Annotated in this window: 57 protein-coding genes and 1 riboswitch (2 of these 58 running past the window's edge); of the genes, 43 read left to right on the plus strand and 14 right to left on the minus strand. The window is 72.1% G+C overall.

Annotation, left to right across the window (positions count from 1 at the left end; genetic code table 11):
* From VKA29_RS28535 to ffh, 4 genes are all read left to right on the plus strand, one after another.
* Positions 1–473, plus strand: partial view of an ammonium transporter gene (locus VKA29_RS28535; protein WP_324788868.1) — the final stretch only. It extends 859 nt beyond the left edge of the window; only the last 473 of its 1,332 coding nucleotides appear in the window; its start codon lies beyond the left edge, outside the window; it ends in the stop codon at positions 471–473.
* Positions 470–808: a P-II family nitrogen regulator gene (locus VKA29_RS28540; protein WP_003997576.1), complete on the plus strand. Its 339-nt coding sequence runs from the start codon at positions 470–472 to the stop codon at positions 806–808. The genes VKA29_RS28535 and VKA29_RS28540 overlap by 4 nt, the downstream gene beginning before the upstream one ends.
* A 26-nt stretch (positions 809–834) precedes the next feature.
* Complete coding sequence (locus VKA29_RS28545) at positions 835–3,342, plus strand: [protein-PII] uridylyltransferase (RefSeq protein WP_324788869.1); 2,508 nt, start codon at positions 835–837, stop codon at positions 3,340–3,342.
* Between the two features lie 230 nt (positions 3,343–3,572).
* On the plus strand, positions 3,573–5,126 hold the full coding sequence (gene ffh, locus VKA29_RS28550; protein WP_324788870.1) for a signal recognition particle protein: 1,554 nt from the start codon (positions 3,573–3,575) through the stop codon (positions 5,124–5,126).
* A 152-nt stretch (positions 5,127–5,278) separates the two neighbouring features.
* Here ffh and VKA29_RS28555 read toward each other — a convergent pair whose 3' ends face one another.
* Positions 5,279–6,136, minus strand: coding sequence for an SAM-dependent methyltransferase (locus tag VKA29_RS28555; RefSeq protein ID WP_324788871.1), 858 nt, complete (start codon positions 6,134–6,136; stop codon positions 5,279–5,281).
* A gap of 200 nt (positions 6,137–6,336) precedes the next feature.
* On the opposite strand from VKA29_RS28555, the gene proS reads away from it, so the two are divergent.
* The 18 genes from proS to VKA29_RS28645 all read left to right on the plus strand — a co-directional run bounded on the left by proS (position 6,337) and on the right by VKA29_RS28645 (position 21,287).
* Entirely contained in the window at positions 6,337–7,761 is a 1,425-nt protein-coding gene (proS, locus tag VKA29_RS28560; protein ID WP_324788872.1) for a proline--tRNA ligase, read from the plus strand.
* 260 nt (positions 7,762–8,021) lie between these two features.
* Complete coding sequence (locus VKA29_RS28565) at positions 8,022–8,618, plus strand: hypothetical protein (RefSeq protein WP_324788873.1); 597 nt, start codon at positions 8,022–8,024, stop codon at positions 8,616–8,618.
* A gap of 331 nt (positions 8,619–8,949) precedes the next feature.
* Positions 8,950–9,378 carry a 30S ribosomal protein S16 gene (rpsP, locus tag VKA29_RS28570; RefSeq protein ID WP_324788874.1) on the plus strand — a complete coding sequence of 143 codons (429 nt, stop codon included), beginning with the start codon at positions 8,950–8,952 and terminating at the stop codon, positions 9,376–9,378.
* Between the two features lie 2 nt (positions 9,379–9,380).
* A complete protein-coding gene (locus tag VKA29_RS28575) occupies positions 9,381–9,620 on the plus strand; it encodes an RNA-binding protein (RefSeq protein ID WP_003973401.1) in 240 nt (79 codons plus the stop codon).
* A 91-nt stretch (positions 9,621–9,711) separates the two neighbouring features.
* Positions 9,712–10,263: a ribosome maturation factor RimM gene (gene rimM, locus VKA29_RS28580; RefSeq protein WP_324788875.1), complete on the plus strand. Its 552-nt coding sequence runs from the start codon at positions 9,712–9,714 to the stop codon at positions 10,261–10,263.
* The gene (gene trmD / locus VKA29_RS28585) at positions 10,260–11,093 is read left to right on the plus strand and encodes a tRNA (guanosine(37)-N1)-methyltransferase TrmD (protein ID WP_324788876.1); all 834 of its coding nucleotides are present in this window, start codon (positions 10,260–10,262) and stop codon (positions 11,091–11,093) included. The genes rimM and trmD overlap by 4 nt, the downstream gene beginning before the upstream one ends.
* Before the next feature lie 135 nt (positions 11,094–11,228).
* Positions 11,229–11,579, plus strand: a complete 351-nt coding sequence (gene rplS / locus VKA29_RS28590) for a 50S ribosomal protein L19 (RefSeq protein ID WP_324788877.1) — start codon at positions 11,229–11,231, stop codon at positions 11,577–11,579.
* A gap of 44 nt (positions 11,580–11,623) precedes the next feature.
* Entirely contained in the window at positions 11,624–12,382 is a 759-nt protein-coding gene (gene lepB, locus VKA29_RS28595; protein ID WP_324788878.1) for a signal peptidase I, read from the plus strand.
* Complete coding sequence (lepB, locus tag VKA29_RS28600) at positions 12,375–13,481, plus strand: signal peptidase I (RefSeq protein ID WP_324788879.1); 1,107 nt, start codon at positions 12,375–12,377, stop codon at positions 13,479–13,481. Before lepB (VKA29_RS28595) ends, lepB (VKA29_RS28600) begins: the two co-directional genes overlap by 8 nt.
* A complete protein-coding gene (lepB, locus tag VKA29_RS28605) occupies positions 13,369–14,364 on the plus strand; it encodes a signal peptidase I (protein ID WP_324788880.1) in 996 nt (331 codons plus the stop codon). The genes lepB (VKA29_RS28600) and lepB (VKA29_RS28605) overlap by 113 nt, the downstream gene beginning before the upstream one ends.
* Positions 14,365–14,483: 119 nt before the next feature.
* Entirely contained in the window at positions 14,484–15,263 is a 780-nt protein-coding gene (gene lepB / locus VKA29_RS28610; RefSeq protein ID WP_324788881.1) for a signal peptidase I, read from the plus strand.
* On the plus strand, positions 15,253–15,759 hold the full coding sequence (locus tag VKA29_RS28615) for an NUDIX hydrolase (protein ID WP_324788882.1): 507 nt from the start codon (positions 15,253–15,255) through the stop codon (positions 15,757–15,759). Before lepB (VKA29_RS28610) ends, VKA29_RS28615 begins: the two co-directional genes overlap by 11 nt.
* A gap of 56 nt (positions 15,760–15,815) precedes the next feature.
* The gene (locus VKA29_RS28620) at positions 15,816–16,124 is read left to right on the plus strand and encodes a DUF2469 domain-containing protein (RefSeq protein ID WP_003965949.1); all 309 of its coding nucleotides are present in this window, start codon (positions 15,816–15,818) and stop codon (positions 16,122–16,124) included.
* Positions 16,125–16,182: 58 nt separating this feature from the next.
* A complete protein-coding gene (locus tag VKA29_RS28625; RefSeq protein WP_420718581.1) occupies positions 16,183–16,575 on the plus strand; it encodes a YraN family protein in 393 nt (130 codons plus the stop codon).
* Entirely contained in the window at positions 16,575–18,200 is a 1,626-nt protein-coding gene (locus tag VKA29_RS28630; protein WP_324788884.1) for a YifB family Mg chelatase-like AAA ATPase, read from the plus strand. Before VKA29_RS28625 ends, VKA29_RS28630 begins: the two co-directional genes overlap by 1 nt.
* Positions 18,197–19,528 carry a DNA-processing protein DprA gene (dprA, locus tag VKA29_RS28635; protein ID WP_324788886.1) on the plus strand — a complete coding sequence of 444 codons (1,332 nt, stop codon included), beginning with the start codon at positions 18,197–18,199 and terminating at the stop codon, positions 19,526–19,528. Before VKA29_RS28630 ends, dprA begins: the two co-directional genes overlap by 4 nt.
* Before the next feature lie 286 nt (positions 19,529–19,814).
* Positions 19,815–20,657, plus strand: a complete 843-nt coding sequence (whiG, locus tag VKA29_RS28640; RefSeq protein ID WP_324788887.1) for an RNA polymerase sigma factor WhiG — start codon at positions 19,815–19,817, stop codon at positions 20,655–20,657.
* Positions 20,658–20,729: 72 nt separating this feature from the next.
* The gene (locus tag VKA29_RS28645) at positions 20,730–21,287 is read left to right on the plus strand and encodes a helix-turn-helix domain-containing protein (protein WP_324788947.1); all 558 of its coding nucleotides are present in this window, start codon (positions 20,730–20,732) and stop codon (positions 21,285–21,287) included.
* Between the two features lie 275 nt (positions 21,288–21,562).
* On the opposite strand, the gene VKA29_RS28650 is transcribed toward VKA29_RS28645, so the two are convergent.
* Positions 21,563–22,132 carry a M23 family metallopeptidase gene (locus VKA29_RS28650; protein ID WP_324788888.1) on the minus strand — a complete coding sequence of 190 codons (570 nt, stop codon included), beginning with the start codon at positions 22,130–22,132 and terminating at the stop codon, positions 21,563–21,565.
* Between the two features lie 271 nt (positions 22,133–22,403).
* Between VKA29_RS28650 and rpsB the strand changes: the two genes are divergently transcribed.
* The 5 genes from rpsB (at position 22,404) to VKA29_RS28675 (ending at position 27,059) form a co-directional block, all read left to right on the plus strand.
* Positions 22,404–23,288, plus strand: a complete 885-nt coding sequence (gene rpsB / locus VKA29_RS28655) for a 30S ribosomal protein S2 (protein WP_324788889.1) — start codon at positions 22,404–22,406, stop codon at positions 23,286–23,288.
* 179 nt (positions 23,289–23,467) lie between these two features.
* A complete protein-coding gene (gene tsf / locus VKA29_RS28660; RefSeq protein ID WP_324788890.1) occupies positions 23,468–24,304 on the plus strand; it encodes a translation elongation factor Ts in 837 nt (278 codons plus the stop codon).
* Positions 24,305–24,490: 186 nt separating this feature from the next.
* Positions 24,491–25,249, plus strand: a complete 759-nt coding sequence (gene pyrH, locus VKA29_RS28665; protein WP_324788891.1) for a UMP kinase — start codon at positions 24,491–24,493, stop codon at positions 25,247–25,249.
* A gap of 128 nt (positions 25,250–25,377) precedes the next feature.
* Entirely contained in the window at positions 25,378–25,935 is a 558-nt protein-coding gene (gene frr / locus VKA29_RS28670) for a ribosome recycling factor (protein ID WP_324788892.1), read from the plus strand.
* Complete coding sequence (locus VKA29_RS28675) at positions 25,935–27,059, plus strand: phosphatidate cytidylyltransferase (protein WP_324788893.1); 1,125 nt, start codon at positions 25,935–25,937, stop codon at positions 27,057–27,059. Before frr ends, VKA29_RS28675 begins: the two co-directional genes overlap by 1 nt.
* Here the strand turns inward: VKA29_RS28675 and VKA29_RS28680 are convergent.
* Complete coding sequence (locus tag VKA29_RS28680; protein WP_324788894.1) at positions 26,980–28,296, minus strand: PP2C family protein-serine/threonine phosphatase; 1,317 nt, start codon at positions 28,294–28,296, stop codon at positions 26,980–26,982. The two genes, VKA29_RS28675 and VKA29_RS28680, sit on opposite strands and share 80 nt — an antisense overlap.
* A gap of 472 nt (positions 28,297–28,768) precedes the next feature.
* Here VKA29_RS28680 and rlmN point away from each other — a divergent pair, with 472 nt between their 5' ends.
* The 4 genes from rlmN to VKA29_RS28700 all read left to right on the plus strand — a co-directional run bounded on the left by rlmN (position 28,769) and on the right by VKA29_RS28700 (position 33,855).
* On the plus strand, positions 28,769–29,875 hold the full coding sequence (gene rlmN, locus VKA29_RS28685; RefSeq protein WP_324788895.1) for a 23S rRNA (adenine(2503)-C(2))-methyltransferase RlmN: 1,107 nt from the start codon (positions 28,769–28,771) through the stop codon (positions 29,873–29,875).
* Positions 29,876–29,909: 34 nt separating this feature from the next.
* Positions 29,910–30,017, plus strand: a riboswitch (TPP riboswitch).
* Between the two features lie 80 nt (positions 30,018–30,097).
* A complete protein-coding gene (locus VKA29_RS28690; RefSeq protein ID WP_324788896.1) occupies positions 30,098–31,171 on the plus strand; it encodes a thiamine ABC transporter substrate-binding protein in 1,074 nt (357 codons plus the stop codon).
* 62 nt (positions 31,172–31,233) lie between these two features.
* Positions 31,234–32,835 carry an iron ABC transporter permease gene (locus VKA29_RS28695; protein ID WP_324788897.1) on the plus strand — a complete coding sequence of 534 codons (1,602 nt, stop codon included), beginning with the start codon at positions 31,234–31,236 and terminating at the stop codon, positions 32,833–32,835.
* Complete coding sequence (locus VKA29_RS28700) at positions 32,836–33,855, plus strand: ABC transporter ATP-binding protein (RefSeq protein ID WP_324788898.1); 1,020 nt, start codon at positions 32,836–32,838, stop codon at positions 33,853–33,855.
* Positions 33,856–33,959: 104 nt separating this feature from the next.
* On the opposite strand, the gene VKA29_RS28705 is transcribed toward VKA29_RS28700, so the two are convergent.
* From VKA29_RS28705 to VKA29_RS28735, 7 genes are all read right to left on the minus strand, one after another.
* Positions 33,960–34,661: an LAETG motif-containing sortase-dependent surface protein gene (locus VKA29_RS28705; protein WP_324788899.1), complete on the minus strand. Its 702-nt coding sequence runs from the start codon at positions 34,659–34,661 to the stop codon at positions 33,960–33,962.
* A 159-nt stretch (positions 34,662–34,820) separates the two neighbouring features.
* Positions 34,821–35,942 carry an LOG family protein gene (locus VKA29_RS28710; protein ID WP_324788900.1) on the minus strand — a complete coding sequence of 374 codons (1,122 nt, stop codon included), beginning with the start codon at positions 35,940–35,942 and terminating at the stop codon, positions 34,821–34,823.
* A gap of 103 nt (positions 35,943–36,045) precedes the next feature.
* Positions 36,046–36,453, minus strand: coding sequence for a VOC family protein (locus VKA29_RS28715; RefSeq protein ID WP_324788901.1), 408 nt, complete (start codon positions 36,451–36,453; stop codon positions 36,046–36,048).
* 96 nt (positions 36,454–36,549) lie between these two features.
* Complete coding sequence (locus tag VKA29_RS28720; protein WP_324788902.1) at positions 36,550–38,028, minus strand: hypothetical protein; 1,479 nt, start codon at positions 38,026–38,028, stop codon at positions 36,550–36,552.
* Positions 38,010–38,750 (minus strand): ABC transporter ATP-binding protein, encoded by a 741-nt coding sequence (locus VKA29_RS28725; protein WP_324788903.1) that lies wholly within the window; start codon positions 38,748–38,750, stop codon positions 38,010–38,012. The genes VKA29_RS28720 and VKA29_RS28725 overlap by 19 nt, the downstream gene beginning before the upstream one ends.
* A 192-nt stretch (positions 38,751–38,942) precedes the next feature.
* Complete coding sequence (locus VKA29_RS28730) at positions 38,943–40,325, minus strand: aspartate aminotransferase family protein (RefSeq protein WP_324788904.1); 1,383 nt, start codon at positions 40,323–40,325, stop codon at positions 38,943–38,945.
* On the minus strand, positions 40,310–40,825 hold the full coding sequence (locus VKA29_RS28735) for an Lrp/AsnC family transcriptional regulator (protein ID WP_324788905.1): 516 nt from the start codon (positions 40,823–40,825) through the stop codon (positions 40,310–40,312). Before VKA29_RS28735 ends, VKA29_RS28730 begins: the two co-directional genes overlap by 16 nt.
* Before the next feature lie 169 nt (positions 40,826–40,994).
* Here VKA29_RS28735 and VKA29_RS28740 point away from each other — a divergent pair, with 169 nt between their 5' ends.
* The 6 genes from VKA29_RS28740 (at position 40,995) to VKA29_RS28765 (ending at position 45,709) form a co-directional block, all read left to right on the plus strand.
* Positions 40,995–42,434 carry a gamma-aminobutyraldehyde dehydrogenase gene (locus VKA29_RS28740; protein WP_324788906.1) on the plus strand — a complete coding sequence of 480 codons (1,440 nt, stop codon included), beginning with the start codon at positions 40,995–40,997 and terminating at the stop codon, positions 42,432–42,434.
* A 278-nt stretch (positions 42,435–42,712) separates the two neighbouring features.
* Positions 42,713–43,120 carry a sortase-dependent protein gene (locus VKA29_RS28745; protein WP_324788907.1) on the plus strand — a complete coding sequence of 136 codons (408 nt, stop codon included), beginning with the start codon at positions 42,713–42,715 and terminating at the stop codon, positions 43,118–43,120.
* A complete protein-coding gene (locus VKA29_RS28750) occupies positions 43,117–43,746 on the plus strand; it encodes a class F sortase (RefSeq protein ID WP_324788908.1) in 630 nt (209 codons plus the stop codon). The genes VKA29_RS28745 and VKA29_RS28750 overlap by 4 nt, the downstream gene beginning before the upstream one ends.
* Positions 43,743–44,234 (plus strand): RNA polymerase sigma factor, encoded by a 492-nt coding sequence (locus tag VKA29_RS28755; protein WP_324788909.1) that lies wholly within the window; start codon positions 43,743–43,745, stop codon positions 44,232–44,234. The genes VKA29_RS28750 and VKA29_RS28755 overlap by 4 nt, the downstream gene beginning before the upstream one ends.
* Entirely contained in the window at positions 44,218–44,766 is a 549-nt protein-coding gene (locus VKA29_RS28760) for a hypothetical protein (protein WP_324788910.1), read from the plus strand. The genes VKA29_RS28755 and VKA29_RS28760 overlap by 17 nt, the downstream gene beginning before the upstream one ends.
* Before the next feature lie 421 nt (positions 44,767–45,187).
* Positions 45,188–45,709 (plus strand): hypothetical protein, encoded by a 522-nt coding sequence (locus VKA29_RS28765; protein WP_324788911.1) that lies wholly within the window; start codon positions 45,188–45,190, stop codon positions 45,707–45,709.
* Here VKA29_RS28765 and VKA29_RS28770 read toward each other — a convergent pair.
* From VKA29_RS28770 to VKA29_RS28780, 3 genes are all read right to left on the minus strand, one after another.
* On the minus strand, positions 45,675–47,012 hold the full coding sequence (locus tag VKA29_RS28770) for a serine hydrolase domain-containing protein (RefSeq protein ID WP_324788912.1): 1,338 nt from the start codon (positions 47,010–47,012) through the stop codon (positions 45,675–45,677). The two genes, VKA29_RS28765 and VKA29_RS28770, sit on opposite strands and share 35 nt — an antisense overlap.
* Positions 47,013–47,140: 128 nt before the next feature.
* A complete protein-coding gene (locus VKA29_RS28775; RefSeq protein WP_324788913.1) occupies positions 47,141–47,833 on the minus strand; it encodes a glycerophosphodiester phosphodiesterase in 693 nt (230 codons plus the stop codon).
* Between the two features lie 19 nt (positions 47,834–47,852).
* Positions 47,853–49,016 (minus strand): adenosine deaminase, encoded by a 1,164-nt coding sequence (locus VKA29_RS28780; RefSeq protein WP_324788914.1) that lies wholly within the window; start codon positions 49,014–49,016, stop codon positions 47,853–47,855.
* A 63-nt stretch (positions 49,017–49,079) separates the two neighbouring features.
* Here VKA29_RS28780 and VKA29_RS28785 point away from each other — a divergent pair, with 63 nt between their 5' ends.
* The gene (locus tag VKA29_RS28785) at positions 49,080–49,835 is read left to right on the plus strand and encodes a DUF4190 domain-containing protein (protein ID WP_324788915.1); all 756 of its coding nucleotides are present in this window, start codon (positions 49,080–49,082) and stop codon (positions 49,833–49,835) included.
* A 503-nt stretch (positions 49,836–50,338) separates the two neighbouring features.
* Here VKA29_RS28785 and VKA29_RS28790 read toward each other — a convergent pair.
* Positions 50,339–50,950, minus strand: coding sequence for an NADAR family protein (locus tag VKA29_RS28790; RefSeq protein ID WP_324788916.1), 612 nt, complete (start codon positions 50,948–50,950; stop codon positions 50,339–50,341).
* A gap of 209 nt (positions 50,951–51,159) precedes the next feature.
* On the opposite strand from VKA29_RS28790, the gene VKA29_RS28795 reads away from it, so the two are divergent.
* The 5 genes in view from VKA29_RS28795 to VKA29_RS28815 are tightly spaced (at most 59 nt apart) and all read left to right on the plus strand, a layout consistent with a single transcriptional unit that may run on beyond the window.
* Positions 51,160–52,695, plus strand: a complete 1,536-nt coding sequence (locus tag VKA29_RS28795) for a gamma-aminobutyraldehyde dehydrogenase (RefSeq protein ID WP_324788917.1) — start codon at positions 51,160–51,162, stop codon at positions 52,693–52,695.
* 59 nt (positions 52,696–52,754) lie between these two features.
* Positions 52,755–54,002, plus strand: a complete 1,248-nt coding sequence (locus VKA29_RS28800; protein WP_324788918.1) for a spermidine/putrescine ABC transporter substrate-binding protein — start codon at positions 52,755–52,757, stop codon at positions 54,000–54,002.
* Positions 53,999–55,165: an ABC transporter ATP-binding protein gene (locus tag VKA29_RS28805; RefSeq protein ID WP_324788919.1), complete on the plus strand. Its 1,167-nt coding sequence runs from the start codon at positions 53,999–54,001 to the stop codon at positions 55,163–55,165. The genes VKA29_RS28800 and VKA29_RS28805 overlap by 4 nt, the downstream gene beginning before the upstream one ends.
* A complete protein-coding gene (locus VKA29_RS28810; RefSeq protein WP_324788920.1) occupies positions 55,165–56,100 on the plus strand; it encodes an ABC transporter permease in 936 nt (311 codons plus the stop codon). Before VKA29_RS28805 ends, VKA29_RS28810 begins: the two co-directional genes overlap by 1 nt.
* Positions 56,101–56,523: the 5' portion of an ABC transporter permease gene (locus VKA29_RS28815; RefSeq protein WP_324788921.1), read on the plus strand. It continues 378 nt past the right edge of the window; 423 of the gene's 801 nt are visible here — the first part of the coding sequence; it begins with the start codon at positions 56,101–56,103; the stop codon falls past the right edge of the window.

Here is a 56,523-nt window from a genome sequence, read left to right on the forward strand (position 1 = left end):
CCGGCGGCGCGGTCACCCCGGTCGGCGCGATCGCGGTCGGCGCCATCGCCGGTGTGCTGTGCGCCATGGCCGTCGGCCTGAAGTACAAGTTCGGCTACGACGACTCGCTGGACGTCGTCGGCGTCCACATGGTCGGCGGTATCGCCGGCTCCCTGCTGATCGGCTTCTTCGCCAGCGGCAAGGGCCAGTCCGACGTCAAGGGCCTCTTCTACGGCGGCGGCCTGGACCAGTTCTGGAAGCAGTGCGCCGGTGTCTTCGCCGTCCTCGCCTACTCCCTGGTCGCCTCCGCGATCCTCGCCTTCCTGCTCGACAGGACGATCGGCATGCGGGTCGGCGAGGACGAGGAGATCTCCGGCATCGACCAGGCCGAGCACGCCGAGACCGCATACGACTTCAGCGGCGCCGGCGGCGGTGCCGCCCGCACCGTCCCGGCCCCGGTCGCCGACACTGCGAGCAAGAAGGTGGACGCATGAAGCTCATCACCGCCGTCGTGAAGCCCCACCGGCTCGACGAGATCAAGGAAGCCCTGCAGGCCTTCGGGGTGCACGGACTCACGGTCACCGAGGCGAGCGGTTACGGTCGTCAGAGGGGGCACACCGAGGTCTACCGCGGTGCGGAGTACACGGTCGACCTGGTGCCCAAGATCCGCATCGAGGTCCTGGCCGAGGACGACGACGCCGAACAGCTGATCGACGTCATCGTGAAGGCGGCGCGGACCGGCAAGATCGGTGACGGCAAGGTCTGGTCCCTGCCGGTCGAGACGGCCGTCCGGGTCCGCACCGGCGAGCGCGGCCCGGACGCGCTCTGAACGGAAAGAAAGACGGGAGTCGCTGGGTGACGAGTACGGACGTGGACAAGCAGGCGGATGACTCGGGACCCAGCGGCTACGCGGCGGCCCGGCTGCGCCTCCTCACCGAGGGGGCGCGGTCCGGGCCGCCGCGCCGTACGGCCCTCTCCGAGCTGACGGACGACTGGCTGTCGGGCCTGTTCGGCGCGGCTGCCGACCGGCTGCGCGGGGTCTCCCTGGTGGCCGTCGGCGGTTACGGGCGCGGTGAGCTCTCGCCGCGCAGCGACCTCGACCTGCTCCTGCTGCACGACGGCGGCGACACCAAGGCCGTCGCCGCCCTCGCCGACCGCATCTGGTACCCGGTCTGGGACCTGGGCCTCGCCCTCGACCACTCCGTACGGACCCCCGCGGAGGCCCGCAGGACGGCCGGCGAGGACCTCAAGGTCCAGCTCGGCCTCCTGGACGCCCGCCACATCGCCGGCGACCTCGGCCTGACCACCGGTCTGCGCACGGCCGTCCTCGCCGACTGGCGCAACCAGGCGCCGGGGCGCCTGCCGGAACTGCGGGAACTGTGCGCCGAACGGGCCGAGCGCCAGGGCGAGCTGCAGTACCTGCTCGAACCCGACCTCAAGGAGGCCCGCGGCGGCCTCCGCGACGCCACCGCGCTGCGCGCCGTCGCCGCCTCGTGGCTGGCCGACGCCCCGCGCGAGGGCCTCGACGACGCCCGGCGCCGCCTCCTCGACGTCCGCGACGCCCTCCACCTGGCCACCGGCCGCGCCACCGACCGGCTCGCGCTGCAGGAGCAGGACCAGGTCGCCGCCGAGCTCGGCCTGCTGGACGCCGACACGCTGCTGCGGCAGGTCTACGAGGCGGCGCGCGTCATCTCGTACGCCAGCGACGTCACCTGGCGCGAGGTGGGGCGCGTGCTCAGGTCGCGCGCCGTGCGACCGCGCCTGCGCAAACTGGCGAGGGAGCGAAGCGACTTCCTCAGAAGAGCGGTGGTGGGCGACGGGAGGGCCCTCGGCGGTAAACCGGCCGCCGAGCGCTCCCCGCTGGCGGAGGGCGTGGTGGAGCAGGACGGCGAGGTGGTGCTCGCCCGCGCCGCCCGCCCCGAACGCGACCCGGTGCTGCCGCTGCGCGCCGCGGCCGCCGCCGCGCAGGCCGGACTCCCGCTCTCCCTGCACGCCGTACGGCGCCTCGCCGCCACCGCGCGCCCCCTGCCCACGCCCTGGCCCGCCGAGGCACGCGAGCAACTGGTCACCCTGCTGGGCTCCGGACAGCCCACCGTCCCGGTCTGGGAGGCGCTGGAGGCCGAGGGCCTGATCACCCGCCTGCTGCCCGACTGGGAGCGGGTGCGCTGCCGCCCCCAGCGCAACGCCGTGCACGTCTGGACCGTCGACCGGCACCTGATCGAGACCGCGGTGCGCGCCTCCGAGTTCACCCGCCGCGTCGGCCGCCCCGACCTCCTCCTGGTCGCCGCGCTGCTGCACGACATCGGCAAGGGCTGGCCCGGCGACCACTCGGTGGCCGGCGAGATCATCGCCAAGGACGTCGCCGCCCGCATCGGCTTCGACCACGCCGACGTCACCGTCCTCTCCACCCTCGTACGCCACCACCTGCTGCTGGTCGAGACCGCCACCCGGCGCGACCTGGACGACCCGGCCACCGTCCGCTCGGTCGCCGAGGCGGTCGGCACCCAGAGCACGCTGGAGCTGCTGCACGCCCTGACCGAGGCGGACGCGCTGGCCACCGGCCCGGCAGCCTGGTCGTCCTGGCGCGGCTCCCTCGTCGCCGACCTTGTCCGGCGGGTCTCCGCCGTCCTCGCCGGGGACCTCCTCGACGAGCCCGCGGCCGCCGCGCCCACCGCCGAGCAGGAACGTCTCGCCATCGAGGCGATCGCGACCGGCGGCCCGGTGCTGTCGCTGCGCGCCCAGACCGAGCCGCCGGCGCAGGATGACGAGCCGGCCGTGCCGGGCGAGCCGGAGCCGCTCGGCGTCGAACTGCTCATCGCCGTCCCCGACCAGCCGGGCGTGCTGCCCGCCGTGGCCGGCGTGCTGGCGCTGCACCGGCTCACCGTCCGCACCGCCGAGCTGCGGGCGCTGGAGCTGCCGGAGGGTGTCGAGGGCTCCGTGCTGCTGCTGGACTGGCGGGTCGCCGCCGAGTACGGCTCGCTGCCCCAGGCCGCCCGGCTGCGCGCCGACCTGGTCCGCGCGCTCGACGGCTCCCTGGACACCGCGGGCCGCCTCGCCGAGCGGGACGCCGCCTACCCGCGCCGCCGGGGCGTCCTGGCACCGCCGCCCCGGGTGACCGTGGCGCCGGCCGCGTCCCGGCTCGCCACGGTGATCGAGGTCCGGGCCCAGGACGCCCCGGGGCTGCTGTTCCGGATCGGGCGGGCACTGGAGGACGCGGCCGTACGCGTGCGCAGCGCGCACGCGAGCACGCTCGGCGCCAACGCCGTCGACGCCTTCTACGTGACGACGCCCACTGGCTCGCCGCTGCCGAGGCAGGAGGCGGAGGCGGTGGCGCGGAAACTGGAGGAGATGCTGCGGGGGTGACTTCCCGCCCATGCGCTCGTTGACGGCCGGCGGCGGTGCGGCCCCCCGCCGTGGCCGAGACGATCCGGGGGCGGAGAGCCGTTCGGAGACCGTCTCCGACCGCTCCCCGCCGCCGCGGGGACGCGCCCCCGTCCACTGTGGTAGAGCGGGCGGGGGCGATTTGCCTGCCGGGCCGGATACCCTGGAGGGCAGCCCAGCTCCGCCCCCGACCCCCGAGGACCGACGCCGCCGTGTTCGACACTCTCTCCGACCGCCTGTCAGCGACTTTCAAGGGCCTGCGCGGCAAAGGACGGCTCTCCGAGGCGGACATCGACGCCACGGCACGCGAGATCCGCATCGCACTCCTCGAAGCCGACGTGGCGCTGCCGGTCGTCCGCACGTTCATCAAGAACGTCAAGGAACGGGCGCTCGGCGCCGAGGTCTCCAAGGCGCTCAACCCCGCGCAGCAGGTCCTCAAGATCGTCAATGACGAGCTGGTCCGCGTGCTCGGCGGCGAGACCCGGCGCCTGCGCTTCGCCAAGCAGCCGCCGACGGTGATCATGCTGGCCGGTCTGCAGGGTGCCGGTAAGACCACCCTCGCGGGCAAGCTCGGCCGGTGGCTGAAGGAGCAGGGCCACTCGCCGCTGCTGGTCGCCTGCGACCTCCAGCGCCCCAACGCCGTCAACCAGCTCAGCGTGGTCGCCGAGCGCGCCGGCGTCGCCGTCTACGCGCCGGAGCCGGGCAACGGCGTGGGCGACCCGGTCAAGGTCGCCGCCGACTCCATCGACTACGCCAAGTCCAAGGTCCACGACATCGTGATCGTGGACACCGCCGGCCGCCTGGGCATCGACCAGGAGATGATGCAGCAGGCCGCGGACATCCGCGACGCCGTCCGCCCCGACGAGATCCTGTTCGTCGTCGACGCGATGATCGGTCAGGACGCGGTCAACACCGCCGAGGCCTTCCGCGACGGCGTCGGCTTCGACGGCGTGGTGCTCTCCAAGCTCGACGGCGACGCCCGTGGCGGTGCCGCCCTGTCGATCCGCGAGATCACCGGCAAGCCCATCATGTTCGCGTCGAACGGCGAGAAGCTCGACGACTTCGACGCCTTCCACCCGGACCGGATGGCCTCCCGCATCCTCGACATGGGTGACCTGCTCACCCTGATCGAGCAGGCGGAGAAGACCTTCAGCCAGGAAGAGGCCGCCAAGATGGCCTCCAAGCTGGCGTCCAAGAAGGGCCAGGACTTCACCCTCGACGACTTCCTGGCCCAGATGGAGCAGGTCAGGAAGATGGGCTCGATCTCCAAGCTGCTCGGCATGCTGCCGGGCATGGGCCAGATCAAGGACCAGATCAACAACCTCGACGAGCGGGACGTCGACCGCACGGCAGCGATCATCAAGTCGATGACCCCGGCCGAGCGCCAGGACCCCACGATCATCAACGGCTCGCGCCGCGCCCGCATCGCCAAGGGCTCCGGCGTCGAGGTGAGCGCGGTCAAGAACCTCGTCGAGCGGTTCTTCGAGGCCCGCAAGATGATGTCCCGCATGGCCCAGGGCGGCGGCATGCCGGGCATGCCGGGGATGCCGGGGATGGGCGGTGGCCCGGGCCGCGGCAGGAAGCAGCCGAAGAAGACCAAGGGCAAGCAGCGCTCCGGCAACCCGATGAAGCGCAAGCAGCAGGAGCAGGAGGAGGCCGCTCGCCGTGCCGCCGCCGCGCAGGGCGGCGGCGCCTTCGGCCTGCCGGGCCAGCAGGCCGGCCAGGAGTTCGAGCTGCCGGACGAGTTCAAGAAGTTCATGGGCTGACCGCCCGCCGCACGCATGACCGGGGGCGCCTCCCGTACTGGGAGGCGCCCCCGGTCATGCGTATCCGTGGCCTCTTGCGCGCTTCTCGTCCTCCCGGGCTTCCCCGGGCCTCTTTCACCGCGCCTTTTCGGCCGATCTGCCGGACCGGGTGGTCACGGGACGCGGGCGATCAGATACCGGAACACGTTCGGCATCCACACCGTGCCGTCGCCGCGCAGATGCGGGTGCAGCGCCTCGGTCAGCTCCTTGTCCACCCGCGCCTGGTCGGTGGCGCTGATCGCCGCGTCGAACAGGCCGGTGGACAACAGGCCCCTCAGGGCGCTGCCCACGTCGGCGTACCCGAACGGGCAGGGCACCCGTCCGGAGCCGTCCGGCCGCAGCCCGGCCCGCTCGGCGACCTCCTCCAGGTCGTCCCGGCGGCCGGCGCGCCGGCCGCCCGCGCCGCGCAGCGGTTCCGTCAGCTCGGCGGCCACCCGCAGCACGGACGACGTGGCGCACCGCTCCGGCGGACCCCAGCCGGCCAGCACCACCGCGGCCCCGCGCTCGGCGAGCGGGGCCGCCGCCCGCAGCGTCTCGCCCAGCTCCTCGGAGTCGCCCGCGCGGCACCCGATCGGCGCGAAGGCGGTCACCAGGTTGTACGCGGGCGTCTCCGCGTCGGCCGCGTCCTCGGGTGAGCCTTCGACGATGCGGGTACCCGCCGGCGTGCGGGTTTCCCGGCCCTCCGGCAGCAGCCGCCGGCGTGCGAGGGCCAGCAGCCCGGGAGTGGAGTCGACACCGGTGACGGCCGTGGCGCCTCTCGACACGGCCAGCAGCAGGGCCAGCCCGGAGCCGCAGCGAAGCCCCAGCAGCCGCGTGCCGGTGCCCACTCCGAGTCGCTCGTAGACGGCCTCGTAGAGCGGTACCAGCATCCGCTCCTGGATCTCGGACCAGTCACGCGCGCGTGCACACGGGTCCACGCGGGGCGCCGCGCCCGCGTGGGGTAGGTGCTGCCGCACGAGCGTAGGTGTCATCAAAAGTGCCCCAATCCGCCGAGTCCTGCAGCCGATCCCGTTTCCGTGGCCCCCCCCGTGACATGCGCTCGCGTTCCCCCGTATGCCAGGTAACTCCGCACCCGCGGCCGCGTCCAGGGGTCGCGGGGCCCGGCTTGCGCCCTGTGCGTGCCGGTGGCGAGATTTCACCTCCCGGCAATCCGGGCCCGTACGATCGCGCCATGGCAAAGGCACCCGTTCTCACCCCGCAGACGGACGACTTCCCGCGCTGGTACCAGGATCTGATCAGCAAGGCGGAGCTGGCCGACAACGGACCGGTGCGCGGCACCATGGTCATCCGACCGTACGGCTACGGGCTGTGGGAGCGGATGCAGGCCGAGATGGACGCCCGCATCAAGGCCACCGGCACCCAGAACGCGTACTTCCCGCTGCTGATCCCGCAGTCGTACCTCACCAGGGAGGCCGATCACGTCGAGGGGTTCGCGCCCGAGCTCGCCGTGGTCACGCACGGCGGCGGCAAGGAGCTGGAGGAGCCCGCCGTCGTCCGGCCCACCTCCGAGATGATCGTCAACGAGTACTTCGCCAAGTGGGTGCAGAGCTACCGCGACCTGCCGCTGCTGATCAACCAGTGGGCGAACGTGGTGCGTTGGGAACTGCGGCCGCGGCTGTTCCTGCGCACGACGGAGTTCCTGTGGCAGGAGGGCCACACCGCGCACGCCACCTTCGAGGAGGCCCGCGACTTCGCCGCGCACATCCACCGCCGGGTCTACGAGGACTTCATGGTGAACGTCCTGGCGATGGACGTCGTCCCGGGCCGCAAGACGGCCCGGGAGCGCTTCGCCGGCGCCGTCAACACCCTGACCCTCGAAGGCATGATGGGCGACGGCAAGGCGCTGCAGATGGCCACCAGCCACGAGCTGGGCCAGAACTTCGCCAAGGCCTTCGACACCCGGTACCTGTCGAAGGACGGCCGGCAGGAACTGGTCTGGCAGACCTCCTGGGGCTCCACCACCCGCATGATCGGCGCCCTGGTGATGATGCACGGCGACGACAACGGCCTCCGGGTCCCGCCGCGCCTCGCCCCGACCCAGGTCGTCGTGGTGGCGGTCAAGGACGACGACGCGGTGGTGACCGCGGTCCGCGGGATCGGCGACCGGCTGCGCGCGGCCGGTCTGCGCGTGACGGTGGACGACCGCACGGACACGCCGTTCGGACGTCGTGCCGTCGACTGGGAGCTCAAGGGCGTGCCGGTGCGCGTCGAGGTCGGCCCGCGCGACCTGGCGGCAGGCACCGCGATGCTGGTCCGCCGGATCCCGGGCGGCAAGGAGCCCGTCGCGCTGGACGCGCTCGCCGCCCTGCTCCCGGCGATCCTCGAAGAGGACCAGGCGCTGCTGCTGGCGCAGTCCCGCGAGCGCCGCGAGTCCCGCACGGCGGAGGTGTCGACCCTCGCGCAGGCCGTCGAGGCTGTCGGGTCCGCAGGCGCCGGCGGCTGGGCGCGCGTCCCGTGGGCGGCCCTCGGCGAGGAGGGCGAGGCCGCGCTGGCCGAGCACGGGATGACCGTACGGTGTCTGGTCGCCGAGGACGGGTCGGTTCCGGCGGCCGACGACGCACCCGGTAACGTCGCGGTCGTCGCACGCGCTTACTGATACGGCGCCCTCCGTCACCCGTGCGGCCGAAACGCCTCTTGCGCATCCACGCATCGCGGCCGCACCGGCGCGTGGACATCGTCCGCTCACCGGTGCGTACCGGGAACTACGCACCAGCTTGGTAGGAGCTGTGCCGCTTCTCCGCAGATCAGCGCACCCGCCCTCGTCAGGACGCATCAGCGGCAACTGACGGGTAAGTGCAAATTATTTGGGATGCCCCGGAATCGGAACACAGTGGCACTCCCGCTCGTTGTCATTACGTGAGCACGACACAGACACCACCTGTTCTCGCCGCAGAGCTGGCAGAGGCGTGGGCCGACATTCAGCGGTACCACCCCGAGCTGCCCGATCTGGCCGCGCCCGAGTCCCTGATCGGAGAGTCGTCGTCCGCGTGCGGTCACGAGCTCTCCTTCGAGCGACTGCTGCATGAGGCAGTCCATGGCATCGCCGCCGCGCGCGGTGTGCGCGACACGTCCCGCGCCGGCCGCTACCACAACCGCAGATTCCTCGCCATCGCCGAGGAGCTGGGCCTGGACCACCCCGAGGAACCGCACCCCAGCAGCGGTTTCTCGCTGGTCACGCTCAGCCCCGAGGCCAAGGGCCGCTACCGCCCGACGATCGAGCGGCTGCAGCGCGCCCTGAAGGCCCACACGGCCGCCACCTCCGCCGACACCTCCCGCACCTTCCGCGGCCCGGCCGCCCGCCACGGCTCCTCCGGGGGTGGTGTGCGGGTCAAGGCCGTCTGCGACTGCGGCCGCAACGTACGGGTCGTCCCGTCCGTGCTGGCCCAGGCGCCGATCGTGTGCGGCGGCTGCGGGAAGCCGTTCCGGATCCCCGAGGTCGCGGGAGCGGCGTAACCGCTCGGGTCGTACCGGCATCTCGTGGCTGCCGGTGCCGCGTGCGGCACGAGGGGCGCCGCCCTCCTCGGCGCCCCCCTCGCCACGCCGGCCGCGCATCCGGTGACCCCACCACCGCGCCGGGTGCCGATCAGGCGTGCCCGGGGACGGCCCGGCCGCCCCCCGGAGGAAGGGACCCGCCGGGTATGGCAGAATGGTCAGCTGTACTCGACAGCCGCACAGGACCCCTCTCTCCTCCGGCTGACGCGTCCACTCGGGCACTCGGGTACCGCAACCCCACGCGGCCGTCTCGCCGTGCCCAACCACGTCAAATCCAGGAGAACCCACTCCCGTGGCAGTCAAGATCAAGCTGAAGCGTCTGGGCAAGATCCGTTCGCCTCACTACCGCATCGTCGTCGCCGACTCCCGCACCCGTCGTGACGGTCGTGCGATCGAGGAGATCGGCCTGTACCACCCGGTGCAGAACCCCTCGCGCATCGAGGTCGACGCCGAGCGCGTGGCGTACTGGCTCTCCGTCGGCGCCCAGCCGACCGAGCCCGTTCTCGCCATCCTGAAGAAGACCGGCGACTGGCAGAAGTTCAAGGGCGAGCCCGCCCCGGCTCCGCTGCTGCAGCCGGCCGAGAAGGCCACGCGTCCGTCGTTCGAGGCCCTCGGTGGCGAAGACGAGGGCAAGGGTGAGGCCATCACCCAGAAGAAGAAGGCTGAGAAGAAGGACGACGCAGCCGCTGCGTCCTCTTCGTCTGAGTCGACCGAGGCCTGAGCATGCTCGAGGAGGCTCTCGAGCACCTCGTGAAGGGCATCGTCGACAACCCTGACGATGTGCAGGTCGCCTCGCGCAACCTGCGCCGCGGGCGCGTGCTCGAGGTCCGGGTCCACCCGGACGACCTCGGCAAGGTGATCGGCCGCAACGGTCGCACCGCGCGCGCTCTGCGCACCGTCGTGGGCGCCATCGGCGGCCGCGGTGTCCGCGTCGACCTCGTCGACGTCGACCACGTCCGCTGACGCCGAAACGCAGCACGCAGCACCGGCTCGGGCCGGGGAAGGCCAGTGAGCCGTCCCCGGCCCGTAGTCGTATGACAGGAGACCCAAACAAGTGCAGCTGGTAGTCGCGCGGATCGGCCGCGCCCACGGCATCAAGGGCGAGGTCACCGTCGAGGTCCGTACCGACGAGCCGGAGCTGCGGCTCGCGCCCGGCGCCGTCCTGTCCACGGATCCCGCCCCGGTGGGACCGCTCACCATCGAGACCGGCCGCGTGCACAGCGGCCGCCTGCTCCTGCGCTTCGAGGGCGTCGCCGACCGCAACGCCGCCGAGGCCCTGCGCAACACCCTCCTGATCGCCGAGATCGACCCGGAGGAGCTGCCCGAGGAGGAGGACGAGTACTACGACCACCAGCTCATCGACCTCGACGTGGTGACGAAGGACGGCGTGGAGGTGGGCCGGATCACCGAGATCTCGCACCTGCCCTCGCAGGACCTGTTCATCGTGGAGCGGCCCGACGGCAGCGAGGTGATGATCCCGTTCGTCCAGGAGATCGTCACCGAGATCGACCTCGAGGAGCAGAAGGCCGTCATCGACCCGCCCCCCGGCCTGATCGACGACCGGGCGGAGACCGCCTCCAGCAGGGACGAGGACGAGGGCGCATGAGACTCGACGTCGTCACGATCTTCCCCGAGTACCTCGAGCCGCTGAACGTCTCCCTGGTCGGCAAGGCACGCGCGCGGGGACAGCTGGACGTGCACGTCCACGACCTGCGCTCCTGGACCTACGACCGCCACAACACCGTGGACGACACCCCGTACGGCGGCGGCCCCGGCATGGTCATGAAGACCGAGCCCTGGGGGGACGCCCTCGACGAGATCCTCGCCGACGGCTACGAGACGGGCTCCCGCGCGCCCGCCCTGATCGTCCCCACCCCCAGCGGCCGGCCCTTCACCCAGGAACTCGCCGTCGAACTCTCCGAGCGCCCCTGGCTGATCTTCACCCCGGCTCGCTACGAGGGCATCGACCGCCGCGTCGTCGACGAGTACGCGACCCGCGTGCCCGTCTACGAGGTGTCCATCGGCGACTACGTCCTCGCCGGCGGCGAGGCGGCCGTCCTCGTCGTCACCGAGGCGGTGGCCCGGCTGCTGCCCGGCGTCCTCGGCAACGCCGAGTCCCACCGCGACGACTCCTTCGCCCCCGGCGCCATGGCCAACCTCCTCGAAGGCCCCGTCTACACCAAGCCGCCCGAGTGGCGCGGCCGCCCCATACCCGACGTGCTGCTCAGCGGCCACCACGGGAAGATCGCGCGCTGGCGCCGCGACGAGGCCCTGCGGCGCACCACGGCCAACCGGCCCGACCTCATCGAACGGTGCGAGCCGAAGGCCTTCGACAAGAAGGACCGCGAGATGCTCTCGATCCTGGGCTGGTCCCCCGACCCGGCGGGGGAGCCGTACGGCCGATTTTGGCGCAGGCCGCAGGGCGTGGAAGAATAAGCCGCTGCTGTGCGCCGTCCGGTGTGGCGCCCCTGCCACAGGGGGACACGACGCCCGCCCCGACCGCGCACGGCTCCGTTCCGAAATCCACGTTCCCGTTGATGACCTGTGGCATCAGCGAAGAAAGCAGACGAAATGTCTCACCTGCTCGACACCGTCGACGCCGCGTCGCTGCGCAGCGACATCCCGGCCTTCCGCCCGGGTGACACCGTCAACGTCCACGTCCGCGTCATCGAGGGCAACCGCTCCCGTGTGCAGCAGTTCAAGGGCGTGGTGATCCGCCGCCAGGGTTCCGGCGTGCGCGAGACCTTCACCGTCCGCAAGGTCTCCTTCTCCGTCGGCGTCGAGCGCACCTTCCCGGTGCACACCCCGATCGTGGAGAAGATCGAGCTCGTCACCCGCGGTGACGTGCGTCGCGCCAAGCTGTACTACCTGCGCGAGCTGCGCGGCAAGGCGGCGAAGATCAAGGAGAAGCGCGACAACTGAGCGCTTCCGGGTGGTCTCAGCGGGGCGGATAGCATCTGACCCCGATGGACACCGAAGCACAGCCGACGGAGCGCGACCGCTCCTCACGCCCTTCCGGCCCCGGGGACACCCCGGACAGCCAAGGGCGCGAGGGGCGGTCGCGTTCGTCGTGGGCGGCGCGGATCACCGACTGGCTGCCCGGCGGGCGGATCACCCTGACCCTGCTGGCCTGCCTGGCGTTCCTGCTGCTCCTCAGCACGTTCGTGGCGCAACCTTTCCAGATTCCGAGCCTGTCCATGGAACAGGGATTGAGGATCGGGGACCGCGTTCTCGTAAACAAGTTGGCGTACCGTTTCGGTGCCGAGCCGCGGCGGGGCGATGTGGTCGTGTTCGACGGAACCGGGTACTTCGGGGACGCCGACTACATCAAGCGCGTTGTGGGTGTGGGGGGAGACCATGTGGTCTGCTGCGACGAAGAGGGCAGGATCGAGGTGAACGGCCGGCCGGTCGACGAGTCGGGTTTCCTGTACCCCGGTGACAGTCCGTCCACGGTGCCCTTCGACGTCGTCGTGCCCGACGGCACTCTCTTCGTCCTCGGCGACCACCGCGGCGACTCCGCCGACTCCCGCGACCACCTGGGTTCGCCCGGCGGCGGCATGATCCCCGTCGGGCGGGTCGTCGGCCGCGCGGACTGGATCGTGTGGCCGTCCGCCCGCTGGGCCCGTCTGCACCGCCCCGGCGCCTACGCGCGCGTGCCCGCGGGCGGCGGACCGTCACCCGCGCCCGGCCCGGTGACGGCGGCGACGGACGGTGACCATGGGTAACCGCGGCAAACCGCGCCGCACGGGGCCGAACGGCCCCTTCGGCACCGAGGACCTGCTGCCCACCGGCACCCGCCGCACCTCCGCCCCGTCCGCGGGCGGCCGCAGCCGCGCCGAGCGGCGCAAGCTCCAGCGCAAGGTGAAGCGGAAGCGCAGGCGCGGCGCGGTCAAGGAGATACCGCTCCTCGTCGGCGTCGCCGTCCTCATCGCACTGGTCCTGAAGACCTTCCTGGTCCAGGCGTTCGTGATCCCGTCCGGCTCCATGGAGCAGACGATCCGCATCGGCGACCGGGTCCTGGTGGACAAGTTCACGCCATGGTTCGGCTCCAAGCCCCAGCGCGGGGACGTCGTCGTCTTCAAGGACCCCGGCGGCTGGCTCCAGGACGAGCAGACCACGACGACGAAGAACGACCCCGTCGTCGTCAAGCAGGTGAAGGAGGGGCTGACCTTCATCGGCCTGCTGCCGTCCGCCGACGACAAGGACCTCATCAAACGGGTCGTCGGCGTGGGCGGCGATCACGTCAAGTGCTGCGACAGCCAGGGGCGCGTCACCGTCAACGGCGCGCCGTTGAACGAGGGCGACTACCTGTACCCCGGGAACACCCCGTCCGACCAGCGGTTCGACATCACCGTCCCGCAGGGGCGGCTGTGGGTGATGGGCGACCACCGGGCCAACTCCGCGGACTCCCGGGCGCACCGGAACACCGACTACGGCGGCACGGTCTCCGAGGACTCGGTGGTGGGCCGGGCCATGGTCATCGCCTGGCCGATCGGCCACTGGACCACCTTGCAGGAACCTAAAACTTTCGCCTCGGTGTCCGACTCCGTGTCGGGGACGACCGCGTCCTCCCGGCTGTCGCATAGGGTTGCATCCGACGAACCGAACGGAACGATCCGACTCCCGAGCCCTGCGGAACTCCCGCTCGTTATGGGAGTAGTGGGCCTGCGCCGCGCATGGGGCAGGCGGCGGCAGAGAGTAAGGAGTTGGCGTGGGGGATGTGGCGGTTGGCGCACGGTCCGGACACGACGGCGAGGAGCACCGCGGACGCCCCGCGGAGTCGGCCGTCCCGGCCGCGGACGGCGCCGTGACCCCCGGCAGTGACGCCGGGGCGGCCCAGGACGGCCCCGCGGACGAGCCCACCGGCGAGCAGGGCTCCGGACCGCGGGACGACTGGCCCGGCGACTCGCCCCCCAGGCAGCGCAAGCAGCGTTCCTTCTGGAAGGAACTGCCCATCCTGATCGGCATCGCGCTGGTGCTCGCGCTGCTGATCAAGACGTTCCTGGTGCAGGCGTTCTCGATCCCGTCCGACTCGATGCAGAACACCCTCCAGCAGGGTGACCGCGTCCTCGTCGACAAGCTGACGCCCTGGTTCGGCTCCGAGCCCGAGCGCGGCGAGGTCGTCGTCTTCCACGACCCCGACAACTGGCTGGCGGGCGAGCCCACACCCAACCCGAACGCGCTGCAGAAGGTGCTCAGCTGGATCGGCCTGATGCCGTCCGCCGAGGAGAAGGACCTCATCAAGCGCGTCATCGGCGTCGGCGGCGACACGATCTCCTGCAAGGGCAGCGGCCCGGTGAAGGTCAACGGCAAGGCGCTGAACGAGACCTCGTACGTCTACGCGGGCAACACGCCCTGCAGCGTCGACGACCAGGGCGGCCAGTTCACGGTGAAGGTCCCCAAGGGCTACATCTGGGTCATGGGCGACCACCGCCAGAACTCGCGCGACTCCCGCTACAACCGGGACGACAAGCACAACGGCATGGTCCCGGTGAGCAAGGTCGTCGGCCGCGCCGTCGTCATCGCCTGGCCGGTCAACCGCTGGGACACCCTCCCGGTCCCGGACACCTTCGACCAGCCGGGCCTGAACGACCGGTCGTCGGCGTCCGCCGCCCTGACGGCCGCCCCGGCCGCGCTGGCGCTGGCCGGTGCGGTGCCGGTGGTGCTGTGGCGGCGCCGGCGCGGCGCGGCGGCGGAGAACGGCTGAGGCCGCTGAGGCCCGCCCGACGTGCGCCCGGCCGCGGGTGAAACACCGGCGGGGCTTGTGACCGTGGTCATTCCACAAGGGCTGACCGGGTCACGTACCGCCGGGTAGGGTGCGGATCCATGGGTGGCGAGAGCACAACGCGTACGGCCCCGCGCAGCGGCGGCACAGGCACCGGCCCGGTGGGCGGCAGGACCGGACAGCGACTGTCCGGGCTGGCCGTCGCGCTGGGCATTGTGCTGTTCCTCGGAGGGTTCGCCTGGGGAGCGGTGGTCTACCGCCCCTACACGGTGCCCACCAGTTCGATGTCGCCGACGATCGGCGCCGGCGACCGGGTGCTGGCGCAGCGGGTCGACGGCGGTGAGGTCCGCCGGGGCGACGTCGTCATCTTCAAGGACAAGAGCTGGGTCACCAACGCCGCCGTGGTCAAGCGCGTGGTCGCGGTCGGCGGCGACAAGGTCTCCTGCTGCACGGACGGCAAGCTGACCGTCAACGGCAAGCAGATCGACGAGCCGTACCTGCCCGCGGGTACCCTGGCCGAGATCAAGAACTTCCCCACTGTCACCGTTCCCAAGGGCAGGCTGTTCCTGCTCGGCGACGAGCGGCAGGGTTCCCTGGACTCCACCGCCCACCTCACGGACGCCGCGGGCGGCACGGTCGCGCGCGGTGCCGTGACGGCCCGCGTCGACGCCGTGGTCTGGCCGATGGACGGCATGCTGAAGAAGCCGACCGGGTTCGAAGTCCTCGGCGAGCTGTCCACGCCGGGTCCGCTGCGCACGATCGTCACCATGATCGTGGTCGGCGCGGTGCTCGTCCTCGGCGGCGGCGCGTACGGGCCCGTCGCCGAGCGGCTTGGGGGCCGTCGCTCGCGTACCGGGACGGAGCCCGTGGGTGTCCGCTGAGGAATCCGGTCCGGACGGGCTGCGCAAGGTCGCCCGCGTGGTCCTGCTCGACCCGCACGACCGCATCCTGCTCCTGCACGGCCACGAGCCGGACGATCCGTCCGACGACTGGTGGTTCACGCCCGGCGGCGGTCTGGAGGGCGCCGAGACTCGTGAGGAGGCCGCTCTCAGGGAACTCGCCGAGGAGACCGGCATCACCGAGGTGGAACTCGGTCCGGTGCTGTGGCGGCGGACGTGCTCGTTCCCGTTCGCGGGCCGTCGCTGGGACCAGGACGAGTGGTACTACCTGGCCCGTACGAGCCAGACCGTGATCGAGGCCGCGGCGCTCACGGAGCTGGAACGGCGCAGCGTCGCCGGAGCGCGCTGGTGGACGTGTCAGGAACTGACCCGGGCACATGAGACGGTGTATCCGACCAGACTCGCCGAGCTGCTGCGCAGGCTGCTCGACGAAGGTCCCCCGGCCGGGCCCGTGACCCTGGACACCGAAATCGTCTAGGGGCTGGCGGGACTGGCGCACAATGGTGGGATCGCACGGCTGAAGGGGAACATGCCATGAGCGCCGAGGACCTCGAGAAGTACGAGACCGAGATGGAGCTGAAGCTCTACCGGGAGTACCGCGATGTCGTCGGTCTGTTCAAATACGTGATCGAGACCGAGCGCCGCTTCTACCTGACCAACGACTACGAGATGCAGGTGCACTCGGTCCAGGGCGAGGTGTTCTTCGAGGTGTCGATGGCGGATGCCTGGGTCTGGGACATGTACCGGCCGGCTCGTTTCGTGAAGCAGGTCCGCGTCCTCACATTCAAGGACGTGAACATCGAGGAGCTGAACAAGAGCGACCTGGAGCTTCCCGGAGGGTGACGGAGTTGTCCACAACCGGTGAGTAGTCCACCGGGCCCGGCACGGTCGGGCCGGATGCGTGACGGTTGGCGCCGGAGGTGGTGCCGACATGAACGCACGAGGCGCACTCGGCAGGTACGGCGAGGAACTCGCCGCGCGACGGCTGACCGAGGCCGGGATGACCGTTGTGGAACGCAACTGGCGGTGCGGCCGGACGGGTGAGATCGACATCGTGGCCAGGGACGGCGACGTCCTGGTGATCTGCGAGGTCAAGACCCGCCGGGCGGGCTCCTTCGAGCATCCGATGGCGGCGGTCACCGCGGCCAAGAGCGACCGGCTGCGGGGGCTGGCGGAGCGCTGGGCGCAGGAGCACGGAGGCGCTCCACCGGGCGGCGTCCGCATCGACCTGATCGGCGTCCTGCTCCCCGACCGCGGCGCCGCCGTGGTCGAGCACGCCCGGGGGGTGGCGTGATGGGGTTCGCCCGCACGTGCTCGGTGGCGCTGGTCGGCGTCGAGGGCGTACTGGTCGAGGTCCAGGCCGATCTCGAACCGGGCGTGGCGGCGTTCACGCTGGTGGGCCTGCCGGACAAGAGCCTGTCGGAGAGCCGGGACCGGGTACGGGCGGCCGTGGTCAACTCGGGCGGCGAGTGGCCGCAGAAGAAACTGACGGTGGGGCTCAGCCCGGCCTCGGTGCCCAAGGCCGGCAGCGGTTTCGACCTCGCCGTGGCGTGTGCGGTGCTCGGCGCCGCCGAGCGGATCGACCCGCGGGTGCTCGCCGACATCGTGATGATCGGCGAACTCGGGCTCGACGGACGGGTACGGCCGGTGCGGGGCATCCTCCCGGCGGTGCTGGCCGCGGCGGACGCCGGCTACGAGCAGGTGGTCGTGCCGGAGTGCGCCGCCGCCGAGGCGTCCCTGGTGCCCGGCGTGTCGGTGCTCGGAGTGCGCACCCTGCGGCAGCTGATCGCCGTGCTGGCCGACGAACCCGTGCCCGAGGAGGAACCGGACGAGCAGGGCCGCCCGGACCCGCTCCTCGCGGGCCTGCGGGTGCCGGGCACCGGCGCGGCCACCGGGAGTTCCGGCGCGGGCACCGCACCCCACGACCAGGGCCACGACCTGGCCGACGTGGTGGGACAGCTCTCGGCGAGGACGGCGGTGGAGGTCGCCGCGGCGGGCGGCCACCACCTGTTCCTGGAAGGCCCGCCCGGCGCCGGGAAGACGATGCTGGCGGAGCGGCTGCCCGCCGTGCTGCCCCGGCTCACCCGCCAGGAGTCCCTGGAGGTCACCGCGGTGCACTCGGTGGCCGGACTGCTGCCGCCGGGCAGGCCCCTGATCGACGCGGCCCCCTACTGCGCCCCGCATCACTCGGCGACCATGCAGGCGCTGGTGGGAGGCGGCCCCAGCACCGCCCGGCCCGGCGCCGTGTCGCTGTCCCACCGGGGCGTCCTGTTTCTGGACGAGACGCCCGAATTCAGCAGCAAGGCCCTCGACGCGCTGCGGCAGCCGCTGGAGGCCGGGCACGTGGTGATCGCCCGCAGCGCCGGTGTGGTGCGGTTCCCGGCGAAGTTCCTCATGGTGCTCGCGGCCAACCCCTGTCCGTGCGGTCGCTTCTCGCGGACCGACGACTTCTGCGAGTGTCCGCCCTCGGTGATCCGCCGCTACCAGGCCCGGCTGTCCGGACCGCTGCTCGACCGCGTCGACCTGCGGGTGGAGGTCGACCGCGTCACCCGCGCCGAACTGACCGGGCACGGTGCCCGGGGCGAGACCACGGCGACGGTCGCCGACCGGGTGCGGGCGGCCAGGGAGCGGGCGGCGGCCCGGCTCGCGGGCACCCCGTGGCGCACCAACGGCGAGGTGCCCGGCCGGGAACTGCGCGGCCGCTGGCACGCCGCGGCGGGCGCGATGGACGAGGCGGAACGCCACCTGGAGCGGGGCGTGCTGACCGCACGCGGCATCGACCGCGTGCTGCGGGTCGCCTGGACCGTCGCCGACCTGGCCGGCCACGACCGGCCCGGCGCGACGGACGTCGCCCTGGCGCTGCAACTGCGCACCGGCGTGCCCCGAGGGGTGCCCATGGCGATCGGGGCGCTGACATGAGCACCGGCACGGGCGGCACCGGCACCGCCGCCGGCCGCGACCGGGACGGCGGCGACCGCGTCGCGAACCGCGACAACGGCGACCGGGACCGCGACAACCGCGTCGGGAACCGCGACCGCGATGACCGCGACCGTGACAACCGCGTCGGGAACCGCGACCGCGATGACCGCGATGACCGCGACGACCGCGGCCGTGAGCTGCTCGCCCGTGTCTTCCTCGCCCGGGTCGCCGAGCCGGGCGACGAGGCGGTCGGGCGCTGGGTGCGGGAGTACGGGGTGTGTGAGGTCGCCCGGCGCCTGGCGGGGGACCGTGCCCCCCTGCCGGGGATCAGCCGGCGGCGGTGGGACGGGCTGCGGGCCCGGGCCGAGCGCGCCGACGCCCGGCGGGACCTCGCTCTGGCCGGTGACGTGGGGGCGCGGTTCGTGGCGCCCGGGGACGTGGAATGGCCGGGGCAGCTCGACGACCTGGGGGACGCGCGGCCCCTGGGCCTGTGGGTGCGGGGACGGCCCAGCCTGCGGATCTGGGCGCTCAGATCGGTCGCCCTCGTGGGCGCCCGCGCCTGCACCGAGTACGGCGCGCACATGGCCGCCGACCTCGCCGCGGGCCTCGCCGAACGCGGCTGGGTGGTGGTCTCCGGCGGCGCCTACGGAGTCGACGGCGCCGCCCACCGCGGCGCGCTCGGGGCGGGCGGCGCCACCGTCGCCGTACTCGCCTGCGGGGTCGACCGGCCCTACCCCCGTGGCCACACCGCGCTGATCACCAGGATCGCGGAGCAGGGACTCGTGATCGGGGAACTGCCGCCCGGCGATCACCCGACGCCGAGCAGGTTCATCGTGCGCAACAGGGTGATCGCCGCGCTGACCCGGGGCACCGTGGTCGTCGAGGCCGCCCGCCGCAGCGGCTCGCTGGCCACGGCGCGGGCCGCGCAGCGCCTGGGCCGCCACACGATGGGCGTCCCGGGGCCGGTGACCAGCAGTCTCTCCGCGGGCGTGCACGAACTGCTGCGCTCGGAGGGGGTACTGGTCACCGATGCCGCTGAGGTCGCCGAACTGGTCGGTGACATGGGAGAACTGGCGCCCGTACGCCACGGCCCGGTGCTGCCCCGCGACCTCCTCGAACCCGCGGCCCGCCGCGTCCTCGCCGCGCTGCCCGGCCGCGGCACCGCGCCGCCGGGCGAGATCGCCCGGGGCGCGCAGACCACGCAGGACGACGCCATCGCCAGACTGTACGAACTCCGATCACTCGGTTACGTCGAACGACATGGCGACGACTGGAAGTTGACACGCCAGGCGATGATCTCGGTCCGCGCCGACCCCGGCCCGTGCTGACCGAGCGTGTTCGGCCGTCCGGGGGAGGCCGGACACCTGTGGAAATTCCCGCAGTTGGCACGCCGCGCCGATCACGCAGAGCGATCGGCGCGCCCCGGCGTGCCTCACGGAACGTATCTGCGGACGCGTGGCACTCCGCCCTTCGCGCACCGCGACGCCGCAGTCACGCTACGCTCACGAGGATCCCGGCGCAGACCGGCCACGGCAGGCAATCTCGACACTCGACACCCAAGCGACAGCTCCCCCAGGCATCCCCACTTCACGGCAGAACGGCACAAGGCGACGAATGCCCCAGCACACCTCCGGGTCCGACCGGGCGGCGATCCCCCCAGCCGCCCGCGACGGTGGCAGCGTGCGGCCGCCCGCTCCCTCGACGCTCGACGAGCTGTGGCGGTCGTACAAGGCGACGGGAGACGAGCGGCTGCGGGAGCAGCTGATCCTGCACTACTCGCCCCTGGTGAAGTACGTGGCGGGCCGGGTGAGCGTCGGTCTGCCGCCCAACGTGGAACAGGCCGACTTCGTCTCCTCCGGGGTCTTCGGGCTCATCGACGCGATCGAGAAGTTCGACGTCGACCGGGAGACCAAGTTCGAGACCTACGCGATCACCCGCATCAGGGGCGCGATGATCGACGAGCTGCGGGCGCTCGACTGGATCCCGCGGTCGGTGCGGCAGAAGGCTCGGAACGTGGAACGGGCGTACGCCGCGCTGGAGGCACGGCTCAGGCGCACCCCGACCGAGGGGGAGGTGGCCACCGAACTGGGCTTCACCGTGGAGGAACTCCATTCGGTGTTCAGCCAGTTGTCGCTGGCCAACGTGGTGGCCCTGGAAGAGCTGCTGCACGTCGGGGGAGAGGGCGGCGACGGGCTCAGCGTGATGGACACGCTGGAGGACACCGCCGCCGCCGACCCCGTGGAGGTCGCCGAGGACCGCGAGCTCAGGCGGTTTCTGGCGCGGGCGATCAACACCCTGCCCGAACGCGAGAAGACCGTCGTCACGCTCTACTACTACGAGGGGCTCACGCTCGCCGAGATCGGCAACGTGCTCGGTGTCACCGAGAGCCGGGTCAGCCAGATCCACACCAAGTCGGTGCTGCAGCTGCGGGCGAAGCTGGCGGCCTTCGGCCGCTGAGCGACGCGTCACTCCCGCCGGCGGCGGTGCGTCCGTAGAGTGTTCGGCGTGCCAAGGATTCGAGCGGCCTCCGTGGCCGAGCACAGGTCGATGCAGCGAGCCGCCCTGCTGGACGCGGCCCGGTCCCTGTTGTCCGAGGGCGGGACGGAGGCGCTGACCTTCCCGGCCCTCGCCGAGCGCACGGGCCTCGCGCGATCGTCGGTGTACGAGTACTTCCGCTCGCGCGCCGCGGTCGTCGAGGAGCTGTGCGAGGTCGACTTCCCCGTCTGGGCGGCGGAGGTCGCCGCGGCGATGGAGCTCGAGCGCACGCCGGAGGCCAAGGTCGAGGCGTACGTGCGCAGGCAGCTGGCGCTGGTGGGCGACCGGCGGCACCGGGCCGTGGTCGCGATCTCGGCGAGCGAACTCGACGCCGGCGCCCGGGAGAAGATCCGGGCCGCGCACGGCGGCCTCGTCGCGCTGATCGTCGAGGCCCTCGGTGAGATGGGGCACGCCGAGCCGCGGCTGGCCGCGATGCTGCTCCAGGGCGTCGTGGACGCGGCCGTACGGCGGACCGAGCTGGGGGCGGCCGAGGACCCGGCGGCGATCACGGAGGCTGCCGTGGCGATGGCACTGCGCGGCGTACGCGGCTGACCCCGCAAGCCCCGCGGCGCCCCGCAGACCTCGCGAGCCCCGCAGACCCCGCGGTCACGACGGCGGACGGCACGCGAACTGCAGGCGAAGGGCACGCGGACGTCACGTGGACGTCACGGCGGGGCGGCACACGGTCGCCGCGCCGCGGAGGGACGGCGTGCGGTCGCGGCGCCGACGAGGCCCGGTCATGGCTGCACCGCGGTCCGCGGCCATGGCGACGGCCCGGCCGCCTCGCGGCAGCGGCCCCGGTCCGCGCCGGCGGCTACGCGCGGCGGCTACGGCAGCGGCACCCCGAGTACCGGCAGCAGGCGGGACGGTCCCCGGCCCAGCAGCCAGGGCGGCAGCAGCGACAGCGGGTCGAGGTAGGTACCGTCCCGGAGCAGCCCCCAGTGCACGCACACCACCGAGCAGTGCGCCGCCGTCGGCTCCACCGTGCCCACCACCTCGCCCGCCGCCACGTCGTCCCCCGTCCGCACCGACGCCCGCACCGGCTCGTACGTCGTCCGCAGCCCGGTGCCCGCCAGCGCCACGGAGACCACGCCCCGGCCCGCCACCCGGCCCGCGAAGGACACCCGGCCCGCCGCCACCGCCCGTACCGGCGTTCCGGCCGTCGCCGCCAGATCCACACCCCGGTGACCCGGTCCGTACACGGTGGCCGGGGGCTGCCAGCCGCGCAGCACCGCCGGCCGGTCGCCCACCGGCCAGACCCGGGCGACGGCGGGCACCGGAGGAACCGACCCGGTCGGCGCAACCGGGGCGTCCGCCCACGCCCAGGGCGCCAGGACGGCCGACACCACCCCCAGCAGCACCGCGCCCGCCCGGCCCGTAGCTCGTTTCGCTCCCATGCCGCAACCGTCCCGCACCCCCGCCGGCCGGGGCCGGAACCTGTGGACCATCACCCGGTTGTGGACAACGGCGTCACCCGGCACCTCGCCGGTCCCGTACACTTCTTCTGGCGATCCGGGTCACCGGGTCGACTTCGCACGCCCCGACACCTGGTGATCACAAGCCGGAGTCAGCGCCCCTCGGTCCCTTGCGGCAAGGCGCACGCGGGCGTCAGGCGCGGGAGCCGTCCGGCATCCGCGGCACAACCGAGAACTTCAAGGAGATACGGCCATGGCCGTCGTCACGATGCGGGAGCTGCTGGAGAGCGGCGTCCACTTCGGTCACCAGACCCGTCGCTGGAACCCGAAGATGAAGCGCTTCATCTTCACCGAGCGCAACGGCATCTACATCATCGACCTGCTCCAGTCGCTGTCGTACATCGACCGCGCCTACGAGTTCGTCAAGGAGACCGTCGCCCACGGCGGCACGGTCATGTTCGTCGGCACGAAGAAGCAGGCGCAGGAGGCCATCGCCGAGCAGGCCACCCGCGTCGGCATGCCCTTCGTCAACCAGCGCTGGCTGGGCGGCATGCTCACCAACTTCTCCACCGTCTACAAGCGTCTGCAGCGCCTGAAGGAGCTGGAGCAGATCGACTTCGAGGACGTCGCGTCCTCCGGTCTGACCAAGAAGGAGCTCCTGGTCCTCTCGCGTGAGAAGGCCAAGCTGGAGAAGACCCTCGGCGGTATCCGCGAGATGCAGAAGGTGCCCAGCGCCGTCTGGATCGTGGACACCAAGAAGGAGCACATCGCGGTCGGCGAGGCCCGCAAGCTCAACATCCCGGTCGTCGCGATCCTCGACACCAACTGCGACCCCGACGAGGTCGACTACAAGATCCCGGGCAACGACGACGCCATCCGCTCCGTCACCCTGCTCACCCGTGTGATCGCCGACGCCGTCGCCGAGGGCCTCATCGCCCGTTCCGGCGTCGCCACCGGCGACAAGGGCGAGAAGGCCGCGGGCGAGCCGCTCGCCGAGTGGGAGCGCGACCTGCTCGAGGGCGAGAAGAAGGCGGACGAGGCCGAGAAGCCCGCCGAGGCCGCCGCTGAGGCCCCCGCCGCGGAGGCCGCCGAGGCCCCCGCCGCCGAGGCCCCCGCCGCCGAGGCCGAGCAGGCCTGACCCGTCAGCGTCCGTGGTGACGGCGGGAGCGGTACCGCAACCGGTACGCCTCCGGCGCGGTGAGGACCGCTCCCGCCGTTCACCCGTTGATCAGCGGAGCGTCAGCGGCATCCCTCCCGATGGGTGCCGCGAACCCCGTAGATCTTCGATCTTCCAGACTTCGAGAAAGATTCAGACTCATGGCGAACTACACCGCCGCCGACGTCAAGAAGCTTCGTGAGCTCACCGGCGCCGGCATGATGGACTGCAAGAAGGCGCTGGACGAGGCCGAGGGCAACGTCGACAAGGCCGTCGAGGCGCTGCGCATCAAGGGCCAGAAGGGCGTCGCCAAGCGCGAGGGCCGCTCCGCCGAGAACGGCGCCGTGGTCTCCATCATCGCCGACGACAACTCCTCCGGCGTCCTGGTCGAGCTGAAGTGCGAGACGGACTTCGTCGCCAAGGGCGACAAGTTCCAGGCCGTCGCCAAGGCCATCGCCGAGCACGTGGCCAAGACCTCCCCGGCCGACATCGAGGCCCTGCTCGCCTCCGAGATCGAGGCCGGCAAGACGGTCCAGGCGTTCGTCGACGAGGCCAACGCCAACCTCGGTGAGAAGATCGTCCTGGACCGCTTCGCGCAGTTCTCGGACGGCTACGTGACGGCGTACATGCACCGCACGATGCCCGACCTGCCCCCGCAGATCGGTGTCCTCGTCGAGTTCGACAAGGAGAACGCCGAGGTCGCCAAGGGCGTCGCCCAGCACATCGCCGCCTTCGCGCCGAAGTACCTCGCCAAGGAGGACGTCCCGGCCGAGGTCGTCGAGTCCGAGCGCCGCATCGCCGAGGAGACCACCCGCGCCGAGGGCAAGCCCGAGGCCGCGATCGGCAAGATCGTCGAAGGCCGCCTCAACGGCTTCTTCAAGGACGCCACGCTGCTCGGTCAGCCGTACGCGCTCGACAACAAGAAGTCCGTCCAGAAGGTCCTGGACGAGGCCGGTGTCACCCTGAAGCGCTTCACGCGCATCAAGGTCGGCATCTGAGTCCGTGCCGCGACGGGCACCCGATCCCTATAGGGTCGGTAGCAGTCGTGCGCGTACGGCGTCGAGCACGCGTGCGTGACGGACAGCAGAACTGACGAGGAGGCCATTGCCGAGCAAGGGTTGCGAACCACCCCCACCGGCAGTGGCCTTCTTCGTATGTGCAACACGTGAAAGAGGCGGATCTCGATGACCACCAAGCCCGAGAAGAGCGACGACGGCAAAGTACGCGGCCGGTTTCTGCTGAAGCTGTCCGGAGAGGCCTTCTCCGGCGGCGGGGGCCTGGGCGTCGACCCCGACGTGGTGCACAAGATCGCCCGCGAGATCGCGGCCGTCGTGCGTGACGGCGCGCAGATCGCGGTCGTCATCGGCGGAGGCAACTTCTTCCGCGGCGCCGAACTCCAACAGCGCGGCATGGACCGGGCCCGCTCGGACTACATGGGCATGCTCGGCACGGTGATGAACTGCCTCGCCCTCCAGGACTTCCTGGAGAAGGAGGGCATCGACAGCCGGGTGCAGACCGCCATCACCATGGGCCAGGTCGCCGAGCCGTACATCCCGCTGCGTGCCGTGCGCCACCTGGAGAAGGGCCGCGTGGTCATCTTCGGCGCCGGTATGGGCATGCCGTACTTCTCCACCGACACCACCGCCGCCCAGCGCGCCCTGGAGATCGACGCCGAGGCGCTGCTGATGGGCAAGAACGGCGTGGACGGGGTCTACGACTCCGACCCGAAGACCAACCCGGACGCCGTCAAGTTCGACTCCCTCGGCTACGGCGAGGTCATCACGCGCGAGCTCAAGGTCGCCGACGCCACCGCCATCACGCTGTGCCGCGACAACAAGCTCCCCATCCTCGTCTTCGAGCTTCTGGTGGAGGGCAATATCGCCCGCGCCGTCAAGGGTGAGAAGATCGGCACGCTGGTGGGTGACCAAGGCAGCCAGGGCTGAGGAGCCTGACCGGGGGATGGACAATGTCCTGCCGGTCGGGAACCGTTCAGGAAGAAGACGCGACGAAGCCGGCCGCCGCCCCCACCAAGGACGCAGCCGGGCCTACTCAAGACACGCAGGAGCAAGTGGTGATCGAAGAGACCCTCCTCGAGGCCGAGGAGAAGATGGAGAAGGCCGTCGTGGTCGCCAAGGAGGACTTCGCCGCGATCCGCACCGGCCGTGCGCACCCGGCGATGTTCAACAAGATCGTGGCCGACTACTACGGCGCGCCGACGCCGATCAACCAGCTGGCTTCGTTCTCCGTGCCGGAGCCGCGCATGGCGGTGGTGACGCCGTTCGACAAGACCGCGCTGCGCAACATCGAGCAGGCGATCCGCGACTCCGACCTGGGCGTCAACCCGAGCAACGACGGCAACATCATCCGCGTGGTGTTCCCCGAGCTGACCGAGGAGCGCCGCCGCGACTACATCAAGGTCGCCAAGCACAAGGCGGAGGACGCGCGGGTGTCCATCCGCTCCGTGCGCCGCAAGGCCAAGGACGCCATCGACAAGCTGATCAAGGACGGCGAGATCGGCGAGGACGAGGGCCGGCGCGCGGAGAAGGAGCTCGACGACACCACGCACAAGTACGTCGCCCAGGTGGACGAGCTCCTCAAGCACAAGGAAGCAGAGCTGCTCGAGGTCTGATGAACGACTCTTCCTGGGGGGCGCCGCCACAAGCCGGGTACTGGGGGCCCTCCGAGCAGGGGGCTGCCCAGGGGGCCGCCCCGGCGGGTCCCGCGTACGATGCGCCTGAGACGCAGCAGACCCGCCCCATGCCCATCGTGCCCGACGTACCCGCCCATGGCGGACACCAGGATGACGACCGAGGGGCCGCTCGGCTGAGCGGCCCCTTGTTCCGCGACGAGACCACGTCGGCGCAGCCGCGAGCGGCGGCGCCGCAGAATCCGGAGCCCATGCCCGACGCCCGTCAGCCCGCACCCCGGCGGCAGAAGAAGAGCGCGGGGCGCGACCTGAGCGCGGCGATAGGCGTCGGCCTCGGGCTCGGCGTGGTGATCATCGCGTCGCTGTTCGTCGTCAAGGCCGCCTTCGTGGGCGTGATCGCGGCCGCCGTCGTGGTGGGCCTGTGGGAACTGACGAGCCGGCTGGCGGAACGCAAGCAGATCAAGGCGCCCCTGGTGCCGCTCGCGGTCGGTGGCGCGGCGATGGTCGTCGCCGGGTACCTCCGGGGCGCCGAGGGCGCCTGGGTGGCGATGGCGCTGACCTCGCTGGCGGTCCTGGTCTGGCGCATGGCGCAGCCGCCGGAGGGCTATCTCAAGGACGTCACGGCGGGCGTCTTCGCCGCCTTCTACGTGCCGTTCCTGGCATCGTTCGTCGCCATGCTGCTGACGGCCGCCGACGGGCCGTGGCGGGTCCTGACGTTCCTGGTGCTGACCGTCGTCAGCGACACCGGCGCGTACGCCGTCGGCTGGCGCTTCGGCACCCACAAACTGGCCCCGCGCATCAGTCCCGGCAAGACCCGCGAGGGCCTGCTCGGGGCGGTGTCGTTCGCGATGGTGGCGGGTGCGCTGTGCATGCAGTTCATGATCGACGACGGCACCTGGTGGCAGGGCCTGCTCCTCGGCCTCGCGGTCGCCGTGAGCGCGACGCTGGGCGACCTCGGCGAGTCGATGATCAAGCGGGACCTGGGCATCAAGGACATGGGCACGCTGCTGCCGGGGCACGGCGGCATCATGGACCGGCTGGACTCCCTGCTTCCGACGGCGCCGGTGGTGTGGCTGCTGATGGTGGCCTTCGTCGGATCCGGCTGACGGGCGTCGGCCGGGTCCGGCTGACGGGGGACCCCGCGGGCTCGCCGTCGTGCGAGTCCGCCCGTGTGCTCGCGGGACGGCCGGCGGCCGGCGCCCGAGCCGGCTCGGGCGCCGGGGTGCGCTGGAGGGCCACCATGGCCACGTCGTCGGTGAGCGGGCCGTCCACGTGCCGGCGGAGGTCGGCGCGGACCGCGGCCAGCAGGGCGTCCGGGGGCAGGCCGGTCCAGTTCCGCAACCGGTCGGCGAGCGGGTAGAAGTCGCCGGCCGGGTTCCGCGCCTCGGTCACGCCGTCGGTGTAGAACACCAGGGTGGCGCCGGTCGGGAAGTCGGTGGTGTCCACCACCACTTCTCCGCCGTTGAGGTCTTCGAGGCCCAACGGGGGCACCGCTGCCGTCGGCTCCAGCGCGACGACCTCTCCGTCGCGCAGCAGCAGGGGCTCGGGATGTCCCAGGTTCACCAGGCGTATCGGCCCTTCGTCGGGCAGCTCGCACATGACGGCGGTCACGAACGACTCGTCCGTGTACGCACCGGAACCGCCGGGGGACGCCTCGGCCGCGGCGGACATCTCCCGCACGTCCTCGTGGAACCCCGCCGCCAGCTCCCGCACCACCGTCGGCAGCGGGCTGCCGTGCCGGACCGACTGCCGGAAGCCGTTCAGCACCGAACTGACCATGTCCAGCGAGGCCAGTCCCTTGCCCTGCACGTCGCCGAGCAGCAGCCGGGAACAGTCCCCGTGCCGGGCGATCGCGTACAGGTCCCCGCCGACGGCGGCCTCTTCCTCCGCCGACTCGTACAGCGAGGCCACGTCGAAGGACCCGATCCGGCGCGGCAGCGGATGCAGCAGCACCCGCTGGGTGACCTCCGCGACCCAGCGGGCCTGTGCCAGCTGCCGCTCCCTGCGCATCCGCGCCGAGGCGGCGGCCACGGCGGCCGCGATGATCAGGACCGTGGTGACCATCTGGACCAGGAAGTTCTCGGTGCCCAGCTGCTGGTTGGACCAGGAGGCCAGGACCACGCACGGCAGCGTCACCGCGGACACGCCGAGCACACCCTCCGGACCGCAGACCGCCGCCGCGAACGCGGGCGCCGCCACCATCAGCGGCCCCAGTCGGATCGAGGGCGTGTTGATCACATCGACCAACAGGAGAAGCACGGGGACGAGCGAGATCGTCACCGCGGGGGGCACGAGCACCCTCCGGGCACCGGCGCGCGACCGCCTGCCGAGGACCTTTCGCATCACGCCCACCTCCGGCCCCCACGCCCTGGTTGTCATCACGTCCGCCGTCACCACGAACCGTCTCTTCAAGAAAACGGGCACCGCCCGCAGGAGAAAAGGGGCTTTTGGTCCCTTAATCGGGAAATGCCCCGCAGCACTTCCCTTTCTTCGCGCAAGTGCCGTACGGATGCACGGACGCCGCGGGGATCACGCACCTTGGCGCTGTGGCCGGTGCGGGCGGGCTCCGGCTGTCCAACTTGCGGAAGGCGTCGATCGTGTCGCTTCTGGGTGTCTCCCGGCGCGTGCCCGGAGCGGCTCCTGCCAGTACATCTGGTAGCACGCCTGGATTCCGCCGGCCCGGGGGCGTCTGCCGGCAGTCCGACCGGTCCACGTCGGGGTCGTGTGTCCTGATGATCAGTGGCCGCGACCGTGCCCGGCCGTCCCCGTCGGCACCCGCAGGTCACCCGACCGGATCTGCGACACTGGTACGACCATGCCCAAGCCCGGAGAACTCACTTTCGTCGCCCCCCGCGGAGCCAAGAAGCCGCCGCGGCACCTCGCCGATCTCACGCCTGCCGAGCGCAAGGAGGCGGTGGCCGAGATCGGGGAGAAGCCGTTTCGCGCCAAGCAGCTCTCGCAGCACTACTTCGCGCGGTACGCGCACGATCCGGCCGAGTGGACCGACATCCCCGCGGGGTCGCGGGACAGGCTGCGGGAGGCGCTGCTTCCCGAGCTGATGACCGTCGTCCGGCATCTGTCGACCGACCAGGGCACCACCCGCAAGACGCTGTGGCGGCTGTTCGACGGCACGCTCGTGGAGTCGGTGCTGATGCGCTACCCGGACCGGGTGACCATGTGCATCAGCTCGCAGGCGGGCTGCGGGATGAACTGCCCGTTCTGCGCGACCGGGCAGGCGGGGCTGGACCGGAACCTGTCGACCGCCGAGATCGTGCACCAGATCGTCGACGGGATGCGGGCGCTCAGGGACGGGGAGGTCCCCGGCGGGCCCGCCCGGCTGTCCAACATCGTCTTCATGGGCATGGGTGAGCCGCTCGCCAACTACAAGCGGGTCGTCCAGGCGATCCGGGCGCTCACCGACCCCGCACCGGACGGGCTCGGGCTGTCGCAGCGCGGGATCACCGTCTCCACGGTCGGGCTGGTGCCCGCCATCCACCGGTTCTCCGACGAGGGCTTCAAGTGCCGGCTCGCGATCTCGCTGCACGCCCCCGACGACGAACTGCGCGACACCCTCGTCCCGGTCAACACGCGGTGGAAGGTGCGCGAGGTCCTCGACGCCGGATTCGAGTACGCGGAGAAGTCGGGGCGCCGGCTGTCCATCGAGTACGCGCTGATCCGCGACATCAACGACCAGGCCTGGCGCGGCGACCGGCTCGGGCGGCTGCTCAAGGGCAGGCCGGTGCACGTCAACCTGATCCCGCTCAACCCGACGCCGGGCTCGAAGTGGACCGCCTCCCGGCCCGCGGACGAGAAGGCGTTCGTCGAGGCCATCGCGGCGCACGGGGTGCCGGTGACCATCCGGGACACCCGCGGGCAGGAGATCGACGGGGCGTGCGGTCAGCTGGCCGCCACCGAACGGTAGTCTGACCCCCGTAAGGACTCGTAAGAACATCTTCATATTCCGACAGGGGAGCGCCACAGCGCTGAGAGTGCGGCAACCGGGCCGCAGACCCTCTGAACCTCGCCCAGGTCATTCTGGGTAGGAAGTTCGGTCACCACTCAAGCTGTTGCGCCCTGCCCGGGCACCCCTCGCGGGTCCCGGGCAGGGCCGCGTCTCTTCCTGGTCAGCCCCAGGAGGAATCCAGTGCACCACAAGACCCTCGTGGCCGTCGCCGCCGGGCTCGGCCTCGTCGCGCTGTCGGCGTGCGGATCGTCCGGCGACTCCGGCGCGACGGACTCCAAGACCGTCACCCTCGTCAGCCACGACTCGTGGGCCGTCTCCAAGAGCGTGCTGAAGGACTTCGAGAAGTCCTCCGGCTACCAGGTCAAGGTCCTCAAGGACGGCGACGCCGGCCAGGCCGTCAACAAGGCCGTCCTGACCAAGGACAACCCGCAGGGCGACGTCTTCTTCGGAGTGGACAACACCCTCCTCTCCCGGGCCCTCGACAACGGGCTGTTCCAGCCGTACCGGGCGAAGGACTCCGGCCGGATCCTGCCCGAGCACCGGGTCGACCAGGCGAAGCACCGGGTCACGCCCGTCGACTACGGCGACATCTGCGTCAACTACGACAAGGCGTACTTCAGCAAGCACAAGCTGGCCCCGCCGGCGTCGTTCGACGACCTCGCCGAGCCCGCGTACAAGAACCTCCTCGTCACCGAGAACGCCGCCACCTCCTCGCCCGGCCTCGGCTTCCTGCTCGGCACCGCCGCGAAGTACGGCGATGGGGGCTGGCAGGGCTACTGGAAGAAGCTCAAGGCCAACGGCGTGAAGGTCGTCGACGGCTGGGAGCAGGCCTACAACGAGGAGTTCTCCGGCTCGGCCGGCGGACGGAAGGCGGGCGGCGACCGGCCGCTCGTCGTGTCGTACGCCTCCTCGCCGCCCGCCGAGGTCGTCTTCGCCGACCCGAAGCCGGCGACCGCGCCGACCGGGGTGTCGTACGGGACCTGCTTCCGGCAGACCGAGTACGCGGGGCTGCTGAGCAACGCGAAGAACCCCGCGGGCGGCAAGGCCCTCATCGACTTCCTGCTCACCGAGAAGTTCCAGCAGGACATGCCGCTGAACATGTTCGTCTACCCGGTGCGCGAGGGTGCTCAGGTGCCGCCGGAGTTCGTGAAGTACGGCAAGCCGGCCGCGGACCCGGAGACCCTGGCCCCCGGCAGGATCGCCGCCGACCGTGACCAGTGGGTCAAGTCGTGGACGTCGCTCGTACTGAAGTAGCGGTCCGCTCCGGGGCAGCGGTCCGCCGTACCCGTGCGGGGAACGCGGCGCGGCTCGCGCTGATGGCCGGGCCGGCCGCGTTCTTCGCGCTGTTCTTCGCCTACCCCGTCGCCGCGATCGTCGCCCGCGGGCTGAGGACGGACGGGGTGTGGCACCTCGGCCGGATCGCGGACGTGCTCGGGCAGGACGGCATCCGGCACGTGCTGTGGTTCACCACCTGGCAGGCCTGCGTCTCCACCGCGCTGACACTGGCGGTCGCGCTCCCCGGCGCCTACGTCTTCGCCCGCCTCGACTTCCCCGGCAAGCAGCTGCTGCGGGCCGTGGTCACGGTGCCGTTCGTGCTGCCCACGGTCGTCGTCGGCACGGCGTTCCTCGCGCTGGTCGGCCGCGGCGGACTGCTCGACGCGTGGTGGGGGGTGCGGCTGGACACCACCGTGTGGGCCATCCTGCTCGCGCACGTCTTCTTCAACTACGCCGTCGTCGTCCGCACCGTGGGCGGGCTGTGGGCCCAGCTCGACCCCCGGCAGGAGGAGGCGGCCCGGGTGCTCGGCGCCTCCCCGCTCACGGCCTGGCGGCGGGTCACCCTGCCGGCGCTGGCGCCCGCGGTGGCCGCCGCCGCGCTGATGGTGTTCCTGTTCACCTTCACCTCCTTCGGCGTGGTGCAGATCCTGGGCGGCCCGGCCTTCGCCACGCTCGAAGTGGAGATCTACCGGCAGACGTCCGAGATCTTCGACCTGTCGACGGCCGCCGTCCTCACCGTCGTCCAGTTCGCGGCGGTGGGCGCGATCCTCGCCGTGCACGCGTGGACGGTCCGGCGGCGGGAGACCGCGCTGCGGCTGGTGGACGCCTCCGTGACCGCGCGCCGGCCGCGCGGCGCCGGGCAGTGGGCGCTGCTGGCCGGGGTCCTCAGCACGATCGCGGTCCTGCTCGTGCTGCCGCCGGCCGTCCTGGTCCAACGGTCCCTCACCGCGCCCGGCTTCGGCTACTACCGGGCGCTGACCGGTCAGGCCGGCAACGTCTTCCTGGTCCCGCCCATCGACGCGGTCGGCAACTCCCTCCGATACGCCCTCGCCGCCACCGCGATCGCCGTGCTGATCGGCGGCCTGGCCGCCGCCGCGCTGGCCCGCCGGGACGCCGGCCGGCTGGTCCGCGGCTTCGACGCGCTGCTGATGCTGCCGCTCGGGGTGTCCGCGGTGACCGTCGGGTTCGGGTTCCTGATCGCGCTCGACGAGCCGCCGCTGGACCTGCGCGGCTCGTGGATCCTGGTGCCGCTCGCGCAGGCGCTGGTCGGCGTCCCCTTCGTGGTGCGGACCATGCTGCCGGTGCTGCGGGCCGTGGACGCGCGGCTGCGGGAGGCGGCGGCCGTGCTCGGGGCGTCGCCCTGGCGGGTGTGGCGGGAGGTCGACCTGCCGATGGTGCGGCGGGCTCTGCTGGTCGCGGCCGGGTTCGCGTTCGCGGTGTCGCTGGGGGAGTTCGGGGCGACCGTGTTCATCGCACGGCCGGACAACCCGACGCTGCCGGTCGCCGTGGCCCGCCTGCTGGGCCGGCCGGGCGACCTCAACTACGGGCAGGCGATGGCCCTGTCGACGATTCTGATGGTGGTGTGCGCGGTGGCGCTGCTGGTGCTGGAGCGTCTCCGGACCGATCGAGCGGGGGAGTTGTAGATGCTGCTCAGCCTGCGGGGCGCGACCGTGCGGTTCGGGAGGCGGGCCGTGCTGGACACGGTCGACCTGGACGTCGCCGAGCACGAGACCGTGTGCGTGCTCGGACCGAGCGGCAGCGGCAAGTCGACGCTGCTGCGGGCGGTGGCGGGGCTGCAGCCCCTGCACGCCGGGCGGGTCCTGCTCGGCGGGCGGGACCAGGCGGGCGTGCCCGCGCACCGGCGTGGGGTCGGGCTGATGTTCCAGGACCACCAGTTGTTCCCGCAGCGGGACGTGGGCGGCAACGTCGCCTTCGGGCTGCGGATGCGCGGGGTCGGCAAGCGGGAACAGGGCGACCGCGTAAAGGAGTTGCTCGACATGGTCGGCCTGCCGGGGGCCGCCGGCCGGGCCGTGGCCTCGCTCTCCGGCGGGGAGCAGCAGCGCGTGGCACTGGCCCGCGCGCTCGCGCCCCGGCCGAGCCTGCTGATGCTCGACGAGCCGCTCGGCCAGCTCGACCGCTCGCTGCGGGAGCGCCTGGTCGTCGAACTGCGGGAAGTCTTCGGCGCGTTGGGCATGACCGTGCTCGCCGTGACGCACGACCAGGGTGAGGCGTTCGCGCTGGCCGACCGGGTGGTGGTGATGCGCGACGGGCGCATCGCGCAGTCCGGTACGCCGCTGGAGGTGTGGCAGCGGCCGGCGGACGCCTTCGTGGCACGCTTCCTCGGCTTCGAGAACGTCGTCGAGGCCACCGTGAGCGGCCATGCCGCGGACACGCCGTGGGGGAAGGTGCCGGTGGCCGAGGACGCCTCGCCGGGCACCCGGACCCTGCTGGTGCGGCCCGCCGGGGTGCGTCTGGTGCCTGCCGACGAGGGGCTGCGCTGCACGGTCGCCGCGCGCACCTTCAAGGGCACCCATGTCGCCCTGCACCTGCAGCCGCGGGACGCCCCGCGCCTGGAGGCGGCGTGCGCGCTGCGGGAGGCGCCGGAGGCCGGGGCGACGGTGGGGGTGCGGTTCGACGCGGCGGAAGTCGTCGTGCTCGGGTGATCCGCGCGGGCCGTCGAGCCCACGGCGGAGTACCGTCCGGATGGACGACCGTGGCCCGCCCCCGGATGCGGGGACGGGCCACGGCGGTGGTACCGGGCGGGGCGTCAGCGGTTGCTGTCGGCTCCGCGGCGGCGCATGCCGTAGAAGACGGCACCGCCGCCGACGACGACCAGCGCGCCCGCGATGCCGGCGATCAGACCGGTGTTGGAGTTCGCGCCGGTCTCGGCGAGGTTGGAGTCACCGGCGGCCGGGGACGGCTCGTTGCCGGCGGTGTCGGCCGGAGCGGTGCTGCTCTCCGAGGCCGACGGGGTCGAGGTCGGGGTGGGAGACTCCTCGGCCGGGGTCGAGGCGGACTCCGACGGCGACGGGGTGGCCGGCGGCGTCGACTCGTCCTTCGAGCAACCCTCGGACGGAGTCGTCAGGTTCGGCTTGATGTCCTCGTCGACGATCGGGCGTTCGCCGTTGCCGGCGGTGACGTGGATGCGGTACTCGGCGTTGGGCTTCCAGTCCTCGTCGAACGTGATGACGGTGCCTTCGCGGGAGCCCTTGACCTCCTGCTCACCGATCTTCTGCTCGTCGGCGCCGTTGTTCTCCAGGAACACGGTGATGACGGCCGGAACCCCGGAGGGGTCCTTGTCGGTGACGGTGATGACGCCCTTGGCGCCGTCGCACTTGGCTTCGGCCGAGAACTCCTTGATGTCGCAGGCGAGAGCGTTCCCTGCGACACCCAGCGTGAGCGCGGCGGACGCGGCGGCGACACCGAGGACGCGCACGGAACGGCGGGCGGTACGGCGGGTTATGGACACGTTTTCCCTTCACGGGATGCACAACTGCGGGGGGTGGCGGAGACGATGACGCCCCAAAGGCTGAGGCTTCAGGGTCCCCAGGAGGCTCACAGGTCTATAAGCGCTCCATAAGGAGTGTCAATCCGCAGGTTCATCCTACGCGTCGGCTTTGCCTTCTCATTAACCGCGGAGACGTTTCAACGCCTCCGGAGCCTCCTCGATCCGGTCAACGAGGGCGATACGGGACTCCATCGAACGTTCCCGGGCCAGTGCCTGCAAGAGGGGCCAGGCCGGCAGCCGCTCGGTCCAGTGGGCGCGGTCGACGAGCACCATCGGCGTCGGTTCGCCGCGGGACTCGTAGTAGTTGGGGGTCGCGTTGTCGAAGATCTCCTGCACGGTCCCCGCGGCGCCCGGCAGGAAGACCACGCCCGCGTTGCAGCGGGCCAGCAGCCCGTCCTCGCGGGTGGCGTTGGCGAAGTACTTGGCGATGTGGGCCGCGAAGGGGTTCGGCGGCTCGTGGCCGTAGAACCAGGTCGGGATGCCGATCGAGTGGTTGCCCCTCGGCCAGCGGGCGCGCACCTCGAAGGCGCAGCGGGCCCAGTCGGTGATCGAGGGCGTGAACGACGGCACCTTGCCGAGCAGAGCGCATGCCTCGTCCAGCATGTCGTCCTCGTACGGCGTCGCGTACGCGCCCAGGTTCGCCGCCTCCATCGCACCCGGGCCGCCGCCCGTGGCGACGGTGAACCCGATGCGGCTCAGCTCGCGCCCCAGCCGGGCGGCGCCGGCGTACTGCCGCGTCCCGCGCGCCATGGCGTGGCCGCCCATCACGCCCACCACCGGTGCGCCGCGCAGGAGTTCGTCGAGGGCGTCGGAGACGGAGTCGTCGTGCACGGCGCGCAGCATCGAGGCGAAGATGTCACCGTCGGCCCTGGTCTGCCGGAACCAGGCGTAGGACAGGGCGTCGGGCGTCCGCTCGTATCCCCGCTCCAGCGAGGCGAAGAGTTCGTCGGCCGTGTAGAGGCGCCCGCGGTAGGGGTCGAAGGGCAGATCCGGGACCGGAGGGAAGACCAGGGCGCCGTCCGCGCGGACTTTGGCCTCGGCCTCGTGCCGCATCGGGCAGCCGAGGAAGACCACTCCCGCCGTGTCGGTGGTGAGCAACTCGCGCGTACGGTCCGTCAGGTCCACGCCCTGCACACGGTGCCCGGCGAGGCCGCCGCGGGCCGCGACGGCCGCGTCGAAGTCCTCGAGCGTCTCTATCTCGTGTCGGTCGTGATGGGCCGCGTGGGCCGGGCTCGTCTGCACCGGCCCATGCTAGGGCCTGTCGTCCGGATCACCCCGGCGTCGCCGGGCGCCGCCCCGCACGGCGGGCCCGGTCCGGACGAAAGGCCCTGGGCACGCCCGTCCCTCAGCCCTGCACCGCCGCCGGGTCCATCCACACGACCTCCCAGGTGTGTCCGTCGAGGTCGTCGAAGGAACGGCCGTACATGAATCCGTGGTCCTGCGTCTCTCCCGCGATGCTGCCGCCCGCGGCGATCGCCCGGTCGACCAGTTCGTCGACCTTCTCGCGGCTCTCGGCGCTCAGGCAGACCAGCACCTCGCTGGTCTGCCTGGAGTCGGCGATCTCCTTCTTCGTGAAGGTGGCGTAGTGCTGCTTGCTGAGCAGCATCGCGATGATCGTGTCGCTGATCACCACGCAGGCGCATTCGTCCGTGCTGAACTGCGGGTTGATGGTGTAGCCGAGTTCCGTGAAGAACCTCTTCGACGCCTCGACGTCGTCGGTGGCCAGGTTCACGAAGATCATCTGCTGGTACATGGGGCCTCTCCCGTGTGGGTGTCGTGCCGTTCGCGGGGGTAGACCGGGGGCCGTCGCGGAACTCATCGGTGGTCCCGGATTCTTTCGCGGAGTTCTTCAGCGGGTCAGCGGGAGCGCCGCCAATTCGGCGACGACCAGGGTCAGCGGGCCGAAGAGGGCGAGGAGGGCGCCGCTGCGCAGCGCCGCCGCACCGCGCAGCAGCGTGGCCGGGGCGCCCAGGCGCAGGAGTGCGGCGGTGATCTCGGCGCGGGCGTGCCTGGCCTCGGCCGCGGCGGTGAGCAGCGTGGCGCAGGCGCAGCCGGCCACGAGCAGCGTGCCGAGGGTGGTGAGCGGGCCGAAGGCGAGGGGCCCGGTGCCGCCGTACAGGGCCGTCATGGCGTACGAGGCCGAGACGACGGCGCAGACGATGCCGAGCGGACGGCCGATGCGGGTGGCCTCCGCCATGAGGACCCGGCCGGCCAGCAGACGCAGGGCGCCGGGGCGGACGGCCTGGACCAGCAGGCCGGTGAGGTGGGTGAGCGCGGGGGCGGCGAGCGCCAGACCGAGGGCGGTGAGGGCCCAGCCGGCGAGCACGGCGGGGGCCGAGCCGGTCACGGCGCCGGTCAGGGAGGCGGCGGTGCTGCCGGTGCGGCTCGCGTACGCCTCCACGGCCAGGCCCGCGGCGAGGACCGCGATGCCCCAGGGCAGGCCGGTGGGCGGCTGTTTCGGCGCGGGGACGACGGCGTGGATGCCGGCTCCCGGTGACCGCGCCGCGCCGCCCGGGCCCTGCGGGGTGCCGTCGGCCGTCGTGCCGGCCGCCGAGGCGGCCGCCGTACGGAGTTCCGCCCGGAGTTCCGCGTCGAGTTCCGCGTCGAGGTCGGCGTCGAGGTCGGCATCGACTCCCGCGCCGTGTCCCGCGCCGTGTCCCGTGTCGGGTTCCGTGTCGGGTTCCGGGGCGGGCGCCGTCGGCGCGGGGCGCCGGCCGGCGGCCGCGCGGGCGGGCCGGCCACCGGCCTTCGTTGCGGACGCGCGGGCGCCGGACCGGCCGCCCGCCCGTGCGGCCCCGCGGGCCGCCGCCGGCCGCAGGTCCCGCGGCCTGAGCACCACCGCCACGGCCACCGAGGCGACCCCCGGCACCAGCGCCAGCAGGGTCAGCGTCGCCGGCAGCGGCAGCGGCCGGTCCGCGGCCAGGGACCGTGCCGCCGCGCCGTCGAAGGGCAGACCGGTGAGGTCGCCGCGCAGGTGGAGGAAGACCAGCAGCGCCAGCAACGAGCCGAGGGCGGTGGCCAGGGCCGTGGTGGTCGCCGAGACCGCCATCAGGCGGGCCGGGCCCAGGCCGATCGCCGAGAGGCCGGAGCGGGGCCGGGTGCCGGGGTCGGTGCGGGCCGCCGCGACCGCGAAGTGCACGGTGGCCGCCAGCGGTGTCAGGCACCAGGCGAGGCGCAGCAGCGAGGTGCCGGGCGTGTCCGGGTGGCCCAGCGCGTGACCGAGGGTGCACAGCAGGAGGAAGCCCGTGCCCGCCGAGGCCACCGCCACCAGCAGCCGGCGCAGCTGGACGGCGGGGTGGGCGCCGCGGGTCAGACGGAGAGCGAGCACGCGGCCCGGCCTTCCGCCTCGGCGACCGGCGGCAGGTGCACGGTCTTCACGCGCCGCCCGTCCAGCAGCGACACCGTGCGGTCGGCCTGGGCCGCGGTCCGCGGGTCGTCGGTGGCCAGCACCACGGTGATGCCGTGCGAGCGGGCCGCCGTGGTGAGCGTGCGCAGCACGTGGACGCGGTCGGCGCGGTGCAGGGGAGCGGTCGGCTCGTCGGCGAACAGCACCGTGGGTTCGGGGGCCAGCGACCGCGCGATGCACACGCGCTGCCGTTCCGCCTGGAGGAGCTCGTGCGGCCGTTTGCGCGCCTTGGTGCCGACGTCGAGGCGTTCCAGCCACTCCAGGGCGGCCGTCTTGGCGCGGCGGCGGCTCGTGCCGCGCAGCATCAGCGGCAGCGCGGTGTTCTCCCAGACGTTCAGCTCGGGCACGAGGACGGGGGCCGGATCGATCCAGCCGAAGCGGTCCCGGCGCAGTCGTTCCCGGCTCAGCGGGCCCATGGTGTGCACGGGCGTGCTGTTGAACCACACCTCGCCGCGCTGCGCGGGCAGCAGTCCGCACAGGCAGCGCAGCAGGGTCGTCTTGCCGCTGCCCCGCGGGCCGCCGACGGCGAGGATCTCGCCCTCCCGGACGCCCAGCGAGACACCGCTGAGCGCGGGCGAGCCGTCGTTGTGCTGGTAGTGCAGGGCGCGTGCCCAGAGCACGTCGTTGTCCGGCGGGGCCACCATGGGCGTACACCTCGGTTCAGATCCGTGATTGCCGTGCCAATCCCCCGTCCGGGGGAACGAAGACAGCGCCGATCGGTCACTGGGCACGCTAGGCAGCTCACCCGAGGAGGTCGGACAGCACGCGGCCCCGGGCGCCCGTTTCTCACTCGAACGGGCGGCACCGGGGCCGTGGATGATCTTCTTGGCGGACGATCAGAGCTTCGTCCACGCCTCCGTCAGCGTCGCACGGAGGATCTGCTCGATCTCGTCGAACGTCTCCTGGTTGGAGATCAGCGGCGGGGCGAGCTGGATGACCGGGTCGCCACGGTCGTCGGCACGGCAGTACAGGCCGTTGTCGAAGAGGGCCTTCGACAGGAAGCCGTACAGCACCCGCTCGGTCTCCTCGTCGTTGAACGACTCCTTGGTGGCCTTGTCCTTCACGAGCTCGATGCCGTAGAAGAAGCCGTTGCCGCGGACGTCGCCGACGATCGGCAGGTCGTGCAGCTTCTGCAGGGTGGACAGGAACGCGCCCTCGTTGTCGAGCACGTGCTGGTTGAGGTTCTCGCGCTCGAACAGGTCGAGGTTGGCGAGGCCGACCGCCGCGGAGACCGGGTGGCCGCCGAAGGTGTAGCCGTGCAGGAAGGTGTTGTCGCCCTTGTAGAACGGCTCGGCCAGCCGGTCGGAGACGATGCACGCGCCGATCGGGGAGTAGCCCGACGTCATGCCCTTGGCGCAGGTGATCATGTCCGGGACGTAGTCGAACTTCTCGCAGGCGAACATCGTGCCCAGGCGGCCGAAGGCGCAGATGACCTCGTCCGACACCAGCAGCACGTCGTACTGGTCGCAGATCTCGCGCACCCGCTGGAAGTAGCCGGGCGGCGGCGGGAAGCAGCCGCCGGCGTTCTGCACCGGCTCCAGGAAGACCGCGGCGACGGTGTCCGGGCCCTCGAAGAGGATCTGCTGCTCGATCTGGTCGGCGGCCCAGCGGCCGAACGCCTCCGGATCGTCGCCGAAGATCGGGGCGCGGTAGATGTTGGTGTTCGGCACCTTGTGCGCGCCCGGGACGAGGGGCTCGAAGGGGGCCTTCAGGCCCGGCAGACCGGTGATGGACAGGGCGCCCTGCGGGGTGCCGTGGTAGGCGACCGCGCGGGAGATGACCTTGTACTTGGTCGGCTTGCCGACGAGCTTGAAGTACTGCTTGGCGAGCTTCCAGGCGGTCTCGACGGCCTCGCCGCCGCCGGTGGTGAAGAACACCTTGTTCAGGTCGCCCGGGGCGTGGTCGGCGAGGCGCTCGGCCAGCTCGACGGCCTTCGGGTGGGCGTAGGACCACACCGGGAAGAAGGCCAGTTCCTGGGCCTGCTTGAAGGCGGTCTCGGCGAGCTCCGTGCGGCCGTGGCCGGCCTGCACCACGAACAGGCCCGCGAGACCGTCGAGGTAGCGCTTGCCCTTGTCGTCGTAGATGTAGGTGCCCTCGCCGCGCACGATGGTGGGCACGGGCGAGTTCTCGTACGAGGACATGCGGGTGAAGTGCATCCACAGGTGGTCGTACGCGGTGCGGCTGAGGTCCTTTGAGCTCACGGTTATCGGGTTCCCCACATATAGGTCTGCTTCTTGAGCTTGAGGTAGACGAAGCTCTCGGTGGAGCGCACGCCGGGCAGCGCCCGGATGCGTTTGTTGATGACGTCCAGCAGGTGGTCGTCGTCCTCGCAGACGATCTCCGCGAGGATGTCGAACGAGCCCGCGGTCATCACCACGTACTCGACTTCCGACATGTCGGTCAGCGCGTCGGCGACGGACTCGACGTCGCCCTCGACATGGACGCCGACCATCGCCTGCCGCCGGAAGCCCACGGTGAGCGGGTCCGTGACGGCGACGATCTGCATCATGCCCTGGTCGAGCAGCTTCTGGACGCGCTGGCGCACGGCCGCCTCGGACAGGCCGACGGCCTTGCCGATCGCGGCGTACGGCCGGCGGCCGTCCTCCTGGAGCTGCTCGATGATGGCGAGCGAGACGGCATCCAGATGAGGGGTGCCGTTCCTGGACTCGCGGGAGTCCCTCTGGTCTGCGCTTCGACTGGCCACGAGGTCACTGTGCACGACGTCTCGACAGTTCCGCAAGGGTTCAGCGATGAAATTCGTTGTTTACGAGACTGAGACCTGCGGATTTCGCAGCGATGATGCGATCGGGGGTGTTGAAAACGTCGGCCTGCCGATTAGTGTGTGGGTCTCAGCAATCGGACACCAGAAACCCGACAGGAGGCCGGCAGTGAGCACCGAGCTGCGTCGTCTGCGCAACTACATCGACGGTGAGTTCCGGGACGCCGCCGACGGACGGACCACCGAGGTGGTCAACCCCGCGACGGGCGAGGCGTATGCGACCGCCCCGCTGTCCGGTCAGGCGGACGTGGACGCCGCCATGGCGGCCGCCGCCGCGGCCTTCCCGGGCTGGCGCGACACCACCCCGGCCGAGCGGCAGAAGGCTCTGCTGAAGATCGCGGACGCGTTCGAGGAGCGCGCCGAGGAACTGATCGCGGCCGAGGTGGAGAACACGGGCAAGCCGATCGGGCTCACGCGGTCCGAGGAGATCCCGCCGATGGTCGACCAGATCCGCTTCTTCGCGGGCGCGGCCCGGATGCTCGAAGGCCGGTCGGCCGGCGAGTACATGGAGGGGATGACCTCGATCATCCGCCGCGAGCCGGTCGGCGTCTGCGCGCAGGTCGCGCCGTGGAACTACCCGATGATGATGGCCGTGTGGAAGTTCGCCCCGGCGATCGCCGCCGGCAACACGGTCGTGCTCAAGCCGTCGGACACCACCCCGGCCTCGACCGTCCTGATCGCCGACATCCTCGGCTCGATCCTGCCCAAGGGCGTCTTCAACGTCGTCTGCGGCGACCGCGAGACCGGCCGCATGATGGTCGAGCACCCGACCCCGGCGATGGCCTCCATCACCGGCTCCGTCCGCGCGGGCATCCAGGTCGCCGAGTCCGCCTCCAAGGACGTCAAGCGCGTCCACCTGGAGCTCGGTGGCAAGGCGCCGGTCGTGGTGTTCGAGGACACCGACATCGCCCAGGCCGTCGAGGGCATCTCGGTGGCGGGCTTCTTCAACGCCGGCCAGGACTGTACGGCGGCCACCCGCGTGCTCGTGCACGAGTCCGTCCACGACGAGTTCGTCGCCGCGCTCGCCAAGGCCGCGTCCGAGACGAAGACCGGTCAGCCGGACGACGAGGACGTCCTCTTCGGCCCGCTGAACAACCCCAACCAGCTCAAGCAGGTCTCCGGCTTCATCGAGCGGCTGCCCGCCCACGCCAAGGTCGAGGCCGGCGGTCACCAGGTCGGCGACAAGGGCTACTTCTACGCCCCGACCGTCGTCTCGGGCCTGAAGCAGGACGACGAGATCATCCAGAGGGAGGTCTTCGGCCCGGTCATCACCGTCCAGTCCTTCCGGGACGAGGACCAGGCGGTGGAGTGGGCCAACGGCGTCCAGTACGCGCTGGCCTCCTCCGTGTGGACCAAGGACCACGGCCGCGCGATGCGCATGTCGAAGAAGCTGGACTTCGGCTGCGTGTGGATCAACACGCACATCCCGCTGGTCGCCGAGATGCCGCACGGCGGCTTCAAGCAGTCCGGCTACGGCAAGGACCTGTCGGCGTACGGCTTCGAGGACTACACGCGGATCAAGCACGTGATGACGTCGCTGGACGCGTAAGCCTTCGGCGCGTCGCGCGTCGCGCGTCGCGCGTCGGCGCTCCGGCGCGTCGCGCTTCAGTGCTTCGGCGTATCGGCGCCTCGGCGTAGGCCGACGGCCCCCGGACGGGATTCGACTCAGGGCGACCCGTCCGGGGGCCGTGCCGTTCCCGGACGTCCTGGCGCCCGTCGGCTTTGCCTTCTCTTTACAACCCCTCCGGGTGCTGTCTCGTCTCTCCGCTCGATCCGTGACCATCCCGCCGGTCCACCGGCGGGCGGACCGACGAAAGAGAGCGATCCATGCGCCGAACCGGCCTCAGTGCCCTGGTGCTCGCGTGCGCCGCCGTCCTGGCGGGCGCGGTGCCCGCGTTCGCCGACGGGGCGACGGCGGCCTCCTCGCCCACCCCCCGCCCGACCACCGGCGCCCCCTCGACCGGGCCCACCGGCGTCCCCTCGACCCGGCCCACCGACGCCCCCTCCCCGGTGCCGAGCGCCACCGACCGCACGCGGCAGAGCCCGGCTCCGTCCCGGAGGCCCTCGGACCAGGTCACCGCCGTGCCCAGCGGGGCGCCGGACACCGGCCGGGTGCCCGCCTCGCCGGAGTCCGGCGGCATGGCCGGGCTGATCGGCGGGGGCGCCGCCGCGGCGGCCGTCGCGGGCGGGGGCGCGGTCCTCCTCGTACGGCGTCGGCGGGCGACGGGGGAGTGACACCGCTCGCCAGGCGCGCCTTCCTCGCCTCGACGGCCGCCCTGCTGCTCGCCGGCTGCGGTGGCCCCGGGCCCGCGAAGGCCCCGCCGGAAGACGCCGAGCGGGCCGGACCGGCCGCCGGAGCCGCCGACGGCTCCGCCGCGCCGGGACACGCCTCCGCGCGTTCGGCTCCGGTGCGGCTGCGCATCCCCGCCATCGGGGTCGACACTGCCGTCCTGCGGCTGGGGCTGGCCCCCGACGGCACCGTGCAGGTCCCCCCGATCACGGCGCACGACCGGGCGGGCTGGTACCGCCACTCGCCGGCGCCGGGACAGACCGGTCCCTCGGTGATCCTCGGCCATGTCACCGTCGGCGCCTACGGGGACGGGGTGTTCCGGCACCTCGCGGAGGTGCGCCGCGGCGACCGGATCGAGGTGCGCCTGGCCGGCGGCGGGACCGTACGGTTCGCCGTCACCGCCGTGCGCACCGTCGCCAAGGCGGACTTCCCGACCGGCGACGTCTACGGGAACGTGGACCGGCCGGAGTTGCGTCTGGTCACGTGCGGCGGACCGCGCAGCGGCGACGGCTACCGCGACAACGTGATCGTCTTCGCCGCACCGGCACCGAGTGCTGCGGGAGAACGGTGAAACGGTCCCGTGAGAGGGCGGCGTCCGAGCTGTTCGCCGCCCTCTATCCGCGCCTGGCCGGCTGGTGCCGCCGTCTCGTCGACGACGACGAGACGGCGCACGAGGTCGCCTCGGAGGCGTTCACCCGGTTATGGGCCCGGTGGACGGCCGTTGCCGAACCCCAGGGCTTCCTCTACGTGACCGCCGCCAACCTGGTCCGCGACCACTGGCGCAAGCTGGAGCGTGAGCGCCGGGCGATGCGCCGGGCCACCGTCGAGGCCGCCGTGCGCCCGCCCGCCGAACCGGCCGACCCGTCGGTGCGGCTGCTCGTGCAGTCCCTGCCGGACCGGCTGCGGGTGCCGATCCTGCTGCACTACTACGCTGACATGCCGATCCGGGAGGTGGCCGTGCTGACCGGGCGCAAGGAAGGGACCGTCAAGGCCGATCTGCACACGGCTCGCGAGCTGCTCCGCGCCCACCTGAGGAGAAGCCTTGATCACACCCCCTGACGACGGCCCGGACTTCGACCCCGACGACCCCCTGGCCGTCCTGCTGCGGCCCCCGGCCGGCCATCTCGGTGCGCCCCCGGGCCGCTACGAGGCGATCCGCCGCGGCGCGGCACGCCGCCGGCTGCTGCGTGCCGCGGCCGGAGCCGGCGCGGTCTGCGCCGTCGCCGTGCTCGTCGCGCTGCCGCTGCGGTCGTTCGGCCCCGGGACGCCCGCGCCGCCTGCGGTCCCGCTCGCCCCGCCGCCCGCGAGCGGTCCCGCGACCGGGCCGGGCCCGTCGACCTCGCCCCGGCCGGCCGCGACCGGTCCCGCCACCCGCCGCTCGACCGTCGTCCCGACCCCGGCCCCCGGCGGGACCGGTGCGACCGACCGGACCGGGCGCACCGGCCGGGCCGGTCGGCCGGGTCCGACCGACCCGGCCTCCCGTGCGCCCTCGACGGGCGCGACGGACTCGACGGACTCGCGCAAGACCGCGCCGTCGGAGCCCTGGAGCCTTGCGCCCGTCCCGCCCTCCACAGCGGACGCACGGGGCTGAGCGAGGCGAGGAGCGACCCGCCGTGCGGCGAACCTGCCCGCGGCGCGGGCGCCTTGGGGCTGTCGGCGGCCCGTTCCCGGACGGGGCGGAGGAGTCTCCCGGACGGGGCGGAGGAGTCTCCCGGACGGGGCGGAGGAGTCTCCCGGACGGGGCGGAGGAGTCCCCCGGACGGGGCCGAGGAGTCCCCCGGACGGGGCGGAGGAGTCGGCCGCGCCGACGGGTGCCGCGGCGCGGCCTGTCCGCGTCGCGCGAGCGATTCCCGGCCGCGCCGGAGCCGGTGCGGCCGCGCGCCGAGCGGAGCGACACGCGGGGATCCACCGCCGCCGCGGGGCCGATGGCCGCCTTCGCCGCGACCGCGTCCCCGGCCCCCTTCCGTGGGGGCGCTTTTGAACACGTTCAAATACAGGGCTACGCTGCCGTCATGAGCGACAGAGCCGCCCTGCTGAAGGGCATACGCGCCTGGTTGGTCCTCTTCGTCGTCTGCCTGGTGCTCAGCGGCGCCACGGCCTTCCCCCTCGTCCACGAACTCCGCTGGACCGAGGACCTGTTGCGGTCGCTGTCCGTCTCCGACCAGCTGCCCGCGCTCACCGACTGGATCGAGCGCGTGCGGCGCGGAGTCGACACCGCCGACACCGAGTACCCCTTCCTGCTCTACGGCACGGACTGGCTGGCCTTCGCCCACCTGGTGATCGCGGTGGCCTTCTACGGCCCCTACCGCGACCCCGTCCGCAACATCTGGGTGGTCGAGTTCGGGATGATCGCCTGCGCCGGGATCGTCCCGCTGGCGCTGGTGTGCGGGCCGATCCGCGGCATCCCCTTCTGGTGGACGGTGATCGACATGTCGTTCGGCTTCTTCGGGGTGATCCCGCTGTACGTCGTGCGCGAGAAGATCAAGCGGCTGGCGGCGCTCACCCCGGACACCGCCCCGGTACCGGCTGCTTGAGCGCCGCGAGGGCGATCCGCTGGGCGACCGGGTTCATCGACTCGCCCTTGGCGTCGGTGGCGCCGACGCAATGGACGAGGGTGCGGCTCAGGTCGCGGGTCGCGGCGATCACGGTGCTGTAGCCGTACCGCGCCCCCGACTTGAGCCAGTAGACCCGGCCCTCGTGCACGAAGCGCTGCAGACCGGCGCTGTAGGTCGCCCCGTCGATGCCCGCCGGGACCGTGAACATCTCCCGCAGTTGCGGGCCCGGCACGATCCGTCCCGTGAACAGCGCCCTGAGCAGGCGTTCCAGGTCCGCGGTCGTAGAGATCATGTCGCCGGCCGCCCAGCGGTCCGCCTGGTTCCACTCGGTCACGTCCACGAAGGCGGTCGTGCCGTCGGCTTTCCGGACCGCCTGGTAGCCGTGGTTGTGCGGGCCGCGGATGCGCGGGTCGGTGCCGGGGAAGTACGTGTCGCGCAGGCCGGCGGGGCGCAGGACGAGCCGGGCGGCCTCGTCCGCGTAGGCGCGGCCCGTCACCTTCTCCACGAGCAGGCCGAGGACCGTGTAGTTGACGTTCAGGTAGTGCTGCCGCTCGCCGGGGCGGAACTCCGGGCCCTTCGCCACCGCCGACGCGGCGACCTGACGGGGTGTCAAGGCGTCGTAGCGGTGGGCGTACTGCTCCTCGAAGGAGTCCCCGAATCCGTCACCGGCCGGGATGCCGCTGGTGTGGTTCAGCAACTGCCGTACGGTGACCGGCTCGAAGGCGTCGCCGAGCAGGCCGGGGAGGTAGCGCCGCACCGGCGCCGACAGGTCGATCCGGCCCTCGGCCGCGAGCCTGAGCACGACGGCCGCCGTCACCACCTTCGTCGTCGAGCCGGCCCGGAAGCGGGCGTCCGGGTACGCCGCCCGGCCGCTCGCCAGATCGCGCACGCCCGCGCTGCCCCGCCAGGCGCCGTCACTGCCGCCGACCCGCACCAGCGCCGCGGTCGCGTCCGCATCCGGGAGCCCGGCGATCGCGGCACGCAGGGCGCCGGCATCTGGCGCGCCGGTGTCGGGCGTGCCGGTGTCGGGCGTGCCACGGCCGGCGGCCGGTGCCGTCGCGACCGTCGCGACCGTCGCGATCCGTGCGGCCGGTGCGATCCGTGCGGCCGGTGCGACCGGCGCGGAGAGGGCGGGTGCGGCGAGGGCGGGTGCGGCCGGCGGGCCGGTGGCCAGGACGAGACGAGACAGGCGGTGAGGGCGGAGCTGCGGCTGCGTGCGCGCATCGACTCTCCTGAGATCGCCGGAAGGGGCCGGAACCGGCCGGAGGAAGTTCGTGATCATCCTCCGGCCGCCCGCGCCCGCCCGGATCCTCGGCGAGGAGGGTGCCCGACCCTGGGGAAGCCCCGACCAAGTGCCCGCAAGAACAAGGGTGTTGTCAGGGGCCGCCCCTCAGGCCATGTCGGGCCGGGTCACAGCTGGAGCGGGACGCGCAGGGGGCTGAGCACGTCGACGCGGTTGGTGGTGATCGAGTCCACGCCGACGTCGATCAGCCGGCGCATGGAACGGCGGGTGTCCGGGGTCCAGACGGACAGCAGGTAGCCGTCGCGGTGGACACGGGCGGCGAGGGCGCGGTCGACCAGGGAGAAGCGGTAGTTGAGCCAGCGCGGGCGGATCGCCTCCAGCAGGACCGGCCGCGGGGGCGCCAGCGTGGTGCGGGTCAGGGCGATCTCCGCGGACGAATCGGCCGCGCGGACGGCGAGCATGGCGGGCGCGTCGGCGCAGTAGTACACCCGCTCCCGCGCCCCGGCCTCGCATACGACGTCCACGACCCGGCGCACCGCCCGCACGTCCGGCCCGCCGGGCAGGTCCAGCATCACCCGGGTGCCGTCGGTCGCGGCCAGCGCCTCCGCCAGCGTCGGCACCCCGCCGCCCGTCAGTTCGCGCACCTCGCCGGCCGTCAGCGACCGCAGCGGCCGGTCCCGCTCCCACAGGCGCCTCAGCGTCGCGTCGTGCAGCAGCACCGGCACGCCGTCCTTGGTCAGCCGTACGTCGATCTCGACGGCGTCCGCGCCCAGGCCGAGCGCGGAACGCAGCGAGTCGACGGTGTTCTCGCGGACGCGGTAGGGGTCGCCGCGGTGGGCCACGGCGGTCACGTTCTGCATGACCCCCATTGTGGCGGGATCAGGGGGCGAGCCACGCCGTGGTGTACGCGTCGATCTCGTCCCGGATACGTGCCTTGCCCGCCTCGTCGAGGAAGGAGGCGTCGACGGCGTTCTTCGCGAGGTCCGCGAGGCCCCGCTCGTCCAGCTCCAGCAGGCGGGCGGCGACCGCGTACTCGTTGTTGAGGTCGGTGCCGAACATCGGCGGGTCGTCGGAGTTGATCGTCACCAGGACGCCCGCCTTCGCGAACTCCTTGATGGGGTGCTCGTCCAGGGTGCGCACCGCGCGGGTGGCGATGTTGGAGGTCGGGCACACCTCCAGCGGGATCCGCCGCTCGGCCAGGTGCGCGAGCAGCGCCGGGTCCTGGAAGGAGTTCGTGCCGTGCCCGATGCGCTCGGCCCGCAGGTGGGTCAGCGCGTCCCACACCGTCTGCGGGCCGGTGGTCTCGCCGGCGTGCGGCACCGACCGCAGCCCGGCGGCGATCGCCCGGTCGAAGTACGGCTCGAACTGCGGCCGCGGCACACCTGTCTCGGGCCCGCCGAGCCCGAAGGAGATCAGGCCCTCGGGGCGCAGCCGGTCGTCGGTGGCCAGCCGGGTCGTCTCCTCGGCGGCCTCGAGACCGGCCTCGCCCGGGATGTCGAAGCACCAGCGCAGCACGGTCCCGAAATCGGCCTCGGCCGCCTTGCGGGCGTCCTCGATCGCGTCCATGAACGCGCGTTCGTCGATGTTGCGCCGGGTCGAGGACCACGGGGTGACGGTCAGCTCGGCGTACCGCACCTGCTGCCGGGCCATGTCACGGGCCACCTCGTACGTCAGCAGCCGTACGTCCTCCGGCGTGCGGATCAGGTCCACGACGGACAGGTACACGTCGATGAAGTGGGCGAAGCCGGTGAAGGTGAAGTAGTCGGCCAGGGCCTCGGGGTCCGTGGGCACCTTCGAGTCGGGGTGGCGGGCGGCCAGTTCGGAGACGATCCGGGGGGAGGCGGAGCCGACGTGGTGGACGTGCAGTTCGGCCTTGGGCAGTCCGGCGATGAAGGCGTGCAGGTCGTTCGGGACGACGGTGGACGCGTCGAGACGGTCGGTCAAGGGTTCCTCCCCGGGAACGGCGTCCCGCGGCGGTCGGCCGGGCGGGACGCGGGTGATCGGCTGATCGGTGACTCGGGGATCATCGTAGGCCGAGCCCACGCGTGGCCGGGCCGGGCCGTAGAGTGACGGGAGGTCCGGATGTCCAGAGAGGGGACTCGCCGCATGTCCGACGACGCGCAGACGCCGGCAGCGCCGGACCACGGCGCCGGTCACTGGCCGGCCGCCCCCGGCGACGCGACCGGCCGGGTCCCCCTGGGCAAGCCGGAGCCGACGCCGGAGCCGAACCCGGAGCCGAACCCGTGGGCTCCGCCCGCCGCCGACGCCCCGCTGGGCCCCGGCCGGCACACCGGTGCGGGGCCGTTCCCGGCGCCGCCCTCCGTGCACGACCAGCGGACGGTCGTCTCCATGCCCGGCGCCGGAGCCGGCGGCACGCCGCCCCCCTCGCAGCCGTGGGCCGGTCCCTTCGCCCCGCCGACCCCGATGCCTCAGACGCCCGGCGCCGTCTCCGCGCACGGCGAGCCGGTCCCCCCGCCGCCCATCGCCCCCGACGGCCCCGGCCAGGTCCCCTACGGCTATCCCGGCGGCTACGGCTACCCGTCCGGCGGCCCGTCCGCCTACGGCACCCCCGGCTACGGCACCCCCGGCTACTACGGCTGGCCCGGGATGACACCGCTGCCCAGCAACGGCATGGGCACCGCCTCGATGGTGCTGGGGATCGTCGGGGCCGCCGTCTTCTGTCTTTGGCCGGTCGCGATCATCGTCGGCGTGCTCGCCCTGATCTTCGGCTTCATCGGCCGCGCCAAGGCCGCCCGGGGCGAGGCGACGAACCCGGGCCAGGCCCTGACCGGCATCATCTGCGGAGCCGTCGCCATCGTGCTCGGCCTGGGCATGATCGCCTTGCTGATCGCCAACCCGTGACCTCCCGGTCCAGGCCGGTCACCTGATCACATCGGCGGCCCGCCCTCCGGTCCGCCTCCCGGCCCGGCCTCCGACCGGCGCCTCGCGGGCGGTCCCTCCACCGTCCTGCCCCGGACCCCGTCCTCCGCCGGTGTCCGGTACCGGGCACGCTGTCCGCCGACAGCCTGCCCGCCGGGCCATGGCCGGGGAAGTCGGGGAGGACCGAGTCGGCCGTCGCCGATCACCGGCCCCGGCCCGCACGAGCGCTTCGGGTGTCCGGCCTCCCGAGCCCTGTCCGGTCCGCCGCCGAGGCAACAGTGTCCGCCGTCGGCGGCGGCGACGCCCGTTCCACTCCGGTCCGAGTCCGCGGCCCGCCCGCGCGGCCCGAGTCCGCCGCAAGACCGGGCCCGCCTGTCCAGCCGCGGCGCCGCGGCCGTCGGTGACGGCGCCGCGCTCGTCCCGGCGGCAGTCGGCCCGCCCCCGCACCACCGCCCCCGCACCCGCCTCTCACCCGGCCCCGACCCTCACCCGCTCCCGGCCAGCCGCTCCCGGGCCTCCATCAGGGCGAAGCCGAGCAGGTTCGCGCCGCGCCAGCGCTCGGGGTCCGTCGCCGCCTCGTCGGTCGCGCCGAGGCCGATGCCCCAGACCCGGTCCATGGGGCTCGCCTCCACCAGCACCCTCCCCCGGCCTTCGGCCGGGGGGACCCCCGTCTCGCTTCGCTCGCCGGTGTTCAGCAGGAACTCCCGCAGATCGGCGTGGGCGGCGAACTTGTGGACGCTGCCCTCCACCACGATGCCGAACCGCTCGCGTTCCCAGACGGCCTCGTCGAAGCCGCGCACCAGGCGCCCGGCCTTCTTCGCCTGCGCGGGATGGCCCGCGGCCAGCGCCTGCCGCTCCGCCTCCGCGTCGCCGAACAGCCGCGCCTTGCCCGCCATCATCCAGTGCTCGGCGGTCGCATAGGTCACCGAGTCCACCGTGAACGGCGACGGCCACCACTGGCTCAGGCAGCCCGGCCCCACCCGGCCGTCCGCTCCCGGCCGATGCCCCCAGAAGTGCAGATACTTGATTCGGGCCCCCGCGCGGACCGCCCTGACCAGCGATTCCCTGGAGTCGATCTTCCCCGTCACCCGTTCCATGCACGCGAGTGTCGCAGCCGCCACTGACACTCCGTCCTCCCTTTTCCTGGGCGACTCGACACCTGGTCGACAGATTCCGTTGCGTAACCGAAAGGAAACAACGGAATCACTTGTAGGAGTCCCTTGCCTCTGTCAGGATCGGCACTCAATTCGGACTGGAGCTACGCCACCCGCCCCACGAGCCGGGTGCCCCGGCGGAGGAGATCCACATGCACAACCCGGGCATCGCCACCCCGGAACGATTCCCCGCCCAGGACCGTTTCGCGGACGGCGCGCAGTACATCGCGGGCCGCCCGGCGAAGGGCACCTCGGGCCACACCTACGCGGTCGTCGACCCCGCGACCGGCGAGGACGTGTACACGTACGACCTGGCCGGCGCCGACGACGTGGACGCGGCGGTCGCCGCGGCGCGCGAGGCGTTCCCGGGCTGGGCGGCCGCCACCCCCGGTGAGCGTTCCGACGCCCTGCACCGCCTGGCCGCCGTGCTCGCCGACCGCGCGGAGGAGTTCGCCCGCGCCGAGTCCCTGCAGTGCGGCAAGCCGCTGAAGCTGACCCGCGAGTTCGACGTGCCGGGGACGATCGACAACACCGCCTTCTTCGCCGGGGCCGCCCGCCACCTTCAGGGGCAGGCCGCCGGCGAGTACTCCGGCGACCACACGTCGTACGTGCGCCGCGAGGCCATCGGCGTCGTCGGCTCCATCGCGCCGTGGAACTACCCGCTGCAGATGGCGGCGTGGAAGATCCTCCCGGCCATCGCGGCCGGCAACACCATCGTCCTCAAGCCGGCCGAGCTGACCCCGCTGACCTCGCTGCTGTTCGCCGAGGCCGTCACCGCCGCCGGGATCCCCGACGGCGTCGTCAACATCGTCACCGGCACCGGCCGGGAGGCGGGCGAGCGCCTGGTCGGCCACCCCGACGTGGCCATGACCTCCTTCACCGGTTCGACCGCCGTCGGCAAGCGGGTCGCGGAGATCGCCACCGCCACCGTCAAGCGCCTCCACCTGGAGCTGGGCGGCAAGGCACCGTTCGTGGTCTTCGACGACGCCGACCTGGAGGCGGCCGCCAACGGCGCGGTCGCGGGCGCGCTCATCAACACCGGCCAGGACTGCACCGCCGCCACCCGCGCGTACGTGCAGCGGCCCCTGTACGAGGCGTTCGTCGAACGGACGGCCGCCCTCATGGACACCGTCCGGCTCGGCGACCCCTTCGCGCCGGGCACCGATCTCGGTCCGCTGATCTCCCACGTCCAGCGCGACCGCGTCGCCGGGTTCGTCGACCGCGCCCGCTCCTACGCGCGCGTGGTCACCGGCGGCGAGGCCCCGCAGGGAGGTCTCACGAAGGGCGCGTATTATCGGCCCACCCTCATCGCCGACGCGCCCCAGGACAGCGAGGTCGTGCAGTCCGAAATCTTCGGCCCGGTACTGGTGGTCCTCCCCTTCGACACCGACGACGAAGGGATCAGGCTCGCCAACGACACCCCGTACGGGCTCGCGGCCTCCGCCTGGAGCCGCGACGTCTACCGGGCAGGCCGCGCCACCCGCGAGATCAAGGCGGGCTGTGTGTGGATCAACGATCACATCCCGATCATCAGCGAGATGCCGCACGGCGGCTACAAGGCGTCCGGCTTCGGCAAGGACATGTCTGCCTACTCCTTCGAGGAGTACACGCAGGTCAAGCACGTCATGTACGACAACACGGCGGTGGCCAGGAAGGACTGGCACCGCACCGTCTTCGGGGACCGATAGACAGCAGAACCGGCCGCCTCACCCGCGGCCCCTCACCCTCCCGAAAGGGCACCACGCGCATGGAGCAGTACGAGCCCGACCGCCTGTCCCCGGCCCAGGTGGCCGCCATGCGGCGCAGTTTCCGCAACGGCAGGGCCTCCCTCACCCGCCGTTCGCTGCTGCGCGCCTCCGCGGGCGGCGCGCTCGCGGTCGGCGGTCTCGGGGCACTGAGCGCCTGCGGGATCCCCGCGGCGGGCAACACCAAGGGCGGCGTCTCCGCAGAGGACCACTCGGCCGAGGAGAAGGTCGTCAACTTCTCCAACTGGACCGAGTACATCGACGTGGACGACAGCGAGAAGCAGCACCCCACGCTCGACCGGTTCGCCAAACGCACCGGCATCAAGGTCAAGTACACCGAGGACATCAACGACAACGTCGAGTTCTTCGGCAAGATCAAGCCGCAGCTGGCGGCCGGCCAGGACACCGGGCGCGACATCATCGTGCTCACCGACTGGCTCGCGGCCCGCCTGATCCGCCTCGGCTGGGTCCAGAAACTGGACCCGTCCAACCTGCCGCACGCCTACGCCAACCTGTCGCCGCAGTTCCGCAGCCCCGACTGGGACCCCGGCCGCGCCTACAGCTACGTCTGGCAGGGCATATCCACCGTCGTCGCGTTCAACAAGAAGGCGCTCGACGGCATCGAGGTCAAGTCGGTCTCCGACCTGCTCGACAACCCCAAGCTCAAGGGCCGCGTCGGCTTCCTGTCGGAGATGCGCGACAGCGTGGGCATGACCATGCTGGACATGGGCATCGACCCGGGGAAGTTCACCGCCGACGACTACGACAAGGTGATCGCCCGGCTGCAGAAGGCCGTCGACAAGGGGCAGATCCGCCGCTTCACCGGCAACGACTACACGTCCGACCTCACCAAGGGCGACCTGGCGGCCTGTGTGGCCTGGGGCGGTGACATCGTCCAGCTCAAGGCGGACAGCCCGGACGTCGACTTCATCCTCCCGGACAGCGGCTACATGACGTCGACGGACAACATGCTGATCCCGAACAAGGCGCGTCACAAGACCAACGCCGAGCGGCTCATCGACTTCTACTACGAGCCCGAGCAGGCCGCGGCGCTCGCCGCCTACGTCAACTACGTGTCCCCGGTCGACGGTGTGAAGCCCTACCTCACCAAGATCGACAAGGGCGCGGCGGACAACCCGCTGATCCTTCCGGACAAGGCCACGGCTGCCAAGTCCCACGCCTTCCGCTCGCTGAGCTCGAAGGAAGAGACCGAATTCGAACAGAAGTTCGCGAAGCTGACTGGGGCGTGATCACCGTGACGAACAAGAACGACACCGGCGGCGACGTCCGACTGACGGGCGTCAGCAAGACCTACGGCTCCTTCACCGCCGTCCACCCGCTCGACCTGACCGTGCCGCAGGGCTCCTTCTTCGCCCTGCTCGGCGCCTCCGGCTGCGGCAAGACCACCACCCTGCGCATGATCGCCGGCCTGGAGGACCCCACCACGGGCACCGTCCACCTCGGCGACCAGGACGTGTCGCACCTGCCGCCCTACAAGCGCCCGGTCAACACGGTCTTCCAGTCCTACGCCCTCTTCCCGCACCTCGACATCTTCGAGAACGTCGCCTTCGGTCTGCGCCGGCGCGGCATCAAGTCGGTGAAGAAGCAGGTCGAGGAGATGCTGGAGCTCGTCCAGCTCGGCGAGCAGGCCCGCAAGAAGCCGCACCAGCTCTCCGGCGGCCAGCAGCAGCGCGTCGCGGTGGCCCGCGCGCTGATCAACCACCCCAAGGTGCTGCTGCTCGACGAGCCCCTCGGCGCCCTCGACCTGAAGCTGCGCCGCCAGATGCAGCTGGAGCTCAAGCGGATCCAGACCGAGGTCGGCATCACCTTCATCCACGTCACGCACGACCAGGAGGAGGCCATGACCATGGCCGACTCGGTCGCCGTGATGAACGGGGGCCGCGTGGAGCAGCTCGGCGCGCCGGCCGACCTGTACGAGAACCCGCAGACCACCTTCGTCGCCAACTTCCTCGGCACCTCCAACCTCATCGAGGCCGAGGTCGACACCATCAGCGGCGACGACATCGTCCTGAGGGCCGGCGGCGGCAAGCTCGTGCTGCCCGGGACGCGGTGTTCGGCGCCCACCACGACCGGCGGCAAGGTGCTGGTCGGCGTACGCCCGGAGAAGATCTCGGTCGTCCCCGTCGAGGACGCCGGAGAGATACCCGTCGGCCGCAACCGGATCACCGGCACGATCGCCGACTCCAGCTTCATCGGCGTCTCCACGCAGTTCGTCGTCGACAGCCCGGTCTGCCCCGACTTCGAGGTCTACGTCCAGAACATCGACCGCGACCCCCGGCTCGCGCCCGGCGCCGAGGTCGTCCTGCACTGGAACCCGGCCCACACCTTCGGCCTGGACGCCACGCAGGACATCGACGCCGGCGTCGAGACGGTCGAGGAAGAGGCGGCCTGATGACGACGATCACCGAGGCGGAGGCACCTCCGCCGCTCGCCCCCGCCACCCCCGCGAAGAAGCCACCGCGCAAGCGGGGCCGCCTGGTGCCGTACTGGCTGCTGCTGCCCGGCATCCTGTGGCTGCTGGTCTTCTTCGCGCTGCCGATGGTCTACCAGGCGTCCACGTCCGTGCAGACGGGCTCCCTGGAAAAGGGCTACCAGGTCACCTGGCACTTCGCGACCTACTGGGACGCGCTGTCCGAGTACTGGCCGCAGTTCCTGCGCTCGGTGCTGTACGCCGGCTCGGCGACGATCCTGTGCCTGATCCTCGGCTACCCGCTGGCCTACCTGATCGCGTTCCGCGCGGGCCGCTGGCGCAACCTGATCATGATCCTGGTGATCGCGCCGTTCTTCACCAGCTTCCTGATCCGCACGCTCGCCTGGAAGACGATCCTCGCGGACGGCGGCCCGGTCGTCGGCACCCTGAACTCGCTGCACGTCCTGGACGTCACGAACTGGCTCGGCATGACGGCCGGCGACCGGGTGCTCGCCACCCCGCTCGCGGTGGTGTGCGGTCTGACGTACAACTTCCTGCCGTTCATGATCCTGCCGCTGTACACCTCGCTGGAGCGCATCGACGGACGGCTGCACGAGGCGGCGGGCGACCTGTACGCACGCCCGGCCACCACCTTCCGCAAGGTCACCTTCCCGCTGTCGATGCCGGGCGTGGTCTCCGGCACGCTGCTGACCTTCATCCCGGCGGCCGGTGACTACGTCAACGCCGACCTGCTCGGCTCGACCGACACCCGCATGGTCGGCAACGTCATCCAGACCCAGTTCCTGCGGATCCTGGACTACCCGACGGCGGCGGCGCTGTCGTTCATCCTGATGGCCGCGATCCTGATCATGGTCACGCTGTACATCCGCAAGTCCGGCACGGAGGATCTGGTTTAAATGGCCTTCGTCAACTGGCTCAAGCGCCACCTCGTCGTCATCGCGGGACTGCTGACCCTCGGGTACCTGCTGCTGCCCAACATCGTCGTGACGGTGTTCTCCTTCAACAAGCCGAAGGGGCGCTTCAACTACGAGTGGCAGCAGTTCTCCGCGGACGCCTGGACGGACCCGTGCGGCGTCGCCGGCATGTGCGGCTCGCTGTCGCTCAGCCTCCAGATCGCGCTCTGGGCGACGATCGGCGCCACCGTCCTCGGCACGATGATCGCCTTCGCGCTGGTCCGCTACCGCTTCCGGGCGCGCGGCGCGGTGAACTCGCTGATCTTCCTGCCGATGGCGATGCCCGAGGTCGTCATGGCCGCCTCGCTGCTCACCCTGTTCCTCAACATGGGCGCCCAGCTGGGCTTCTGGACGATCCTGATCGCC

This window comes from Streptomyces sp. H51, from assembly GCF_035656535.1.
Lineage (GTDB): Bacteria > Actinomycetota > Actinomycetes > Streptomycetales > Streptomycetaceae > Streptomyces.

What these genes read in the sequence shown, in the direction of transcription:
- VKA29_RS28540 (WP_003997576.1), top strand. Translation starts at nt 470, where the DNA reads ATGAAGCTCATCACCGCCGTCGTGAAGCCCCACCGGCTCGACGAGATC.
- VKA29_RS28555 (WP_324788871.1), bottom strand. Translation starts at nt 6,136, where the DNA reads ATGACACCTACGCTCGTGCGGCAGCACCTACCCCACGCGGGCGCGGCG.
- proS (WP_324788872.1), top strand. Translation starts at nt 6,337, where the DNA reads ATGGCAAAGGCACCCGTTCTCACCCCGCAGACGGACGACTTCCCGCGC.
- VKA29_RS28575 (WP_003973401.1), top strand. Translation starts at nt 9,381, where the DNA reads ATGCTCGAGGAGGCTCTCGAGCACCTCGTGAAGGGCATCGTCGACAAC.
- trmD (WP_324788876.1), top strand. Translation starts at nt 10,260, where the DNA reads ATGAGACTCGACGTCGTCACGATCTTCCCCGAGTACCTCGAGCCGCTG.
- rplS (WP_324788877.1), top strand. Translation starts at nt 11,229, where the DNA reads ATGTCTCACCTGCTCGACACCGTCGACGCCGCGTCGCTGCGCAGCGAC.
- lepB (WP_324788878.1), top strand. Translation starts at nt 11,624, where the DNA reads ATGGACACCGAAGCACAGCCGACGGAGCGCGACCGCTCCTCACGCCCT.
- lepB (WP_324788879.1), top strand. Translation starts at nt 12,375, where the DNA reads ATGGGTAACCGCGGCAAACCGCGCCGCACGGGGCCGAACGGCCCCTTC.
- lepB (WP_324788881.1), top strand. Translation starts at nt 14,484, where the DNA reads ATGGGTGGCGAGAGCACAACGCGTACGGCCCCGCGCAGCGGCGGCACA.
- VKA29_RS28620 (WP_003965949.1), top strand. Translation starts at nt 15,816, where the DNA reads ATGAGCGCCGAGGACCTCGAGAAGTACGAGACCGAGATGGAGCTGAAG.
- VKA29_RS28630 (WP_324788884.1), top strand. Translation starts at nt 16,575, where the DNA reads ATGGGGTTCGCCCGCACGTGCTCGGTGGCGCTGGTCGGCGTCGAGGGC.
- dprA (WP_324788886.1), top strand. Translation starts at nt 18,197, where the DNA reads ATGAGCACCGGCACGGGCGGCACCGGCACCGCCGCCGGCCGCGACCGG.
- whiG (WP_324788887.1), top strand. Translation starts at nt 19,815, where the DNA reads ATGCCCCAGCACACCTCCGGGTCCGACCGGGCGGCGATCCCCCCAGCC.
- VKA29_RS28650 (WP_324788888.1), bottom strand. Translation starts at nt 22,132, where the DNA reads ATGGGAGCGAAACGAGCTACGGGCCGGGCGGGCGCGGTGCTGCTGGGG.
- rpsB (WP_324788889.1), top strand. Translation starts at nt 22,404, where the DNA reads ATGGCCGTCGTCACGATGCGGGAGCTGCTGGAGAGCGGCGTCCACTTC.
- tsf (WP_324788890.1), top strand. Translation starts at nt 23,468, where the DNA reads ATGGCGAACTACACCGCCGCCGACGTCAAGAAGCTTCGTGAGCTCACC.
- pyrH (WP_324788891.1), top strand. Translation starts at nt 24,491, where the DNA reads ATGACCACCAAGCCCGAGAAGAGCGACGACGGCAAAGTACGCGGCCGG.
- VKA29_RS28675 (WP_324788893.1), top strand. Translation starts at nt 25,935, where the DNA reads ATGAACGACTCTTCCTGGGGGGCGCCGCCACAAGCCGGGTACTGGGGG.
- VKA29_RS28680 (WP_324788894.1), bottom strand. Translation starts at nt 28,296, where the DNA reads ATGCGAAAGGTCCTCGGCAGGCGGTCGCGCGCCGGTGCCCGGAGGGTG.
- rlmN (WP_324788895.1), top strand. Translation starts at nt 28,769, where the DNA reads ATGCCCAAGCCCGGAGAACTCACTTTCGTCGCCCCCCGCGGAGCCAAG.
- VKA29_RS28695 (WP_324788897.1), top strand. Translation starts at nt 31,234, where the DNA reads ATGGCCGGGCCGGCCGCGTTCTTCGCGCTGTTCTTCGCCTACCCCGTC.
- VKA29_RS28700 (WP_324788898.1), top strand. Translation starts at nt 32,836, where the DNA reads ATGCTGCTCAGCCTGCGGGGCGCGACCGTGCGGTTCGGGAGGCGGGCC.
- VKA29_RS28715 (WP_324788901.1), bottom strand. Translation starts at nt 36,453, where the DNA reads ATGTACCAGCAGATGATCTTCGTGAACCTGGCCACCGACGACGTCGAG.
- VKA29_RS28725 (WP_324788903.1), bottom strand. Translation starts at nt 38,750, where the DNA reads ATGGTGGCCCCGCCGGACAACGACGTGCTCTGGGCACGCGCCCTGCAC.
- VKA29_RS28745 (WP_324788907.1), top strand. Translation starts at nt 42,713, where the DNA reads ATGCGCCGAACCGGCCTCAGTGCCCTGGTGCTCGCGTGCGCCGCCGTC.
- VKA29_RS28765 (WP_324788911.1), top strand. Translation starts at nt 45,188, where the DNA reads ATGAGCGACAGAGCCGCCCTGCTGAAGGGCATACGCGCCTGGTTGGTC.
- VKA29_RS28770 (WP_324788912.1), bottom strand. Translation starts at nt 47,012, where the DNA reads ATGATCACGAACTTCCTCCGGCCGGTTCCGGCCCCTTCCGGCGATCTC.
- VKA29_RS28775 (WP_324788913.1), bottom strand. Translation starts at nt 47,833, where the DNA reads ATGCAGAACGTGACCGCCGTGGCCCACCGCGGCGACCCCTACCGCGTC.
- VKA29_RS28785 (WP_324788915.1), top strand. Translation starts at nt 49,080, where the DNA reads ATGTCCGACGACGCGCAGACGCCGGCAGCGCCGGACCACGGCGCCGGT.
- VKA29_RS28790 (WP_324788916.1), bottom strand. Translation starts at nt 50,950, where the DNA reads ATGGAACGGGTGACGGGGAAGATCGACTCCAGGGAATCGCTGGTCAGG.
- VKA29_RS28795 (WP_324788917.1), top strand. Translation starts at nt 51,160, where the DNA reads ATGCACAACCCGGGCATCGCCACCCCGGAACGATTCCCCGCCCAGGAC.
- VKA29_RS28800 (WP_324788918.1), top strand. Translation starts at nt 52,755, where the DNA reads ATGGAGCAGTACGAGCCCGACCGCCTGTCCCCGGCCCAGGTGGCCGCC.
- VKA29_RS28810 (WP_324788920.1), top strand. Translation starts at nt 55,165, where the DNA reads ATGACGACGATCACCGAGGCGGAGGCACCTCCGCCGCTCGCCCCCGCC.